At 57.6% G+C, this 57671-nt stretch carries 47 protein-coding genes (2 of these 47 cut by a window edge); 26 read left to right on the plus strand and 21 right to left on the minus strand.

What is annotated here, in order from left to right:
- The 5 genes from A0U92_RS16540 to mnmE all read right to left on the minus strand — a co-directional run.
- Positions 1–346, minus strand: the beginning of a protein-coding gene (locus A0U92_RS16540) for a ParB/RepB/Spo0J family partition protein (protein WP_077814068.1). 572 nt of this gene lie to the left of the window's left edge; only the first 346 of its 918 coding nucleotides appear in the window; its start codon is at positions 344–346; the stop codon falls past the left edge of the window.
- A 10-nt stretch (positions 347–356) separates the two neighbouring features.
- Positions 357–1127 (minus strand): ParA family protein, encoded by a 771-nt coding sequence (locus A0U92_RS16545; protein ID WP_187668972.1) that lies wholly within the window; start codon positions 1125–1127, stop codon positions 357–359.
- A 64-nt stretch (positions 1128–1191) separates the two neighbouring features.
- Positions 1192–1791, minus strand: a complete 600-nt coding sequence (rsmG, locus tag A0U92_RS16550; protein WP_077814070.1) for a 16S rRNA (guanine(527)-N(7))-methyltransferase RsmG — start codon at positions 1789–1791, stop codon at positions 1192–1194.
- On the minus strand, positions 1788–3650 hold the full coding sequence (gene mnmG, locus A0U92_RS16555; protein ID WP_077814071.1) for a tRNA uridine-5-carboxymethylaminomethyl(34) synthesis enzyme MnmG: 1863 nt from the start codon (positions 3648–3650) through the stop codon (positions 1788–1790). The genes rsmG and mnmG overlap by 4 nt, the downstream gene beginning before the upstream one ends.
- A gap of 12 nt (positions 3651–3662) precedes the next feature.
- A complete protein-coding gene (gene mnmE, locus A0U92_RS16560) occupies positions 3663–4997 on the minus strand; it encodes a tRNA uridine-5-carboxymethylaminomethyl(34) synthesis GTPase MnmE (protein ID WP_077814535.1) in 1335 nt (444 codons plus the stop codon).
- 117 nt (positions 4998–5114) lie between these two features.
- On the opposite strand from mnmE, the gene A0U92_RS16565 reads away from it, so the two are divergent.
- The 4 genes from A0U92_RS16565 (at position 5115) to A0U92_RS16580 (ending at position 10752) form a co-directional block, all read left to right on the plus strand.
- The gene (locus A0U92_RS16565) at positions 5115–5570 is read left to right on the plus strand and encodes a methylated-DNA--[protein]-cysteine S-methyltransferase (protein ID WP_077814072.1); all 456 of its coding nucleotides are present in this window, start codon (positions 5115–5117) and stop codon (positions 5568–5570) included.
- A 127-nt stretch (positions 5571–5697) separates the two neighbouring features.
- A complete protein-coding gene (locus A0U92_RS16570; RefSeq protein WP_149026506.1) occupies positions 5698–6597 on the plus strand; it encodes a glycosyltransferase family 2 protein in 900 nt (299 codons plus the stop codon).
- A gap of 39 nt (positions 6598–6636) precedes the next feature.
- On the plus strand, positions 6637–7515 hold the full coding sequence (locus A0U92_RS16575) for a glycosyltransferase family 2 protein (RefSeq protein WP_077814074.1): 879 nt from the start codon (positions 6637–6639) through the stop codon (positions 7513–7515).
- Positions 7516–7911: 396 nt separating this feature from the next.
- Entirely contained in the window at positions 7912–10752 is a 2841-nt protein-coding gene (locus A0U92_RS16580) for a Hint domain-containing protein (RefSeq protein ID WP_077814536.1), read from the plus strand.
- A 269-nt stretch (positions 10753–11021) separates the two neighbouring features.
- On the opposite strand, the gene A0U92_RS16585 is transcribed toward A0U92_RS16580, so the two are convergent.
- Positions 11022–11984 carry a glycosyltransferase family 8 protein gene (locus tag A0U92_RS16585; RefSeq protein ID WP_077814075.1) on the minus strand — a complete coding sequence of 321 codons (963 nt, stop codon included), beginning with the start codon at positions 11982–11984 and terminating at the stop codon, positions 11022–11024.
- A 265-nt stretch (positions 11985–12249) separates the two neighbouring features.
- A complete protein-coding gene (locus tag A0U92_RS16590) occupies positions 12250–14259 on the minus strand; it encodes a protein-disulfide reductase DsbD family protein (protein WP_236748197.1) in 2010 nt (669 codons plus the stop codon).
- Between the two features lie 263 nt (positions 14260–14522).
- On the opposite strand from A0U92_RS16590, the gene hrpB reads away from it, so the two are divergent.
- From hrpB to infC, 3 genes are all read left to right on the plus strand, one after another.
- Positions 14523–17063: an ATP-dependent helicase HrpB gene (hrpB, locus tag A0U92_RS16595; protein WP_077814077.1), complete on the plus strand. Its 2541-nt coding sequence runs from the start codon at positions 14523–14525 to the stop codon at positions 17061–17063.
- Positions 17064–17181: 118 nt separating this feature from the next.
- On the plus strand, positions 17182–18402 hold the full coding sequence (locus A0U92_RS16600; RefSeq protein ID WP_077814078.1) for a S1C family serine protease: 1221 nt from the start codon (positions 17182–17184) through the stop codon (positions 18400–18402).
- 261 nt (positions 18403–18663) lie between these two features.
- On the plus strand, positions 18664–19185 hold the full coding sequence (gene infC / locus A0U92_RS16605; protein ID WP_077814079.1) for a translation initiation factor IF-3: 522 nt from the start codon (positions 18664–18666) through the stop codon (positions 19183–19185).
- A gap of 189 nt (positions 19186–19374) precedes the next feature.
- On the opposite strand, the gene A0U92_RS16610 is transcribed toward infC, so the two are convergent.
- Both A0U92_RS16610 and A0U92_RS16615 read right to left on the minus strand, forming a co-directional pair.
- Positions 19375–21114 (minus strand): ATP-binding protein, encoded by a 1740-nt coding sequence (locus A0U92_RS16610; RefSeq protein WP_408736129.1) that lies wholly within the window; start codon positions 21112–21114, stop codon positions 19375–19377.
- A gap of 254 nt (positions 21115–21368) precedes the next feature.
- Positions 21369–22076, minus strand: a complete 708-nt coding sequence (locus A0U92_RS16615) for a response regulator transcription factor (RefSeq protein ID WP_077814537.1) — start codon at positions 22074–22076, stop codon at positions 21369–21371.
- 304 nt (positions 22077–22380) lie between these two features.
- On the opposite strand from A0U92_RS16615, the gene A0U92_RS16620 reads away from it, so the two are divergent.
- From A0U92_RS16620 to dnaJ, 3 genes are all read left to right on the plus strand, one after another.
- Entirely contained in the window at positions 22381–22992 is a 612-nt protein-coding gene (locus A0U92_RS16620) for a nucleotide exchange factor GrpE (protein WP_077814081.1), read from the plus strand.
- Between the two features lie 171 nt (positions 22993–23163).
- Complete coding sequence (gene dnaK / locus A0U92_RS16625) at positions 23164–25071, plus strand: molecular chaperone DnaK (protein ID WP_077814082.1); 1908 nt, start codon at positions 23164–23166, stop codon at positions 25069–25071.
- 169 nt (positions 25072–25240) lie between these two features.
- Positions 25241–26389 carry a molecular chaperone DnaJ gene (gene dnaJ, locus A0U92_RS16630; protein ID WP_077814083.1) on the plus strand — a complete coding sequence of 383 codons (1149 nt, stop codon included), beginning with the start codon at positions 25241–25243 and terminating at the stop codon, positions 26387–26389.
- A gap of 95 nt (positions 26390–26484) precedes the next feature.
- On the opposite strand, the gene treF is transcribed toward dnaJ, so the two are convergent.
- Positions 26485–28272 carry an alpha,alpha-trehalase TreF gene (gene treF / locus A0U92_RS16635; RefSeq protein ID WP_077814084.1) on the minus strand — a complete coding sequence of 596 codons (1788 nt, stop codon included), beginning with the start codon at positions 28270–28272 and terminating at the stop codon, positions 26485–26487.
- Positions 28273–28546: 274 nt separating this feature from the next.
- Here treF and tldD point away from each other — a divergent pair, with 274 nt between their 5' ends.
- Positions 28547–30061, plus strand: a complete 1515-nt coding sequence (gene tldD / locus A0U92_RS16640) for a metalloprotease TldD (protein WP_077814538.1) — start codon at positions 28547–28549, stop codon at positions 30059–30061.
- Between the two features lie 124 nt (positions 30062–30185).
- Here the strand turns inward: tldD and A0U92_RS16645 are convergent, their stop codons facing one another.
- The 4 genes from A0U92_RS16645 to A0U92_RS16665 form a co-directional block, all read right to left on the minus strand.
- Entirely contained in the window at positions 30186–31463 is a 1278-nt protein-coding gene (locus A0U92_RS16645; protein WP_187668805.1) for a vWA domain-containing protein, read from the minus strand.
- A gap of 374 nt (positions 31464–31837) precedes the next feature.
- Positions 31838–32857: a cytochrome d ubiquinol oxidase subunit II gene (gene cydB / locus A0U92_RS16650; RefSeq protein ID WP_077814086.1), complete on the minus strand. Its 1020-nt coding sequence runs from the start codon at positions 32855–32857 to the stop codon at positions 31838–31840.
- A gap of 4 nt (positions 32858–32861) precedes the next feature.
- The gene (locus A0U92_RS16655; RefSeq protein WP_077814087.1) at positions 32862–34292 is read right to left on the minus strand and encodes a cytochrome ubiquinol oxidase subunit I; all 1431 of its coding nucleotides are present in this window, start codon (positions 34290–34292) and stop codon (positions 32862–32864) included.
- Between the two features lie 379 nt (positions 34293–34671).
- A complete protein-coding gene (locus tag A0U92_RS16665) occupies positions 34672–35862 on the minus strand; it encodes an SMP-30/gluconolactonase/LRE family protein (protein WP_077814089.1) in 1191 nt (396 codons plus the stop codon).
- A gap of 204 nt (positions 35863–36066) precedes the next feature.
- On the opposite strand from A0U92_RS16665, the gene A0U92_RS16670 reads away from it, so the two are divergent.
- The gene (locus tag A0U92_RS16670) at positions 36067–36813 is read left to right on the plus strand and encodes an ABC transporter substrate-binding protein (protein WP_077814090.1); all 747 of its coding nucleotides are present in this window, start codon (positions 36067–36069) and stop codon (positions 36811–36813) included.
- A gap of 103 nt (positions 36814–36916) precedes the next feature.
- Here the strand turns inward: A0U92_RS16670 and A0U92_RS16675 are convergent, their stop codons facing one another.
- A complete protein-coding gene (locus A0U92_RS16675) occupies positions 36917–37549 on the minus strand; it encodes a glutathione S-transferase (RefSeq protein WP_077814091.1) in 633 nt (210 codons plus the stop codon).
- Positions 37550–37926: 377 nt separating this feature from the next.
- Positions 37927–38133, minus strand: coding sequence for a cold-shock protein (locus A0U92_RS16680; RefSeq protein ID WP_010667901.1), 207 nt, complete (start codon positions 38131–38133; stop codon positions 37927–37929).
- 488 nt (positions 38134–38621) lie between these two features.
- Here A0U92_RS16680 and A0U92_RS16685 point away from each other — a divergent pair, with 488 nt between their 5' ends.
- The 5 genes from A0U92_RS16685 (at position 38622) to A0U92_RS16705 (ending at position 42210) form a co-directional block, all read left to right on the plus strand.
- Positions 38622–38840: a hypothetical protein gene (locus A0U92_RS16685; RefSeq protein WP_077814092.1), complete on the plus strand. Its 219-nt coding sequence runs from the start codon at positions 38622–38624 to the stop codon at positions 38838–38840.
- Between the two features lie 33 nt (positions 38841–38873).
- The gene (locus A0U92_RS16690; protein ID WP_077814093.1) at positions 38874–39374 is read left to right on the plus strand and encodes a kinase inhibitor; all 501 of its coding nucleotides are present in this window, start codon (positions 38874–38876) and stop codon (positions 39372–39374) included.
- 117 nt (positions 39375–39491) lie between these two features.
- Complete coding sequence (locus tag A0U92_RS16695; protein ID WP_077814094.1) at positions 39492–40262, plus strand: DUF2076 domain-containing protein; 771 nt, start codon at positions 39492–39494, stop codon at positions 40260–40262.
- Between the two features lie 574 nt (positions 40263–40836).
- A complete protein-coding gene (locus A0U92_RS16700) occupies positions 40837–41538 on the plus strand; it encodes an MlaA family lipoprotein (RefSeq protein ID WP_236748388.1) in 702 nt (233 codons plus the stop codon).
- 45 nt (positions 41539–41583) lie between these two features.
- The gene (locus A0U92_RS16705; protein ID WP_077814096.1) at positions 41584–42210 is read left to right on the plus strand and encodes an MlaC/ttg2D family ABC transporter substrate-binding protein; all 627 of its coding nucleotides are present in this window, start codon (positions 41584–41586) and stop codon (positions 42208–42210) included.
- A gap of 59 nt (positions 42211–42269) precedes the next feature.
- Here the strand turns inward: A0U92_RS16705 and A0U92_RS18065 are convergent, their stop codons facing one another.
- Positions 42270–42485, minus strand: a complete 216-nt coding sequence (locus tag A0U92_RS18065; RefSeq protein WP_149026509.1) for a hypothetical protein — start codon at positions 42483–42485, stop codon at positions 42270–42272.
- Positions 42486–42555: 70 nt separating this feature from the next.
- Between A0U92_RS18065 and A0U92_RS16710 the strand changes: the two genes are divergently transcribed.
- The 5 genes from A0U92_RS16710 to spt all read left to right on the plus strand — a co-directional run bounded on the left by A0U92_RS16710 (position 42556) and on the right by spt (position 48806).
- Positions 42556–44067 carry a complex I subunit 4 family protein gene (locus tag A0U92_RS16710; protein WP_077814097.1) on the plus strand — a complete coding sequence of 504 codons (1512 nt, stop codon included), beginning with the start codon at positions 42556–42558 and terminating at the stop codon, positions 44065–44067.
- A gap of 413 nt (positions 44068–44480) precedes the next feature.
- Positions 44481–44765: a hypothetical protein gene (locus A0U92_RS16720; protein WP_149026510.1), complete on the plus strand. Its 285-nt coding sequence runs from the start codon at positions 44481–44483 to the stop codon at positions 44763–44765.
- A 619-nt stretch (positions 44766–45384) separates the two neighbouring features.
- Positions 45385–47175, plus strand: coding sequence for a fatty acyl-AMP ligase (locus A0U92_RS16725; protein ID WP_408736091.1), 1791 nt, complete (start codon positions 45385–45387; stop codon positions 47173–47175).
- 176 nt (positions 47176–47351) lie between these two features.
- Entirely contained in the window at positions 47352–47603 is a 252-nt protein-coding gene (locus A0U92_RS16730) for an acyl carrier protein (RefSeq protein WP_077814100.1), read from the plus strand.
- Positions 47604–47609: 6 nt separating this feature from the next.
- On the plus strand, positions 47610–48806 hold the full coding sequence (spt, locus tag A0U92_RS16735) for a serine palmitoyltransferase (protein ID WP_077814101.1): 1197 nt from the start codon (positions 47610–47612) through the stop codon (positions 48804–48806).
- A gap of 75 nt (positions 48807–48881) precedes the next feature.
- On the opposite strand, the gene A0U92_RS16740 is transcribed toward spt, so the two are convergent.
- The 4 genes from A0U92_RS16740 to A0U92_RS16755 all read right to left on the minus strand — a co-directional run bounded on the left by A0U92_RS16740 (position 48882) and on the right by A0U92_RS16755 (position 53356).
- Positions 48882–50144: an NAD(P)/FAD-dependent oxidoreductase gene (locus A0U92_RS16740; RefSeq protein WP_077814102.1), complete on the minus strand. Its 1263-nt coding sequence runs from the start codon at positions 50142–50144 to the stop codon at positions 48882–48884.
- Between the two features lie 293 nt (positions 50145–50437).
- Positions 50438–51448: a hypothetical protein gene (locus A0U92_RS16745; protein ID WP_077814103.1), complete on the minus strand. Its 1011-nt coding sequence runs from the start codon at positions 51446–51448 to the stop codon at positions 50438–50440.
- Entirely contained in the window at positions 51442–52416 is a 975-nt protein-coding gene (locus A0U92_RS16750; RefSeq protein WP_077814104.1) for a diacylglycerol kinase family protein, read from the minus strand. Before A0U92_RS16750 ends, A0U92_RS16745 begins: the two co-directional genes overlap by 7 nt.
- Before the next feature lie 188 nt (positions 52417–52604).
- Positions 52605–53356 (minus strand): IS5 family transposase gene (locus A0U92_RS16755; RefSeq protein ID WP_149026388.1). Its coding sequence is split into 2 segments (ribosomal slippage): positions 52605–53026 and positions 53026–53356, totalling 753 coding nucleotides; the frame shifts between segments, so codons are not numbered across the junction.
- 252 nt (positions 53357–53608) lie between these two features.
- On the opposite strand from A0U92_RS16755, the gene A0U92_RS16760 reads away from it, so the two are divergent.
- The 4 genes in view from A0U92_RS16760 to A0U92_RS16775 are tightly spaced (each overlapping or abutting the next) and all read left to right on the plus strand, a layout consistent with a single transcriptional unit that may run on beyond the window.
- Positions 53609–54523 (plus strand): metallophosphoesterase family protein, encoded by a 915-nt coding sequence (locus A0U92_RS16760; RefSeq protein WP_077814105.1) that lies wholly within the window; start codon positions 53609–53611, stop codon positions 54521–54523.
- Positions 54520–55800, plus strand: a complete 1281-nt coding sequence (locus tag A0U92_RS16765) for an LptF/LptG family permease (RefSeq protein WP_077814540.1) — start codon at positions 54520–54522, stop codon at positions 55798–55800. The genes A0U92_RS16760 and A0U92_RS16765 overlap by 4 nt, the downstream gene beginning before the upstream one ends.
- Complete coding sequence (locus A0U92_RS16770) at positions 55797–56957, plus strand: LptF/LptG family permease (RefSeq protein ID WP_077814106.1); 1161 nt, start codon at positions 55797–55799, stop codon at positions 56955–56957. The genes A0U92_RS16765 and A0U92_RS16770 overlap by 4 nt, the downstream gene beginning before the upstream one ends.
- A protein-coding gene (locus A0U92_RS16775; RefSeq protein ID WP_077814107.1) for a sterol desaturase family protein crosses the window boundary here: on the plus strand, positions 56954–57671 show its 5' portion. The gene runs 77 nt beyond the window's last position; only the first 718 of its 795 coding nucleotides appear in the window; the start codon lies at positions 56954–56956; its stop codon lies off the right edge, out of view. The genes A0U92_RS16770 and A0U92_RS16775 overlap by 4 nt, the downstream gene beginning before the upstream one ends.

Consider the following 57671-nt stretch of genomic DNA (forward strand, 5'->3'; position numbering starts at 1 on the left):
GCCCGGCCTGCTGGGCTGCACGCCACCGACGCTCGCCACCGATGATCTGGTAGGTGCCGGGCTTGTCCGGATGCGGTCGTGCGAGAAGAGGCTGCAGAATGCCTCGGGCGCGGATGGATTCCGCAAGCTCGCCCAGAGCTTCGGGTGCGAAGTTCTGACGTGGCTGAAAGGGGCTGGGTTCCAGAGATTCGACAGGCAACGAAGAAACGCCGTTACGCACAGGCTGGGACGAGGATACCTCGCCTGCTGTTGTGAGGGCTGGTTCTGACAGGATTGGCTGTTCACCGAGCAGGGCGGCGAGTCCGCGACCAAGACGTGGACGGGCGGGGGATTTCTTCGTGCTCACGCTCGGAACCTCAGTTGCTCGTGTTTTCAAGGCGCTTGCGCAGTTCAAGCGCAAGCGCCGTGTAGGACGTCGCGCCGCTCGAACGTGCGTCGTAGGTCATGACGGGCGTGCCATGGCTCTGGGCTTCCGAGATGCGGATATTGCGCGGGATGATGGTTTCCATCACCGCATCGCCGAAGAAGCTGCGGGCGTCGGCAGCAACGAGTTCGGAAAGATTGTTGCGGCGATCATACATTGTCAGGACAATGCCTGTGGTCTTGAGCGCCGGATTGAACTGTTTTTTGACCTTCTCAATGGTGCGGGTCAGATGGCTGATGCCTTCAAGCGCGAAGAACTCACACTGGAGCGGCGCAACGACACCGTCCGCCGCGACGAGCGCGTTGAGAGTCAGAAGGCCGAGGCTCGGCGGGCAGTCGATGATGATGTAATCCGCAGAACCCGCCAGAGACTTGATGGCCGATTTCAGCCGCTGTTCCCGCTCATCCTCGGTGATCAGTTCGATCTCCGCGCCGACAAGCTCCGTGCTGGCCGAAATCACGCCAAGATTTTCAATGTCCGTTTTCTGCACCAGCGCGGCGGCTTCGGCCTCGCCCATGAGCAGGGTGTAGGAGCCGCGTTTGCGGGCGTTATAATCCACGCCGATTCCGGTTGAAGCGTTGCCCTGTGGGTCGAGGTCGATCAGCACGACCCGCTGCCCGCTCTGGGCAAGGGCGGCGGCAAGGTTGATGGCGGTCGTTGTCTTGCCGACGCCCCCCTTCTGGTTGGCTATGGCGAGGGTAATGGGCTGGGCCGATCCGCGTGCCGGATGCGAGGCTGGTTTCGAAGTTTTCGTATTCTTTCTGGATTCAGACACGCCTGATATCGCTTATTTTCAGAATGGTGCCGCCTGAAGTGCGGCTGGGAATGTTTGTGACTGTCATGTGCCAGTCGCGCTCGGCATTGGTCAACTCATCGGCGGCCTGTTGCCCCTTCAGAAACAGCGCATACCCGTCATTGGCGACAAGTTTTTCTGTCCAGGTGAGAAGTTGGGACAGATTTGCCAGAGCGCGTGCCGTGACGACGGGCGCGGGCGGCACTGCAGCGGCTTCGATTCTCTGATTGACGATCGTTGTCCGGCAACCGGTTGCTCGGCTGGCCTCACGCAGAAAAGTGGCCTTGCGTCGGTCGGATTCAACCAGCGTCACGTCCGCGTCGGCTGCGATGGCGATGATCAGCCCCGGAAAGCCGCCGCCTGAACCCAGATCGGTCACATGGCTGCCCTGCTCGATCAGTGGCGCGAGTTGCAGGCTGTCGAGGATGTGCCGCTCCCATAGATGCGGCACATCGCCGGGAGAAATCAGGTTGATCTTCGCTGTCCACCGGACCAGAAGATTGGCGAAGCAGGTCAGTCGCTCCAGTGTTTCACGTGAAACGCCGGGAATGGAGGATGGCGGAACAGGGGTCATGCGGCCTGCCTGATGTGAGCGAGAAGAGCGACCAGCGCCGACGGTGTGATGCCCGGAATTCTCTGGGCGGCAGCAAAGTTGCCCGGACGCACCCGCTCGAACCGTTCTTTCATTTCCGCGCTCAGGCCACCGACCTTGCTGAAGTCGAAGCTCTCCGGAATGGTGACGGCGGCTTCAGCATGAAGCTGCCTGATTTCCCGCTCCTGCCTGATCAGATAGCCGCTGTAACGGGCCTCTGTTTCCACATGCAGACGAACACGATGCGGCAGTTCAGCGAACCATGGGGCCAGTCGTCCGGCGATGGATGTGTCTCCGCCGGACGCCATGATTTCAAAAAGAGATCGCCTGCGGCCATCCTGAGAGGCGGCGCCTCCGGCGTGGGTAATGTCTGCCGGAAGCCATGTCTCCGCCTTGGCGCGCTCGGTTGCGGCCTGAAGTTCATTGCTGATTTTCTCAAACTGACGGGCGCGCTCCGTGCCGACGCATCCGCAGGCAATGCCGAGAGGTGTAAGTCGCAGGTCGGCATTGTCGGCGCGCAGGGTCAGTCGATACTCCGCACGCGAGGTGAACATGCGATAGGGTTCTGAGACGCCCTGCGTCACGAGGTCATCGATCATGACGCCCAGATAGGCCTCGCTCCGGCTGATGCTGAGCGCGTCACTTCCGGCGGCACGGCGTGCCGCGTTGATCCCGGCGAGAAGACCCTGCGCTCCGGCTTCCTCGTAACCCGTGGTGCCGTTGATCTGTCCCGCCATATAAAGACCGGGAATCGCACGGAGTTCCAGCGCGTGCGAAAGGGCGCGCGGGTCAATGTAATCATACTCCACGGCGTAACCGGGGCGGATGATACGGGCCTGCTCCAGTCCGGGAATGGTGCGGATCATCTGCTCCTGCACAAAAGGCGGCAGGCTGGTCGAAATACCATTGGGGTAGACCAGATCTCCGCCCGGATTGTCGGGAAGCGCTTCCGGTTCCAGAAAGATCTGGTGGGACGTGCGCTCGGCAAAGCGGACGACCTTGTCTTCAATGGACGGGCAGTAGCGTGGGCCGCGTCCGGCGATGGCACCACCGTAAACAGCCGACAGGTGAATGTGCTCACGAATGATGGCATGAGTTTTTTCATTGGTCGCTGTGATGCGGCAACTTACCTGCGGGTTGCTGATGTGGGTCGTCAGATAGGAAAAAGGCTCCGGCTCCGTGTCGCCCTGATCCTCAGGAAGCGACTCCCAGTCGATGCTGGCGCGGTCAATACGGGCGGGCGTGCCGGTCTTGAGGCGCCCCATGGGCAGACCCAGCGCTTCGAGGCGGAGGCCTAATGCATTGGCAGGAAGATCGCCGACCCGCCCAGCCGGTTCGGTCTCATGGCCGAAGTGAATGACGCCCCGAAGGAAGGTTCCCGCAGCAATGACAACGGAAGGCGCCAGAAAATTTCTGCCATCTTCGCAAACGACACCAGCCACGGCCTGATCGGGCGTCAGAAGCAGATCGCCTACTGCCGCTTCGATGATGGTCAGATTGTTGGTTGCCTGCAGGAGTGTGTGGATGGCGCTCCGATAGAGGCCGCGATCGGCCTGTGCGCGGGGACCGTGAACGGCAGGCCCCTTTGAGCGGTTCAGCAGTTTGAAATGAATTCCGGCGGCGTCAGCGGCGCGTCCCATAAGCCCGTCGAGCGCATCGATTTCGCGCACAAGATGTCCTTTGCCGATCCCGCCGATGGCAGGGTTGCAGGACATGGCGCCAACAGTATCCATGCGATGCGTAAGGAGGGCCGTTTTCGCTCCGCACCGGGCCGCCGCTGCCGCCGCCTCGCAGCCCGCGTGTCCGCCTCCGACGACGATGACATCGAACCGCGTTTCCATGATGTTTCCCTCTTACTTCCCGATACAGAACTGACCGAAGATGGTATCCAGTATATCCTCAACGCCGACTTCGCCAGTCAGTCGTCCCAATGCGCGCATGGCCAGACGCAACTCCTCACCGCGCATTTCCGGCCAGTCCATGCTCAGCGCTGCTTCCAGGCTGGTTGAAGCCGCTTCCGCTGCCGCCCGGTGACGCGCACGCGTCAGGGGTGGCGGTCCGCTTCCTTGTGTCAGTTTGAGGGCTTCTCTTTCAAGTGTTTTCCGTAGCTCTGCAACGCCGTCGCCGTTCTGAAGGCTGATGCCGAGCACGGGATGCTGGTCCAGCGTGGCGGGGGCGGGAGCCAGATCGGTCTTGTTGCAGACAGGGAGCGCCTGAGGAATGACCGTGGGATAGGGTTGATCTGAAGGGAAAAGCTGGAGAACGAAATCGGAATGTTCCACGTGAAACATCGCCCGCCGGACGCCTTCTGCCTCGATCGGATCGCTGGTCTCACGCAGGCCGGCTGTATCGACGAACGTGACTTTCACCCCGGCCAGAATGGTCGCGATTTCAATCGTGTCGCGGGTGGTGCCGGCAATGGGAGAGACGATGGCGGCGTCGCGTTCCGCCAGCAGGTTCAGAAGGCTGGATTTTCCCGCGTTCGGTGGTCCGACAATCGAAAAGACGAGTCCGCGTCGGATGCGTTCCCCGCGTTCCCCGTCCGCGAGATGATGGCGGATTTCAGTGTTCAGTGTCGCGATTTCAGCGAGAAGGGCGTGTTCCACTTCCGGGGGAAGCTCCTCGTCAGGAAAGTCGATCAGGGCTTCCTGCTGAGCGAGAACACTGCGCAGTCTGGTCGCCCAGTTTTTGTAAAGACTTCCAAGAGCGCCATCGGCCTGCGCAAGGGCCTGCTTGCGTTGTGTCTCGGTCTCGGCTTCGATCAGGTCCGCAATGCCCTCGGCTTCCGTCAGATCCACACGTCCATGCATGAAGGCCCGGCGCGTAAATTCACCCGGTTCGGCAGGTCTGGCGCCTGTTTCCACCAGAGCGTCAGCCACGGCGGAAATGATCGCTGGACCAGCATGGAGATGGAGTTCGAAACTGTCCTCGCCGGTGTAACTGTTGGGGCCGGGTGACCAGATCACCACAGCATCGTCCAGATGGTCTTCATGAAGTGCGGCGTTGCGCCAGAGCTTGCGAAAAGACGCCCTGCGCGGAAAAGGAAGTCGTCCTGCAAGAGTATGAAGGATGGTGTCGCTGCCTGCGCCGCTGACACGTATGATGGCGATGGCGCCGCGTCCTGATCCCGTGGCGAGAGCAAAGACCGGTGGCAGGGCGTGGTGCTGAAGTGATGCGTTTGACGGCATGATGTGCAGTATCTCGTTCGAAAATCTTAAGTGAATATTGACGGGAGGCTGACTGGCGCGGACAAGAGGTAGCACGTCCTGTGCGCATCTGTGTGGCCATCTTGCCGGAGTGTTTCCATGCCTCAGTTATCCCTGCATTCTCCGTTGGGGCCTCTTACGATCACGGAAGAAGATGGAGCGATCGTCGCATTGGACTGGGGGTGGGGACGTGATCAGACCGAGACGCCTTTGCTGTGCGAAGTGCGGGACTGGCTGGATCAATGGTTTGATACGCCGACAGGCGTGTTTCCATATCCGATGAAGCCGCAGGGTACGGATTACCAGAAAAAGGTCTGGGCGGCTCTGTGTGAGATTCCTCTCGGTGAGACGCGAACCTACAAACAGATAGCGGAACTGGCTGGAGGTTCTGCCCGGTCCGTCGGACAGGCTGTGGGACGCAACCCTGTTCCGATCCTGATCCCATGCCATCGTGTCGTGGCTGTACACGGATTGGGTGGTTATTCCGGTGATGGCGGGATCGATGACAAGATGTGGCTGCTGGAGTTTGAAGGGGTGGCCGTCCCTGGAGCGTGATGCCGCGCAAGTAGAGTGTCCTGTTTGAAAAGAACGGGCCAAGATGGTTTTGTTGTTTGGGTCAAATGTATCCGGGACGGCGGAGGAGTGTCTGCGCCGTCAGGTAATCGTGGAAAGAATGCAGATCATGACGGATCTTCCTGTTGAGCCGAAAGTCATTGTTGGTTTGGCGTCCTCGGGACGTGCGCCTGTTCTGGTTGCACTTATAGAGGAATTGAACAGGCAGAGTGTAAGGCCGGACGCGATTGTCATCTGCTATAAAAACCCGGCCGATATCGAAGGCATCACAGATGAACTTGTGCCGGGATGTGATCTTGTTCTGCTTCAGGGTAGTCGTGGTCTGCCTGCGCAAAGAAACGTCATTCTGGATCATGCTCTGGATGCTGACATCATGCTGTTTCTTGACGATGATTTCTTTCCACAGCAGGATTATATCGCAAACATGCTGGCTGTCTTCAGGAGTGACAGCCGGATTGCCGGAATGACGGGCAAGGTTCTGGAAGACGGAGCTGTCGGTCCCGGACTGCCTGTGGATCATGCGCTTGCAGAACTGGCGAAGCCATTGACTCAGCGGGATGATATGATCGTTGACGTATTCAACACGTATGGATGCAATATGGCTTTTCGCCTGGATGTGATCCGGCATACTGGTGTTCGCTTTGATGAGCGTCTGCCTCTGTATGCGTGGTATGAAGATATCGACTTTTCGAGGCGAATTCTGCCTTACGGTCGTATTGTCCGGGGCAACGGCGCCAAGGGTATTCATCTTGGCAGTAAAAAGGGCAAGACATCAGGCGTACGTCTGGGATATTCCCAGATTGTCAATCCGTTGTACCTTGCCCGCAAGGGATCATATCTCTGGGGGCACGCGTTCAGGAGCGCCGGGCGCCATACGCTGATCAATGTCGCAAAAAGTTTTCGTCCGGAGCCATGGGTTGATCGTAAAGGACGCACGAAAGGAAACTGGCTTGCGTGGAGGGACGTGCTGCGCGGGCGTCTCAGGCCAGAGCATATTCTGAATCTGTAGAAGTGAGTCGTTTTCGTTTGAAATGAGCTGGTAAAGCTGATGCGTTTCTCTCTCGTCATTCCAACGCTGGACCGTCCCGGTGATGTCCGGGCTTTTCTGGATGCTCTGGCGCGCCAGTCCTTCCGTGACCTTGAAGTCATCCTCGTCGATCAGAGCGGCAGTAATATCTACGATACTGTCATTGCTGATTTTTCAAAACTCTGGCCGATCCGGCATATCAGGATCAATATCCAAAAATGTCGCTATGCCTGTGTGGTGGGAGCCTCGTATGCCTCCGGGGACATCATAGCTTTCCCCGATGATGACTGCCTTTATCTCCCGAAGACGCTGGAACAGGTGGATGCCAGCTTCAGGGAGAACCCTTCTCTGGGGCTGCTGACTGGGGCTGTGCTGAATCAGCATGGCCTTCCATCGCAGATGGGGCGGTGGCTGGATACAAGCGCAAGACTGAATGAAAGCAATATCTGGACGGGTCTTGTGGAGTTCAGCATGTTCATACGCCGGACTGCCTATGAAGCTGTGGGAGGTTTCGACGTCAATATGGGGCCTGGCTGCCGGTTTGTTGCTGCAGAAGGACAGGATCTGGGGTTGCGGCTGCTGGCCTACGGTGTTCAGGGCTATTTTGACACGCGAATTCGCGTGATTCATCCGGATAAATCGATAGGCATCAATCTGGCGCGCGCCAGAAGCTACGCCAGAGGCATGGGATATGCGCTGAGGAAAAACGCTGCGCCTTTAGGCATTCTCCTGGAGTTCACGATCAGGCCTGTTGGGGGAATTGTCTTCAATGTCCTGAAAGGCAATCGTAGCGCAGCCCTTTATCATGCGTATGTCATTCTTGGGCGGATGGAAGGATATTGTTCATTCGCAGCACGGCGGGCGGCTAAAGTGCATAAAGAAATGCGAACACAAATCTGAGAGCTGTATATTTGGATTTTTCCAAAATAGAAGTGAGTTGGTGTCTTATTGGCATGCCCGTGTACGGCTGACGCTGCCGATATTATTGGGAAAAGAGTATAATCTGGTGCGGGATCATCAATGAAACAAGCGTTCGGATGTCTTTTTTTTTAAATCAATAGAATCCGAATAAGTGTCTAAAATAAATAAAAACATTAAAAAACAAAGAGTTGCGAATATCATGTATATTTTTTGGAACTAATCGTTTGAAAAAGGTTAACAAACAGTATACGCATGCGATAGAAAAATACCTGTAATAATCCTTTTCTGCGCTCGCCCTGACAGTTCAGCCAAAATTTGGGGAGAGTGACGGATGCCCGGTTCTGGCCGGCGCTTTCAGCGAATGAGGTCCGTAAGATGGCTACAACATACTGGAATGGGTCAACGTCGGACGATTTTTTCGATCCCACGAACTGGTCAAACAATGATCTGCCTCAGAGTCATACATGTCAGGCAGCTGCTATTGCTGGCGTCAGTGAAGATGATCGTGGTGTCGCTGTCGCTAACGCTGTCTCTTACGGGCAGATACGGTCTCTGAGTATTGGCGACTACGGGACTCTGAAGATTACGGCTCAGGCGTCGTCAAACGATGCGGGAAATGTCTTCGCGACATACGGCATGGAAATTGCCCCGACCGGTGAGCTGATCATTGATACACCGTCGCAGGTGGAACTGGGTCTCTATACCCAGAATCGTGGTGGTACAATCACGATCATTGATAATCCGGGTAAAGTTGTTCTGGATGGCAACAGTCTCAACGGGACAGGCAACCTCAATCTGGTCAACTCGACGCTTGGAAGCCCCGAGGCCCCTGTCAGTATCTCTGATATGGACATCACGCTTCAGAATGGCAGTACACTTTATACCGGTTGGAACGCGACGGGACATTCGATCACGTTCGACCCATCCACGAACAATACACTTGTACTGCATGCAAACGACTCGACGATTTCCACACCGATTTATGGTGTTTCAGAAAATTCGCACTTTGCCATCAACGGATCTGACGGTGTCACGCCAGTCAATGCCGTTGTTACCGAGAATAGCGACGGTTCTTACAGCTACACGATCTCTTTCACTAACGGGAAGTCCCTGACACTGTCGGATGTGGCGGCGGCGAACGGCTTCACGCCCGGCAATGTGTCGTTCAGTAAAGATGGTTCTGGAAACTGGGTGTTTACAGAGTCAAATACCAACCCTGTCACGCCGGGTTACACGTCCACGACAGAATACCAGCAGCTTCAGGCCGTCGTGGCGCATGCTGACAGTGTTGGTTCCGGAACGGCGTCGAGCACGGACGGTTATACAAACCACTCAGCCGTAGCCACGGATGCGTTCATCGGCACAGGCACGGCAGACAACCCCGCAAGCTGGTCTGACAGCAGCAACTGGTCTCTGGGCGCAATTCCTCAATCCGACAGTTGCTATCATGCAGCCTTGAGTGGATCAGAGACTGATCCGTTGTATGTTGTTGCTGATCAGCAGAATGTGGGGCAGTTCGTCAGCCTTTCGGTCAATCCGAATGCGACGCTGACAGTCACTGCCAGTAACCCGGAAAATCCTAACAGCTACGTCTTCTCGACAGCCGGTTTCGAAGTCCGGGGTAATGGCGTTCTGAACATCGACACGCCAGCAAAGGTTGAGCTTGGCGGGGTCAGCGCCATGGATGGCACGCTCAATATTACCGGCAATGATGGAAACGTTGTTTTCGACAGCAGCCATCTTGCAGGTGGCGGCACGCTGAACCTTTCGAACTCCACGCTTGGCACGCAGGCCAATTCCGTGATGGTCGATCTGCCGCACATCAATCTGACGGATGACAGCACGTTTTATGCGCGTCTCTATGGCATCACGAGCACGATCAGCTTTGACGACAGCAACAACACACTTGTTCTGGCTGGCGATACAAAGCAGGTTGGCGCAACTTTTGTCGGTGTCAACGCCAACACGCATTTTGCGATTGATGCGGACCTGAATGCACAGCCGACGGCAGCCGTTTATACCAAGAACGATGACGGCAGCTATTCGCTGAACATCACGCTTGATAACGGTCAGACCTATACGCTGTCTCATATCGAAACAGCCGACGGCTTTGTTCCAGGCTCCTCCACATTCTCCAAAGATGCTGCTGGCGATTGGCTGATCAACACGGTTGCGACGGATGTCTGCTTCCTTGAAGGCACGCTCATTCGCACGACACGCGGTGATGTGGCTGTTGAAGATCTGTCGGTTGGTGACGAACTGATTGTTCTTGGTGCTGGTGAGGCAACCCGGCCGGTTGTCTGGGTCGGTTTCCAGAACGCCGTCGTGCGTCCGGCTCTGGACGATACAGAAGCCGGTTATCCTGTCCGAATCCTGAAGAACGCCATTTCCGAGAACGTGCCTTCCAATGATCTTCTGGTCACAGCGGAACATGGGCTCTACCTTGAAGGCGGATTCGTGCCGGTGCGTATGCTGGTGAACGGTTCGAGCATTTTCTATGACCGCTCCGTCTCCTCCTACCGCTATTTCCATGTCGAGACAGAGCAGCACAGCGTTATTCTCGCTGAAAATGTTGCAACAGAGAGCTATCTCGATACGGGAAACCGTCGCTCCTTCACGGGTGGCGCTGTCGTTTCACTGACGTCGCGCAGCCTGACATGGGCTGATGCTGCGGCTCCTCTGGTCACGGATCGTGAGACGGTGGAAATGCTGCATCAGCGCCTGTCCGCACGCGCCACGACGGCTCTTGGCCTGGCAGCTTCCACCAAAATTTCCCTTACCCGGAAATCAGATCTGTCATTCCGCACTCTTTCCGGTGAGGCGCTGCGTCGTCTTGATGAAAAGAATGGTGTTGTGACAGTCGAAATTCCCGCAAATGTAACGGAAATCCGGATCTGCTCACGGGCAAGCAGGCCATCTGACGTCGTCGGCCCGTTTGTCGATGATCGTCGTATGCTGGGTGTTCTTGTTGGAACAGCAACCTTGCTGGAGGGTTCCTCCCATGGTCGCGTTATCAACAGCCACCTGGACGGTCAGTCGAACATTGGCTGGCATGGTCTTGAGAATAACGGCAAGGTTCGCTGGACCAACGGCGATGCTGTCCTTAACCTTGGAGAGAGAGTGTCTAACACAAAAGCTCTGCTCAAAATCCAAGTTGAAGCAGCAGCGACATATCGTCTCGAAGTTAGTGACAAGTCATTTAGCCTCTGCGCCTGAGTGAAAATTCAGGACTGACTGAAAAGGCCGTGACAGATTTCTGTCACGGCCTTTTTTTGTGGCGTTTGCAATTGTTATAAATATTGCGGTGCAGGTGAGTGTTTTGCAGGATTTCGCCCCACAACCATAAAAAAGTGTAACATCTTTAATGCCGGTTTATTTGCACAGCATGTTGTCAACTCTATTGAAACCCGAAGGCTCGCCTGTTTTCGTGGTTAATGAAAAACCTCTGAATAAACAGGCATTCCCTAAAAAATTCTGTGCGCTGATCAGTCAGTGATTTTGAAACCGCTTTTTATATCGGCGTCCTGCTCATAAGCGAGAATGCGCTGCAAACGTTCACCTGACCATTCCCGCCTTTCCTGCCAGCGCTTGTATCTTTGCTGGAGTTCATACCGTAGACGTCGGCCCAGGCTTATCTGTGTTCTGTAGGGCGCCAGCTCCGGAAAAGTCATCATGATTTCGTCGTAAGGTAAGGATGCGGTGATATCCCAGGGTGGTACAGTCACGTCCCATGGCTTTGGCGATGACATGAAGTGATAGATACAGGGTGAGATAATGGTATCGAGACCAATATTTCGAAAAAATATTGGAAAATTCCAGGCAAAAGACATCGAAACACGATGGTCACGGCCGACAAGATTAAGGACATCCTGGTCAGGGTAACGGGTTTTCGACTGAAACAGACCAAATTTTTCCCATGCTTCCCTTCCTATGCGCCCCCATCCCGCTCTATCGGCATAGATGACACCAGAGTTGAAATACTGTTTTGCGTGCTCATCAGAAAAGCCGAACGCAGAAAAATGTTCCTGAAATGAGCGGGCGGTCTGATCGTCATCTCCCACGGCAAGACTCATGGGGTCCGTTACGGCTGCAAATGTTCCGCTAGCAAGAGGTTGTTTCAGGAGGCGGTCGAGATCACCCCGTATCTGTGTATCTCCGTCCACATAAAGGAAGCGTTCGTAAGAAGCGGGTAGAAGATCATCGAGAAACAGACGAGCCAGCATGGCAGGAGCCTGCCCGATATCCTTCGCCTGAAATGAAAGAAAGATAATATCATTCCGAGCGCAGAGGCTGGAAAAGATTTTCTGTGTCGCTGGATTTATATCGATTCCGATCAGAAGGATATCGGTATGCTCCTTGCTGGTATTGTCTCTTGCCTGTATGGCGCTGACGAAACTTGGAAACAGATATCCGGCGTCGGATGTATAACAGACACAGACTTCAGGCATGGAAACTCCCTACAGACGTCAGCATTCTCTTTGATTCTGTTGTCGTATATTTTTTGCCATCAAAATATAACCAGAAGAGAGGAAATATGAAAACATATCAGGGAATTTTTCACAATAATTTATTCATTGTAACGGAATGAATTTGAAGTGTCTTTTCCTGATTCAGTAAGATTTCTGAAGATTTATAAAATTTCCATATGATAACAAAAGAAGGAGTCAGATGTGTGTCTTTGGAAATGAGCTGAAATTACAATGATATTTTAGTTCATTTCTCTTCGATGGCTCGAATGATCAGGGCTGGTGTCAGAATTTGCGGGAGGACTCGTCCTTCTGCGTGAGATGGGTAGTAGACATAAAGAGGTACGCCGTCACGGCCATGGTCACGCAGGAATGCTGTGATATTCGCATCCTTTCTGGTCCAGTCCCCCTTCATGAAAGTAACGCCATGCTGTGAAAAGGACTTCTGCACGAAAGGACTTTCGAGGGCTACATGCTCATTGACGAGGCATGTGATGCACCATGCCGCGGTCATGTCCACGAAAACAGGCTTTCCATCCTTTCTCAGAGCCGCGAGGCGTTCCGGAGAAAACGCAGTTTCCCCATCCGGAGCGCCGTTTACTGAATCCGTTGATATTTCTGATGATAACGACAAGAGAGGTAGCAGCGCGACTGGCGACAGTGCGATGACGACCGCAGCAAGCGTCACGGGACGTGATCGACCCGATGCGCCACCTGCCCGTGAAAGGTTCATGAGCCAACCACTGAAACCCAGCGCCAGAAGACCGGCGCAGCCAACCGCTACCAGGTTGCCGCCTCCCTGCTGCGCAAGAACCCAGACCAGCCAGATGCAGGTCGCAAACATGGGAAAAGCCAGACTCTGCCGGACGATATCCATCCAGCGACCGGGACGGGGAAGAAATCGTCCTGCATTCGGAACAAGGGTTATCGCGAGATAGGGGCAGGCAAGGCCAAGGCCCATGGCCAGAAAAATACCCAGAGCTGTCATGGGAGGAGCCGTAAGCGCTCCGGCGAGGGCGGCCCCCATGAACGGTGCGGTGCAGGGGGTCGCGACAAGCACAGCGAGTAGTCCTGTCAAAAAATCTCCTGACAGGCCACGGTACCGGCTAAGAACAGACTGTCCTGTGCTGATCACGGGTAATTCAAAAATACCCAGCATACCCAGACCAACCGCAAACAGAAGCCAGCAGATTCCAGCGACAAACAGGGGGGACTGGAACTGAAACCCCCATCCTGCGGAAAGTCCGGTATTGCGAAGGGCAAGTGTCAGACTGCCAAGAAATCCGAACATCGCCAGCACGCCTGCCGTATAGGCAAGACCGCTCTGAAAATGTTTCCGGTCTTCATGCAGGCGTAAAATGGCCAGCGCCTTCATGGCCAGAACCGGAAAGACACAGGGCATCAGGTTCAGAATAAGGCCACCAAGAAAGGCAAAGACGACAAGCGCCAGCCAGCCGTTCTCCGGTATGGGGCTTGCTGCTGCGACAGGCGTGGCGTTGAAGGACAGCACGCTTTTTTCGTTGGCCGCATCCCGTAGTTCCAGAAGACCGGTGAAGGATTTCCCTTCGGCAAATCCTTCCTCGGGTTTCAGGCGGAGCGTCATCTGGTTCTGACCGACCGTCAGAGATTGCGGCGCGACCTGATCAATTCGTCCGGCGACGTCAGGGATGACCCACGCCTGCCGCACGGCCTGTGATGACAGACCCTCTCCCTGCACAGTCAGCAGACCATTCGGGGTGATCGTTATCTGAAAAGGCGAAGGACGAGGCTGCCTTTCCGCAGACTGCGTGAACAGAGGCGACTGCGGGGAAGAGGTGACTGCTCCCGTTGGCAGATCAAGGTGGAAGTCAGCCTGTTCCGGCACGCAGACGGCGGCGCAGACAAGCCAGTCCGCATGGGCGCTGACACTGGTGTCACGAGTTTGCGCGTCAGCGGCTTGAGGTGTGATCGTGACCGGCAGAAGTACGTCGCCGGTATAGCCGTAAGACATCAGCGGGCCTTCCGGCAGACGCTCCGGCGCGGGCCATTCAATGGCATCCGCCTTGCCTGAAAGGTGGCCGGAGAGTGTGACCGTGAGGTTTACCGGCTCTCCCGCGTCTCCGGGGTTCTTCCAGTAGGTGTGCCAGCCAGGTTTCAGATGCAGGAGCAGCCCGGCCTTGAAAGGATGTCCCGCTTCAATCCGGTCGCTGTCGGTCACAAGGCTGGCGGTGTCCCGTTCGCTTGTGACCGGCTGGCTTTCAGCGGCGGAGGCGGACAAGGAGAGGAACAGTCCGGCAAGCGCGAGGAAGCTGGTGGACAGGGTGCGGAGAGTGCGCAGGGTCGCGCTCCTGTGGCTGTGACGGATGGAGGGATCTCTTTACAGCAAAGAGGCGGCGGCGGGGAGCGGCGTTCTGTCACATGAAGAACGGCTCCAGATCCGAGAGAAATTTTTGATGAAGCTTTTTCCAGAAAACCTCCCATGAAACAGGCATCCCATCCCGGAAGATTGCCCCGATCCACGCCTCCCGTCATAACCGAACCATGAACGACAGAGCCGCCATCATTGCCACTCTTCTGAACACACCAGGCGAGGATCTTCCGGTCCGGGCGTGCCTGCCGACCCTGACCGCGACACTGGAGACGCAATCCAGCGCCGTGCTGGTGGCGCCTCCGGGGGCGGGCAAGACCACACTCGCGCCTCTGGCGCTGCTGGCGGCGACGTGGCGCGGTCAGGGTGAGCGGATCATCATGCTCGAACCCAGACGGCTGGCGGCACGGGCGGCGGCGCAGAGGATGGCGTCCCTGCTGGGTGAGAGGGCTGGAGAGACAGTCGGGTTTCGCACACGACTGGAAAGCGCCGTCTCGGAGGTGACCCGCATCGAGGTGGTGACGGAAGGGCTGTTCCTGCGCCGCCTGCTGTCCGATTCGACACTGGACGACGTGGCGTGTGTGATCTTTGATGAAATCCACGAGCGGTCTCTGGATGCCGATCTGGCGCTCGCCTTCTGTCTCGATCTTCAGCAGACGCTGCGTCCCGACCTGCGCCTGCTCGCCATGTCGGCGACGGCGGATACGGCGACCCTGTGCGGTCTGATGCAGGCACCGGTCGTGGAGAGCGAAGGACGACAGTTTCCGGTCGAAGTGCGTCATGCGAAGCGCGACCTGACCTCGCCGCGTGACCTGCCGGTGGAAGCGGCCCGCGCCGTGCGCGAGATGCTGGCGGAGCATGAAGGCGATATTCTCGTATTCCTGCCGGGGACCGGCGAGATCAGACGCGCCATGACGGAGTTACAGGGTGTGTCGGCCCTCGTTCTGCCCCTGCACGGGGAACTGCCTCCCGTTGAACAGGCCCGTGTTCTGACGCCTGAACCGGATGGTCGCCGTCGTGTGATTCTCTCCACCTCCATCGCTGAGACATCCCTGACCGTGCCCGGCGTGCGGATTGTGATTGACGGCGGTTTTCGCCGGGCTCAGCGTTTCGATCCCGGGGCGGGACTGGCGCGGCTGGAGACCATGCGTATCTCCCGTGCGGCGGCGACGCAGCGGTCGGGTCGTGCGGGTCGTGAGGTGCCGGGCTTCAGCCTGCGGCTCTGGACGGAGGCGACCGGGCGTGGTCTCGCTCCTCATGACCGTCCGGAAATTCTGGACGCCGATCTATCTGACTTCGTGCTGGCCACCAGTCTCTGGGGTGACGCCATGGGCGGGGAGAGCGCGCTCCGTTTTCCAGATACGCCTCCCGCGGGCGGGATCGCGGCGGCGCGTGATCTGCTCGGTCAGTTGGGTGCTCTGAACGGGGAAGGGCAGCCGACGGAGCTGGGGCGCAGAATGGCGTCGCTCGGCACGCATCCCCGTCTGGCGGCGATCATGTTGGCTGCCCGCAACCCGACCGAAGCGGCGCTGGCGGCTGATCTTGCTGCATTGCTGGAGGAGCGCGACCCTCTCCGGCCCAGAACGGGTGGCCGTGCCGGTGGGCCGCCACCCGTGCCGCCGGCAGACCTGTCGCTCCGTCTGGACCTGATTGCCGGAGGTGATCATCCGGATGCCGACCGGGGGGCTCTGGCGCGGATCAGGCAGGCGGCTGGCCAGTTCAGGCGTCGCCTCCGCCTGCCTGCGCACACGCCTGCATCGGGCGATGTCGCGGCCCTCGTCGCGGCGGGGTTCCCTGATCGCATCGCGCAGGCGCGGGGTGAGCCGGGAAGCTACCGTCTGTCAGGCGGTGGGAGTGCTCGCATCAGCAAGGCGGACAGGCTGGGTGAAGGGAAGCTGCTGGCTGTGGCGTCCCTGTTTTTGCGGAAAAGCGCCGAGATCAGGCTCGCCGCGCCGCTTGATCCGAACAATCTGCCGCAGGCGCTGCTGGACAGGGCGACCGAGCAGGTGGAAACGGCGCTCGACTCGACCTCCGGTTCGATCATCGCGCGCCGACGTCTGCGGGTCGGCGCGCTGGTCCTGCGGGATCGGACCGAAACTGTAAACTGTGAGGACGCATCGGAGTTACTGCTGGCGCAGGTGGCGTCCTCGCTCGATACGGCCCTGACATGGAGCGAGGCGGCCCGGCAGTTTCAGGCGCGTGTCATTGTTTCCCGTGAAACACTTGGTCGAACCGACCTGCCCGACCTGTCGGATGAGGCGCTCTCAGCTTCAGTCGCGGAATGGCTGTCACCCTGGTTGAATGGTGTGACGACGCTGACCGCGCTGAAGGGTCTGGATCTTCTGGCGATCCTGCGCGCCCGCCTGCCGCATGGGGATCTGGTGGCGCTGGAGCGGGATTTGCCGACGGAACTCTCTCTGAAGGGAGGGCGTGTGAAGGTGGATTATACCGAACCGGTCCCGGTTGCTGCGGCGCGGGCGCAGGTCTTTTACGGCACCACGGAGACGCCCCGTCTGGCCGGGGGCAGGGTGCCTCTGCGACTGGCGCTCCTTTCGCCTGCCGGACGCCCGCAGGCTCTGACAGCCGATCTGGCGTCTTTCTGGTCGAATGGATGGCTGGATATGCGCCGTGATATGCGGGGACGATATCCGCGTCATGACTGGCCGGAGAATCCGGCTCTCGCAACACCGCCCGAACCACGAAAAAAACACTAAGTCGCGGCATCCATGCCACAGTGTGACATAAATTGATGGCGGACCCCTATCATTGGGATTGTATTCAGGTTTCGTTTATCTCAACGCATGAGGATGTGATGAAGATGCTGAACGCATAATGACCGGATTGTCCTGTTTCCAGCCTTCCCGTTTGCGCCTTGGGCGATGCTGGGACAGGTTTTCGCTGTCAGCCAGAGGCCGTCTCGCTTTCTCCCTGTTGTCTGCTGGTCTTCTGGCCGGACAAGGGTTTGAAGCGTCTCCGGCTCATGCCGATGGCGCGGCTGCTCCGGTCACTCCCGCTGTCGGCAACGACATGGCGGGTGTGCTGGGCATTGCGCGGCCTCTGACATTCGCGCCTCTTGTCAAAAAAGTTGGCCCTGCCGTCGTCAATATCGCTGTGACGCGAGACATCAACCCGTCCAGCAGCAAACGTCTGCACGTATTGCCGGATGTCAAGGGAACACCGCTTGAACGTCGGTTCCGGGAACGTCTGCGGCATCATGGCGAGGAAATGCTCGGTGCGGGCTCGGGATTCATCATCGATCCATCCGGCATCATCGTGACCAACAATCATGTCGTCGGCGATGCGTCGAACATCACGGTGTCACTGTCCAACGGTCATGAGCTTCCGGCAAAAGTCATGGGTATTGATGACCTGACAGATATTGCGGTCATCAAGGTCGAAAGCCCTACGCCTCTGCCTTATGTGAAATGGGGCGAAAGCAGGCTGGTGCAGGTGGGTGACTGGATCATGGCGGCGGGCAATCCGTTCGGCCTGGGGTCATCGATCACGGCGGGGATCGTCTCGGCGCGTGGACGGGATATCGGCGCCAGCCCGTTCGATGACTTTCTGCAACTCGACGCGCCGATCAATCCCGGCAATTCCGGGGGGCCGACCTTCAACATGCAGGGCGAGGTCATCGCCATCAACACGGCTATCGTCTCTCCTACCGGCGGATCTGTCGGCATCGGCTTCTCAATCCCTTCCGAGCTCGTGATTCCGGTGGTCGAGGCCCTGCGCGCCAACGGGCATATCGAGCGCGGCTGGCTGGGCGTCACGCTTGAGGATGAGGAGGGGCAGGACGGGGCGAGAGTCGTCGATGCAGACAAGGGGGGAGCGGCTCAGAAAGCCGGTCTCAAAAAGAACGATTTCATCATTACTGTCGGGGCCGAACATGTGGAAAATGCCCGTACCCTGATTCGCATCATTGCGGCCACAAAGCCGGGAACGGTTCTGCCTTTGACCGTAAGGCGCAAGGCTGTCGTGTTGAAAATGCAGGTGTCCGTGGACACACGACCAGTTGATGACGGGCGCGACGGTGACGGTGATGACCAGTGACGGATCGTTGCGGGGGGCGTTTTTCTCTCACTGAAACAGAAAGTGCTGAAATTGCAGGGATATCGCTTTGCGGCATCGCGCAGGCAGCTGACTGACCTTCCATGGGATGAGTATAAATCAAATAAGACGACAATACTTGATCTTGCCGGTTTCCGTACGCACATAATGAGATTATATGCTAGCAGGGATTCGGGAGCCCGGAGGGGTTGCCGCAGCCTTGTGTCGTCACGTTGACAGGAGCTTACCATACCAAGACCACCCATCCCCACCCCGCCTAATCGTGAGGGACCCCGCGTAAACGAAGAGATCCGCATTCCCCAGGTCCGTCTGATTGATGAGGAAGGCGAAATGCAGGGCGTGATGACAACGCGCGAGGCTCTGGCCCGTGCTTATGGCGTCGGATTGGATCTTCTTGAAATCAGCCCGAACGCTGAGCCGCCGGTCTGCAAGATACTTGACTACGGCAAGTACAAGTATGAGCAGCAGAAGAAGCGTAACGAAGCGCGCAAGAAGCAGAAAGTCATCGAGATCAAGGAAGTCAAGGTTCGTCCGAACATCGACGAAAATGACTACCAGGTTAAGATGCGCTCCATGAAGTCGTTTATTGGCGATGGCGACAAGGTGAAGGTCACACTCCGTTTCCGTGGACGTGAGATGGCTCATCAGGATCTCGGGGTGAAGGTTCTGGAGCGTATCCGCAACGAGATGGAAGAAGCTGCCAAGGTCGAGCAGATGCCAAGGCTTGAGAACCGGCAGATGGTTATGGTTCTCGCACCGCGCTGAACCGGGCGGTTAGAGACACGAAAAAGGGCGCTGAACAGCATTGTTCAGCGCCCTTTTTTTATCTTTCACTTCAAACGCAAGGCTCCCGGAAGCCCAGCCGTTTCATCAGGCTCAAAAGCAATGCGGGATCAAAGAGATGTCGTCTTCTGTGGGGTATGGGCAAAGCCTCCAAAACGATGTCCGGAAACCTTACTGTTTGTTGTCGGAGGGTTCCGTCTCGGACGGGGCGGGCAGACGCCTATCGGATTTTGCGTGGCCAATTGCGCTTCCCCCCTGGTCACGGCTGATCGCACTTTCTGCCTGAGGCAGATGGATGACAAAGCGGGCGCCCAGCACTTTTCCTAAAGGGTCCATCCGGTTTTCCGCGCGGATAGTGCCTTTCAGGGCCTGGATGATCTGTCTGCTGATGGACAGGCCAAGACCGGAATGCTGCCCGAAATGCTCTGACTTTGGACGTTCGGAATAGAAGCGGTCAAAGACGGAATCGAGTTTCGAGGCTGGAATACCTGGCCCCTCATCAGAAACCGAAAGCTCGACGAACGGTCCAGCCGCGTGGGCTTCCAGCCAGATATGAGCATTTGGCGGCGAGAAGGAAACAGCGTTTCCGATCAGGTTGCGCAGAACCTGCACAAGCCGGTCTTCGACCGCCAGAGCACGGAGGGGATGCGCAGGCGTGTCATCATGGACCTTCACAGTAATCTCAGGCTGGCCCGGCTTGCGGGTGGACTGATGAATCTCAGCCAGAAGGGAAAGCAACGGTCCTATCGCCACAGGGGTTGCACGCGCCCGCGACAGTTCCGCATCCAGTCGGCTGGCGTCAGAGATGTCTGTGATCAGACGGTCCAGTCTGCGGACATCCTCCGTGATGATGGTGAGGAGCCTTCTCTGACGCTGCACGTCGTCAATGCGGAGGAGCGTTTCGATGGCGGAGCGGATGGAGGTCAGCGGGTTCTTGATCTCGTGCGACACATCGGCTGCGAACCGCTCGATCGCATCCATGCGCGTCCATAGGGCCTGGGTGCTGTCCTGAAGCGCGCGGGCCAGATCGCCGATCTCGTCGCTTCGACCTAGCAGGTTGCTTGGTACAGTGCCGGAGCGTCCGGAACTTTCCCGCATGATATGCGCAGAGGCGGCAAGACGCAGCAGGGGGCGCGCGATGGTCAGTGACAGATACCAGGAGAGTAGAACCATGATCGCCATGGCCAGCAGGAAAAGCGACAGGATCGAGGAGCGGATCTTGAACAGCGATGTATCGATCGCCTCGCCGGTCCGTGTCAGTTGCAGAATGCCGACTGTCTGGCCATCGTGAATGATGGGCTCCGCGATGGTGATGACCAGCCTGTGGTTCTGTGTCCTTCGGATATAGGGGGGCGTTTCCACCTCATCGACTGAATGGTCGTTCGGCGTCCTGACATTGTGGCGCCGTGAGTGGCCTTCGTCCCGCAGGGGGCCATCATCCACGCCACCGACGAGAAAATCGATAACCGACCGCATGATGCCCGGATGAGACGGGGGGTCGACAGCCTCTCCGTGAGGAGGGGCTTCTCCGGCAGCGGGAGAGAGTGTCGGGGTAACCGCGATGTGGTTCGCCAGTTTTTCCTGCTGACTGTCGGCAATCAGCTGTCCGTCAGGTGAATAGACGCGCGCATCCGCGCGGGGGCTGGGTTCTGTAAGGCGCAGCAGGAGCGGGCGCGTCAGGCCCGGCTCAAGTGTGTAAGCTTCGGCGGGAAGGGCCGGATTGCGACGCGAGTGAGCGGCCGGGTTCGGGATGACGCCGCTCTGACCAAGTGCGCCGGCATAGATCCGTGCCTGTTCCCGTAGCGCGTCGACTTCGGCGGCCAGCAGACTGTTACGGAACTGATTGAGGAACAGCAGCGTCATGCCGAACACGGCGAGCGGCAGGATATTGACCAGCAGAATGCGACGCATCAGCGGCGAGATCAGTCGTTTGGGAGTGTCTGCATCATGCTGTCTGGATGACAGAAAGGTCGTCGCCTTCAATGTTGTGCGGCGGCAGAACCCGATGATGGCGTCCATGAGAGGCGGGGAGACTGCCGGCAATGACCGGGCCAGCTTTCGGATATCATCGGAAAGCTGGCTCAGACTGACGGGAAGCGGGGTTTTCCGGTGATGATCGCCCTCCGGTGGAGTGGTCACCGTGTCTCCCCTTCCTGCCGCATGGTTCAGTCTTCCTTGTAGCGGTAACCGATACCGTAGAGTGTTTCGATCTGGTTGAAAGCGTCGTCGACCTGCCGGAATTTTTTCCGGACCCGCTTGATATGGCTGTCGATGGTCCTGTCATCAACATAGATATTGTCGCCATAGGCGGCGTCGATCAGCTGATCACGGGATTTGACCAGCCCGGGACGGGAGGCCAGGGCCTTCACCAGCAGGAACTCGGTCACCGTCAGGGGAACATCGCTGCCTTTCCACTGGCACCGGTGGCGCGCTTCATCGAGCGTCAGATCACCGCGGACCAGAGTGTTGCTGGTTATTTCACCGGCAGCCTCGGCGCGGTTGACGTCATTGCGTCGCAGGAGCGCGCGGATGCGCTCAATCAGAAGCCGCTGCGAAAAAGGTTTCGTGATATAATCATCCGCTCCCAGACGCAGTCCCATCAACTGGTCGACTTCCTCATCCTTGGAGGAAAGAAAGATGATGGGCAGGTTGGAGCGGGCGCGAAGCCGCTGAAGAAGCTCCATGCCGTCCATGCGAGGCATCTTGATATCCAGAACAGCCAGATCCACCGGGCGGCTGGTCAGATCCTGAAGAGCCTGTTCGCCATCAATGAAGGCGCGGACAGCGTATCCTTCGGCTTCCAGAGTCATCTGGATGGAGGTCAGGATGTTGCGATCATCATCGACCAGCGCAATCGTCTGTTTTTCTGTCACGAAATCGATTCCCTCCGGGGCGCTGGTGCACCCGCTCTGTGGCTCAAACAAGAGCAAACTGGGTGGATGATAGCCCGGTCTGACATGCCGGGCTACCGGGTGAAAGTGGTCGGAATTTTATTTTTAGAAGGGATTGGGGGTTAATGCTGATGGGAAATGCAAATAAAGAAAGTAAAATTTAACCATTTACCGAGCAGTCTGAGACCGTGGGAGATGGGAGAAATGCGTTCGGCGGTGGCTGAGCGCAAAATTCGTCCAGTCTGCCTTCTTGTCGATTGCTCCGAGGATGCCTAATTCTTACCCCATGACGAACATGACAGACACACACGAGGCCGGATCGCCAGCGGATGAGGCGGCGACAGACCTCAACGAGCACCACTCCTCCATAAATGGGGACGCGGCAGCTGATGATCAGACGTCTTCGTCTGATCAGGTGATGAGCGCGGCCAGCAGCCGGATCAAGGAACTGGAGGCGCAACTGGCTGAAGAGCACGACAAGTGGATGCGCTCGGAAGCCGAGATGCAGAATCTTCGGACCCGCACAAAGCGTGAGATCGAGGATGCGCGTCAGTACGCCGTGCAGAAATTCGCACGCGATGTCGTGGAAGCGGCAGAAAACCTGAAGCGTGGCCTCGCCAGCCTGCCGCCAAAGACGGAAGGTGAGGACGGCATCATCACCAAGATGCGTGAAGGAATAGAAGGGACGGAGCGGTCATTCCTGTCCATTCTCGAGCGTCACGGCGTCATCTGCAACGATCCTTCCGGACAGGCTTTTGACGCGAATCACCATCAGGCCATGGCAGAGCAGCCCAGCCCTGATCATGAGACCGGAACCGTCATTCAGGCCTGGACGCCGACCTGGACGCTGCATGGCCGTCTCCTGAAGCCGGCGATGGTTGTTGTTGCCAAGAATTGATTCCGAAGGTGCGGGTTTTCGGGAATAACCGCTCTTGAAAGCCCGGCATCAGGCTCCTACATCGGATTTAAAGATGGTGTAGTCTGCCCCTGCTTATGGCGGGACTATTGAAATAAGGGTCGCATCCGGTGCTTCGGGCCATGTGCGACCGCTGAGAGAGGATTGAGTTATATGAGCAAAGTTATCGGTATTGACCTTGGAACGACAAACTCCTGCGTAGCCATTCGCGAGGGTAACGAGACAAAGGTTATCGAGAACAGCGAAGGCGCGCGCACGACGCCGTCGATGGTGGCGTTCACCGAAGGTGGTGAAATGCTCGTCGGACAGGCCGCGAAGCGTCAGGCTGTCACCAACCCGACCAATACACTTTACGCTGTAAAGCGTCTGATCGGCCGCCGCTTTGACGATGCGACTGTTCAGAAGGACAAGGAGCTCGTCCCCTATTCCATCGTGAAGGGTGACAACGGCGACGCATGGGTCGAAGCGCGCGGCAAAGGCTATGCGCCTTCCCAGATCGCAGCGTTCGTGCTCGGCAAGATGAAGGAAACCGCTGAGTCTTACCTCGGCGAGAAGGTCACTCAGGCTGTCATCACGGTTCCTGCCTACTTCAATGACGCCCAGCGTCAGGCAACGAAAGACGCCGGTCGTATCGCGGGCCTTGAAGTCCTGCGTATCATCAACGAGCCGACGGCAGCCGCTCTGGCTTATGGTCTTGAGAAGAAGAACGGCGGCACTGTCGCGGTTTATGACCTTGGCGGCGGCACGTTCGACGTGTCCGTCCTCGAGATCTCTGATGGCGTGATCGAAGTGAAGTCCACCAACGGTGACACGTTCCTTGGTGGTGAAGACTTCGACAACCGCATCATCGACTTCCTCGCCAGCGAGTTCAAGCGCGATCAGGGCATCGACCTGAAGTCCGACAAGCTGGCTCTGCAGCGTCTGAAGGAAGCTGCTGAAAAGGCGAAGATCGAGCTGTCTTCCTCCAAGGAGACCGAGATCAACCTGCCGTTCATCACGGCTGACGCTTCGGGTCCGAAGCATCTCGTGGTGAAGCTGACCCGTGCGAAGCTGGAAAGCCTTGTGGACGATCTGATCGCCCGCACGATGGAGCCTTGCAAGGCCGCTCTGAAGGACGCAGGTCTGAACGGTTCCCAGATCGACGAAGTCATTCTCGTCGGCGGCATGACCCGTATGCCGAAGGTGATCGAAGCCGTTAAGGAGTTCTTCGGCAAGGAGCCTGCCCGTAACGTGAACCCCGACGAAGTCGTGGCGATCGGTGCGGCCATTCAGGGCGCGGTCCTGAAGGGTGACGTGAAGGACGTCCTGCTTCTCGACGTGACGCCGCTGTCGCTTGGTATCGAAACGCTGGGTGGCGTGTTCACCCGTCTGATCGACCGCAACACGACGATCCCGACGAAGAAGAGCCAGACCTTCTCCACGGCTGAAGACAACCAGAATGCCGTCACCATCAAGGTCTATCAGGGCGAGCGTGAGATGGCGGCTGACAACAAGCTGCTGGGCAACTTCGACCTGACCGGTATCGCTCCGGCTCCCCGCGGCGTGCCGCAGATCGAAGTCACGTTCGACATCGACGCGAACGGTATCGTTTCCGTCTCCGCCAAGGACAAGGCGACCGGAAAGGAGCAGCAGATCAAGATCCAGGCTTCTGGTGGTCTGTCCGATGCCGACATCGACAAGATGGTCAAGGACGCCGAAGCGAACGCAACGGCTGACAAAGCGAAGCGTGAAGCGGTCGAAGCCCGCAACAACGCCGAGGGTCTGGTCAATCAGGTTGAGAAGTCTCTTGCCGAAGCCGGCGACAAGGTTCCCGCTGCTGACCGTAGCGAAGCGGAAAGCGCTGTTGCCGCAGTCAAGTCTGCTCTTGAAGGCTCCGATGCTGAAGCTGTGAAATCTGCATCCGAGCGTCTGACACAGGCTGCGATGAAGATTGGTGAAGCGGTCTACAAGGCTGAGCAGGCTGGTGGTGCCGGTGCCGAAGGTGCTGCCGCTGGTGGCGCGAAGCCGGACGACAAGGTGGTTGACGCCGATTTTGAAGAAATCGACGACAAAAAAGCCTGAGCGGACAGGTTCTGACAGGGTGACCGGATAAAACCGGTTTATCCTGCAGGGTAGAAACGCCGTATCTTCAAGGCGCCCGTTCCAGTCAATGGGGCGGGCGTCATCTTTTATGTCCTCCCGGCGTCATGATGCGACGCGTGCGAGAGGGAGCCCGCTTACGAGGAAATCAATGGCCACGAAACTTGATTATTACGCTGTTCTGGAAGTCACGCGAGAAGTCTCTTCTGATGAACTGAAAAAAGCGTACCGCAAGCTGGCCATGAAATATCATCCGGATCGCAATGCCGGAGATGCGTCGGCGGAAGAGCGGTTCAAGCAGATCAACGAAGCCTATGACATTCTGAAGGATGCTGAAAAACGCGCGGCCTATGACCGTTTTGGGCATGCTGCGTTCGAAGGCGGCGGCGGTGGCCCCGGTGGTTTCGACTTTGGCGGCGGCTTTGCCGGAGGTGGTCTGGGCGACATTTTTGAGCAGATGTTTGGCGACATGATGGGCGGCCGTCGTGGCGGCGGCGGTGGACGCAGTGCTGGCGCCGATATCCAGACCCAGGTCGAGATATCGCTGGCGGAAGCGTTCGCTGGCGTCAAGAAATCCATCACCATCAAAACCCGCGTCATGTGCGAGTCCTGCGACGGCACCGGCTCAAATGAGAAAGATGCGGGCGTTCAGGTTTGCCCGAGCTGTCATGGTGCGGGCAAGGTCCGTGCGCAGCAGGGGTTCTTTGTGGTCGAGCGTCCCTGTCCGACGTGTCATGGGGCTGGTCGTGTGGTCAAGGATCCGTGTCAGGCCTGCCACGGTGTTGGGACGGTAGAGAAGCCTCGCACACTGGAGATTGCTATCCCGGCCGGCGTGGAAGATGGCACGCGGATAAGGCTGTCCGGAGAAGGTCAGTCTGGTGGTAAGGGAGCTCCGGCCGGAGATCTGTATGTCCATATCGGCGTTCAGGCCAGCGAACTGTTCCAGCGTGATGGCTCCAATATTTACTGCCGTGTTCCGCTGCGCATGGCGCAGGCTGCTCTCGGTACTGAAGTTGAGGTGCCTGTGGTTGATGGCGGTCGTGCCAGCGTGAAAATCCCGGCGGGGACGCAAAGCGGTGAGCATTTCCGTCTGAGAGGAAAAGGTTTCTCCGCACTGCGGTCATCTTCCCGCGGTGACATGTATGTGCAGGTTGTCGTCGAGACCCCGCAGAATCTTTCCAAACGCCAGAAAGAACTTCTGGAGGAGTTTGAAAAGGAAGCGGGCGAGCATGTGAAGAGCAGCCCGGAACATGCGGGATTCTTCTCGCGTGTGAAGGACTTCTTTGAAGGCCGAAGCTAACATCTGCGGGTTTTCAGACCAGCTGATCTTCTGATAAAGATCAGCCGGGATACAGTATGAAAGGTCAGGAAAGCCTATAGGTGCTCCTGACCTTTTTATTTCTCATGAGGGGTCTGGCTCCCATGCCGGGACGGGGACGAAAGCGTCTGCTTCGTGGTCAGAGGAATTGGCGGCTGCTTTGTGGCCGGTCCGTTTTCTGCGGAGGAGTCGCTTCTGGAAGCCTGCCCTGCAAATGGATACTCACCCAGAATATGCTGGGCGATCTGCGGATAACGGGTCATCAGACCGAGCAGGGTGCCGTTGGTCCATCCAAAGCCGATCTGCATCGGGTACTCACCCCCACCAGCGCCTCCCGTCGGGCTGATTTCAGGATTGACCACATCGTATTTCTCAAGAAGAACACCACTTTTTTCATAAGTGCCGATGACGCGCTCCATCCACCGTTGCGCAATATCCTGCGCCAGGCCATCCTCGCCATACAGGTTGAGACCCTTGATCGCCATCCATTGCAGGGGCGCCCATCCGTTGGGTGAATCCCACTGCTGTCCACTCGTGACATCAGTTGCGACGAGCCCACCGGGCTTCAGCAGTTTTTCCTTGATGGTCCTGGCGACGATATGCGCCTGCTGGTCCGTGGCGATGTGCATGAACAGAGGTACGGCCGTTGCCGCTGACAGCACATCTGTCAGCGTGCCGGTTTTCCAGTCGTAATCGTAGAAAGCGCCTCTTTTCGGATCCCACAGCACGCGGCGAATGGCGGCAACGCGCCGGTCAGCGTCGGCTTTGTAGAAAGCCGCTTTCTGTTTGTTTCCCGAAAGGTCATAGGCATGGGAAAGGGTTTGCGAAAGATGGGCCACCATAACGCTCATCTCGATCGTGATGAGATCCGTCGTGTGAATGGTGGAAAGCGTGTGGCGGTCCATCAGCCAGCGTGATGAAAAATCCCACCCTGTTTCAGAACCGGCCCGTAAATTACGCCATACCTCCGCAGACGGACGGGAGGTCGAGGCTGCCGTTGCGATATCCTCAGGATAGCTCTCGTCCCGTGGCGTATCGAGATCATCCCAGGGGCGCGTCAGGAGAGTGCCATCTTTCAGCCTGACAGCATGTCGCCACGCATGACCGGGCTCCAGTTTTGCTTCTCCATCGGTCCAGTAGTCATATTCACGCTGCAATTCGGGCAGATACTGGATGTAGGTCTTGTTGCCGTCATGACTGGCCAGAAGATCCGTCATCAACGCGAAGAAAGCGGGCTGCGAACGGCCAAGATAGTAAGTCCGGCTCCCGTTCGGAATATGTCCGTACCGGTCGATCAGCGACGCCAGATCCCTGTAGGTGGAGCGCATCAGATCAATGCGTCCGCCCTCATACAGGCCGATCATCGTGAAATAGGTGTCCCAGTAATAAAGTTCCGTAAAGCGACCACCAGGAACAACGTATTTTTCAGGCAGAGGCAGCAGGGAGGACCAGGGCACGGGAGTATCCGGTTGCCGGGTCAGCACATCCCACATGCCTGTGATGTAATCCTTCACGTTTTCGCCCGGCTTGCGCTGATAGGCGGCTGACGTGATGGCCGGAATCGTGAAGTACGTGGCGACAAAAGTTTTCAGGTCAAAACCCGGATCGTTCTTCTGTGCCCGCCATGTGGCCAGAATCTCTTCCGGCGGCCGGTTGGGGTAAGCGTCTGCGGCAGCTTTCGCATCATTGAAGATGTGTGCTTTTCCGATGGCCGAAAACAGTCCGTCCAGAGCGATTGAAGGAGGACGAAGATCCTGCTGGCCCGGTAACTTCGGGGCCTGGGGTGGAGGGATGATTGCAGGGTGAAGGATGACTGTGGAGGGTGTGCCTGAGGACGGGACTGTTCCGTCGTATTCTGCGGTCATTACCGGATCTCCGGGCCCTGTGGTCTGTGCAGCGGCTGGCCATGACGATAACAGCGAAGAGGCGAAAAGGCTGGAGGCCAGTGAACATGCGAGGATGGAAAAATGGTAACGCCTCAAGAGAAATCCTTTCGTGCGACCGTGTCCTTGCAGGATAATGACGCAATACCCCCCTGCGGGTTTTCCGGTCCGGAAGAAACCGGTTATGACATAAGGACGTATCATGATGGTGAACGCCAGTCAGGACGTTCCCGCCTTCTGCCCCGGAGTCTTGCCCATGTCGTCCACTGCCTCAACCCGGAATACCGCTGTATCTGCCGGGGAAAAGAGCGTGCAGTCCTCGGTTGCGGGCCTTGGGCCGCTTGCCGCGACGGATCATCTTTTCTTTGAACGCGCCGGTGGTCTGCTGAGTCGGGACGAGGCGGAGAGCATGACCGCCCATGCGCTGGAAGGCATGGAGGACGGAGAACTTTTTCTCGAATACCGGGAAAGTGAAGGGCTGTCGCTGGATGACGGAGTCATTCGTTCGGCCTCTTTCGATACGTCAAGCGGTTTTGGCCTGCGCAGTGTGCTGGGTGAGGAAACGGGATTCGCCCATTCCGACGAGATCAGCACGTCCTCTCTCAGGCGGGCAGCCGAGACGGTGTCAGCCGTAAGAGGCGGTCGGTCCGGTATCATGGCGCCGCCTCCGCGCTCGACCAACACGCGCCTTTATAGCGATAATAACCCGCTGCATGAGACGGATTTCGCCCGACGCGCCGCCCTGCTCGGTCAGATTGATGCTTATGCCCGGGGCAAGGACAGCCGCGTCGTGCAGGTGATGGCGTCCATCGCCTCCGAATGGCAGGCCGTGCAGATCATCCGTGCGGATGGGCTGAGAGTTGCGGATATCCGCCCTCTGGTGCGTCTCAACGTATCGGTTGTGGTGGAAAAGGATGGACGCCGCGAGAGCGGTTCCTACGGTTTTGGCGGTCGCTACAGCGTGACGAAACTGCTTGAAGAGAACGCCTGGCAGCATGGAGTTGATGAAGCGTTGCGGACAGCGCTGGTCAATCTGGATGCGCGTCCTGCGCCGGCGGGCGAGATGGAGATCGTGCTTGGCTCAGGGTGGCCGGGAATCCTTCTGCATGAGGCGGTGGGACACGGTCTGGAAGGTGACTTCAATCGCAAGAAGACCTCCATGTTCTCGGATCTGATAGGAAAACGGGTCGCCAGTCCCGGCGTGACAGTGGTGGATGACGGCACATTGCCTGATCGTCGTGGCAGTCTGACGGTGGATGATGAAGGCACGCCCTCCGGTAGAACGGTGATGATTGAGGACGGCATCCTGACAGGCTTCATTCAGGATCGTCTGAACGCCCGTCTGATGGGCGTTGCCCCGACAGGGAACGGACGTCGTCAGTCTTATGGCTACATGCCGCTGCCCCGTATGACCAACACCCTGATGCTGGCCGGTCAGGCAAGTACTGACAATATGATCCGGTCAGTGAAACGCGGGCTTTATGCAGTGAATTTCGGTGGTGGTCAGGTGGACATCACGTCCGGGAAATTCGTGTTTGCAGCGTCCGAAGCCTACATGATCGAGGATGGGAAAGTGACGGCGCCTGTTCGGGGGGCGACTCTGATCGGTAATGGCGCTGATGCGATGACATCCATTTCGATGATTGGCGCTGATATGGCTCTTGATCCGGGTATTGGAACCTGCGGCAAAGCCGGGCAGGGCGTGCCTGTCGGTGTGGGTCAGCCTACCCTGAAAATGACCGGCCTGACCGTGGGAGGCACCGCTTCCTGATCGGCGGATAAGGCTGTGTGGAGCAGAATATCAGGGTTTCTGCTCCCTTTCGTGGAATAAAAGAGGGTGGACGTCTTTCCTCTTGATAAATCAGCGTCCCCCAAAAACCTGCTCTGCCAACGAGTTATTTGATCAGCCGCAGGCCGCTACTGGTGATGATGCTCGACAGGGAAGACGCCAGCGCGCTTTTAATGGTGGGGCCATCGTCGGCTTCGAAGTAATAGTCAGAACTTGTAGCGCATGCCTGCATGGCGCCCTGCATGGAACCTGGTCCGGTCGTCGGCAGGGGAGCAATAACAGTGTCATACTGCTGCGACCCATAAATGGGATAGTATGGCACCCATACAGAGAGAAGAGTGACTCCCATTTGCTTCAGGTTGGTGCAGGCTGATTGATAAGCCACTGTTACGATATGCTGATAGCCGTTAGCATTGCTGTAGATATCCTGCGCTCCATCTGAAATGAAAATGACATAAGTTCTTTGGCTGTTTTCACTTTCACCCTGACCGACATTGGTGAGTTGGCTGGCGATACTGTTGAGGGCGTCGCCTGTTCTGGTATACCCTAGCACAGGCAGGGCCACAGCATTTTCGAGATCAATTGTGCTGGCAACAGAATTTACAGCATTCAGATCCGTCGTGGGAGCCTGTATCTGCTGTATTGTGGTCCCGTAAGTCGTAATACTTGCTGTGATGTGATTCTGATCTATATTCGAATAGTCAATGAGCTGGGCCATGAAATCCTGAACAGCCTGATTGACGTAGTCAATTTTGAGATTGATTCCGGCATTCTTTGCTGTGACTCGGGTATTGCATGGCGGAAGCCAGGAATTCCAGGATGAGGAAGATCCCTTAACGCAGGATCCCCGGTATCCGTTTGGGTCATGGCAGGCGAACGCACATTGTGCAGAACTGTTTTCAAGGGCGCTGATGTCCGCAGGTGTGCCGCCAATTCCCATGGAGTTGGAAATATCAACAAGAAATATGATCTGAATGTAAGAGTTGCCGAGTGTCATGGTGGCGGTGGATGTAACTGAAACAGCCGTTCCGGCACTCCGAAGAAACCCGCTCATGAAAGAGGATGTTTTTTTGGAAAGAGTGACCGAGACATTTCCCGAATACGTCGAAAGAGATGTGTAGGTCACACTGATATCAGGGGCCGTGGAGGATGCTGGTGTATTGGCTTTCACATAGTTCTCGACAGTCTGCTGGGCCATGGACGCGATATCGGCCTGGCTCATGGCGGTGCTGGAACTGGCCTGTGCTGCCCGGACAGTTTTTTCAGCTTGCAGGGCTGCGGCGTCCGCTACTCCCTGTAATGTTTTTTTGTTTTCGACTGACGCGCCAAGATTCACAGTGACGGCAATGCCGACAAGGAGCATTGAGACGCCGACGGCCGCCATAAGGCTGACGCCGCCTTTTCGACAGTTATAAAACCTCTGATGTCCGAACATTCTGAAGCGTTAAAACCATTCATGGTTGCCAGAATGCCCAATTAAACAGGGAAATCGTTTATAAATTATTTATTTTTTGAGGCTTGCCATTTAATTGCATGAAAAAATCATTTGTTTTTCAGGGGCTTGGTAAAAACTGTAGATTGGCCTGTAAATTCATTTTCAAAATAAATGAAACAAAAAATCAGTGTGGGACAAAGAGTTTCAGTAAAAAAGCCGCCCCGATGAACCCTACAGTGCTCACTGCCCAGATGGCTGCAAACCAGCCGAACCGGCGCAGGAGACTCCGGGGGGCTTTCTCCCCCCGGCCGGAAACGATCGCGTCAGTGATACGCATCGGCTTCCGTGACCTTTCCGCGGAAAACGCGATAGGAATAGACCGTATAGGCCAGAATGATGGGGATCAGGATGGCCGTTCCCACAAGCTGGAAAGCCTGACTGGATGGCGGGGAAGAAACATCCCACAGGGTCAGGGACGGAGGAACCATATACGGGAAAATGGAAATCCCGAGACCGGTGAAGCACAGAAAAAACCACCCCAGCGCGCAGAGAAACGGCGTGACCGGATGTTCCTTCTGTAAACCGCGGACAAACAGGAACGCCAGAAGCACCACAAGCACGGGTACGGGCGCGACGAACAGGATGTTTGGCCAGTCAGTCCAACGTACGAGATAGGGTGCGTGCAGCATCGGTGTCCACAGGCTGACGGCGATAATACCCACGAAAAGGCTGACTGCCAGACGTCGCGCCCAGTAACGGCAGTTGGCTTCCAGCACGCCTGTTGTGCGCCAGACCAGCCAGCAGGCGCCGAGTAGTGCATAGCCGCACATCACGGACAGCCCGCAAAGAATGCTGAAGGGTGTCAGCCAGTCCAGTGGACCTCCGTTGAAAGCGTCTTTCGTCACCGACACGCCCTGAATAACGCCGCCAAGAATCGCGCCCTGACAGAATGCGGCGGTCGCTGATCCCCCCATGAACGCGATATCCCAAAGGCCCGCTCGGCCGGTCTCGCGTGTCATGATGCGGAATTCAAAAGCCACGCCACGAAAGATCAGCGCCAGAACCATCAGAAGAATTGGCAGATACAGCGCTGGCAGAAGGGTGGAGTACGCCCCGGGGAAGACGCCGTAAAGCGTCGCGCCGCCGAGGATCATCCACGTTTCGTTACCATCCCAGACGGGGGCGATGGTGTTCACCATGATATCCCGCCGTCCCCGATCACGTTCAACGGCGAACAGCATGCCGATCCCCAGATCGAAACCGTCCAGAATGACGTAAATGAGAATTGCCACAGCAAGGATCACCGTCCAGATGACCGGTAGCCAGTAAGCTGCATCACTCATTGTCTCAGGCTCCGTGGTCTGGAGAGGAAAGGACGGTTTCAGGATGGGACCGCGTGCCCAGAACCGAGGCTGCGTCCTGCTCGCTCAGATCATGCTCGCCTTCTTCCGGTTGGCGACCCAGCATACGGAGAAGGATGGCGATGCCGGAACCAAAGACGATGACATACACCACGACGAACGCCGTCATGGAGAGAGCCATGCTGGGCAGCATGATGGGGGAAACGCTGTCAGCCGTTCTGAGCAGGCCGTAAACAGTCCATGGCTGACGCCCGACTTCGGTTGTCACCCAGCCGCAGAGCAGGGCCAGAAAGCCTGAAGGCGCCATGACCACCGCCAGCCGGTGCAGGAATGGACTTGTAAAAAGCCTGCCGCGCCAGCGCATGTAGAGAGACAGGAATCCCGTCGCGGCCATCAGCATGCCGAGCGCGATCATGATACGGAAGCTGAAGAAGATGATCGGTGACGGGGGGCGCTGATCCGCCGGGAAGTCCTTCATCCCCGGCACTTTGCCGTCAAGGCTGTGCGTCAGGATCAGGGAGCCGGCGAAAGGGAGTTTGATGGCGTAATCAGTGTGTTCGGTTTTCATGTTCGGAATGCCGAACAGGATTTCCGGAGCGTGGCTTTCCGTCTCCCAATCGCCTTCCAGCGCTGCGATTTTGACTGGCTGATATTTCAGCGTATTCAGGCCGTGTGCGTCCCCGGCAAGAATCTGAAGCGGTGCGACGATGGTCGCCATCCACATGGCCATGGAGAACATGACCTTTACGGGCTGACTGATGGGCAGGCCTTTACGTTTGTCCCGCAGCATGTGCCAGGCGGCCGTGCCACCGATGATGAATGCGACGGACAGGAAAGCCGCCATTCCCATATGCACAAGACGATAGGGGAAGGAGGGATTGAAGACAATCGCCAGCCAGTCTTCCGGCATGAAGCGCCCGGTCGCAGGATCTATGCTGTAACCGGCGGGCGTCTGCATCCATGAGTTGGAGGCCAGAATCCATGTCATGGAGATCAGCGTTCCGACCGAGACGCAGCAGGTTGCGGCGAAGTGCAGCCCGCGCCCGACCTTGTTCATGCCGAAGAGCATGACGCCGAGAAAACCGGCTTCCAGAAAGAAGGCCGTCATCACTTCGTACGACAGCAGGACACCGGTAATCGGTCCGGCTTTTCGCGAGAACACGGACCAGTTGGTGCCGAATTCATAGGACATCACCAGTCCTGAAACGACGCCCATTCCGAACACGACGGAAAAGATCTTGATCCAGTAACGGTAGAGATCGAGGTAGACCTGTTTGTCCGTCCTGAGCCAGAGCCCTTCCAGAACAGCCAGATAGGCGGCCAGTCCGATGGAAAAAGCAGGAAAAACAATATGAACGCCTACGGTGAAGGCGAACTGAAAGCGGGCCAGAAGCAGTGCTGATGCCGCGGAGACCATCGGATGCCCTTTAAAGTGTCGTCAGAAGGTAATTCGTTTCACAACGTAGGACAGCAAAGAGAAGTTGCAAAAGAAAATTTGTGTCAGTGCAGGAGGGGATTCGGGAAAGTATAATTGATATCATCCAAATAATGTCTTTGATGCGACTGTCATGGTGTGCCTGCGTGCCGTTTCAGGAACAGGTGTGTCAGAAACAGGTCATCTTGTGACAGTAAAAGCTCTTGGTGAAGCTTTTTTCAAAAAGCTTCATGGAATATCCTATTGTTTGAAAATAAAAATCTCGATTAAAACGTCTGAATTGTTTGAAAGGAATTTCATGAGAGACTTTTCAGGGCAGACATCCTGGAACGAATGCTTCGTCCTTTCATAACGGCCCGGTTCAGGATAGTCCGGCCCCCTGTGTTTCAAGAAGAAGGCGGAACATCTGTGAGCCGCAGCACATGTAAAGCTCGTTACGTTTTGGGCCACCAAAAGTGAGGTTGGAACACCCGAATGGCAGACGGATCCGTCCGATCAGTTTTCCGGTCGGACTGTAGCAGAGCACGCCGGCCAGCCCGAAGGGACCGGAGGCTCCACACCACAGATTACCGAACACATCTGTGCGGATGCCATCAGGGATCATATTGTGGTTTTCAAGCATGAAGGGACAGAAAATACGCCGGTTCTGCGGATGCCCATTGATCATGTCGAACGCATAGATCACGTGCTGTGGACCGCGTGTGTCATGCGTGGGAGGCGGCAGGGTGCCTGTTGCATAGAAAATTTTCTGATCCGGTGAGAAACACAGACCATTTGGGGTAGGGACGTCTTCTGGGGACAGAACGGCTTCGATCGTGCCGTTCTGTCCGTCGACCCGAAAAATATGAACGGCCTGCCTGGCGTGACCGGCGAACTGAACCGGCAGTTCAGTGCCGAGAGTCCAGCGTAATTTCCCGGTCGGATTGGCGCCGTTGCCGGGTGAGTCAGGATGCCCTTCGATCAGGGTGTCGCCATAGGCCGGGTCGGTAAACCATATGCTGTTGTCAGATGGATTTACGATGACATCATTGGGAGAGTTGAGCGGCTTTCCATTGAATGAGTCCGCAATAACGCTACAGCTTCCGTCATGTTCCCAGCGGATGACGCGACGCATATCATGTTCGCAACTGATGATGCGCCCCTGCGTATCGAGGGTATTGCCATTGCTGTGATAGCTTTCCTGTCGAAAAACGGACAGTGAGCCTTCTCCTGCGCCAGCGGGAGGGATCAGACGATATTGCTGGCTGCGGATGGTGTCGCTGAGCAGAAGAATGCGCGCTTCACCAAGCCAGGCCGGTCCTTCCAGCCAGCCGCCGCCTGTCAGCACGCGCTGTATGGGCGTGTTGGGAAACAGGAGATCCCGGAAAGATGGATCAAGGCTTATGATGTCGGGGTCGGGAAGATAACCGGTCGGTGCCTGAGAATCCCATGAGCGGGGTGGGGCAGACAGGGTTGATGGTGGTTCAGGCTGTGTTGCCGCCTTCGCAGGTGATGCTGCAATCATACTGAGGCCGGTGGCAAGAAATGCGCGTCGTCCAGCCAGTGGCGGCATGGTGGAGAGTCTCCCGATTGCGTCTTCGTCAGGTGGCAGATTGCGGTGTGGGGGGCCTGATAGCTGGTCCCGGCTCAGTATGGTTCAAAACATCAGAAATTTACAGACCAATACATCTTGTCTTTTCAATATTTACAGCCCCAGCCTCTTATAACGATACGACCATGCCACGCTGGGATGCGGTGGAATCAAAGAGAAGAACCTATGAAAACTGATGAAATTCTCTCTGAGCTGGCGCCGCAGGGTGTCATCAGGACAGCGATCAATCTCGGCAATCCCGTTCTCGCATCCCGTGATGCGACGACAGGAGAACTTGCTGGCGTGTCGGTCGATCTGGCCCGGGAAGTCGGGCGAAGACTGAATGTGGCGATTGATTTCAGATCCTTTGACGCGGCAGGCAAGGTGACGGACGCTGTCTCGTCCGGGGAACTGGATATGATGTTTCTGGCTGTGGATCCGGTGAGGGCTGCCGAAATTCTCTTTACAGCACCTTATGTTGTGATCGAAGGCACGTATCTTGTCCGTGAGGATGCGCCCTACCGGACCATTGAGGATATGGACCGCGCCGGTGTTCATATCGCCGTGGGGAAAGGGGCTGCCTATGACCTCTTTCTGACGCGCCATCTGAAGCAGGCATCTCTTGAACGAGCGGCAACATCCCCGGACGCCATTGCCCTTTTTGCCACTCGACAACTGGATGCCGCAGCCGGTGTCCGTCAGCCTCTGACGGTTTATGCTGCGGAAAATCCGGGGTATCGGGTGCTTCCCGGACGTTTTACGGCGATCGAGCAGGGAATGGGTGTTCCGAAAGGACGGGAAATCGCCCGAGCCTGGTTGCAGGACTTTATTGAAGATGTGAAAGCGAGTGGACTGATCAGAAAATTGCTGAATGCGCATGGCCAGAGTGCGGCCAGTGTCGCGCCTCCGTCGGCCGGGTGGCCCACTTTCTGACGCGAGTGGGTATAAATGAAGCCGGACGCTTTAATTGTATTGTTAATATATTGTTTTTATTTGTAAAGTGCGATTTTGAGCGTCGTCTTTAATCCAGCAGGCGTCACGCACAGTTTCCGAGCAAGACGGGCTTGTCATCCGGTTGCCAGGGATTGAAACGATGCATGACCAGTTCAAAGAGATGTGAAGATGTGAAATTCTTTAGCCATTTCTGTAAGCGGGGAATGTCCTGCGCCGCAAACCATGCGGAATCTGTCGCGGAAAACTGACGGATAAAAGGGGCGATGGCTGCGTCTGTAAGGCCGAAGACTTTCCCGTTCAGAAAGGGCGAAATTTCCAGCCTCGCTTCAAGGTCAAAGAGAATTTTCAATGCCTCATGTCGATGATGATGGGGGTCGCTCTGATGGCGTGTGGCGTATTTATAAAGATCGAGATGGTGCTTGAAGAGCGTGTCATTTCGCTCGATCAGATCGTAATGGGTGTTTTCGAGCCAGCGTCCGGGATCGGAGTGGGATAATGCCCACCTCATGATGTCCAGACTTTCATCAATCACACGGTCATCAGATAAAACGAGAACGGGAACCGTGCCTTTTGGTGACACGTTCAGCATTGCCTCTGGTTTGGCTGATAGTTTGATTTCCCGGCACTCACAGTCAGTCTGGCTGGAGAGCAAGGCGAGGCGCGCACGCATTGCATAAGGGCAGCGTCGGAACGTGTAGAGAACCGGCGATGTCATTTTCGTATATGCGCAGATGGCTGGAGCGGAGAAAACAGATTAAACGTTTCATGATCTGATATGGAAACGGATCATATAAAGTAGAACGGCAAATGGCCACTCAAAATTTTCCAGAAAGCTACGTATGAATTGCTAAAGGGAATTTGATCAATATTTTTAAAAATCTTTACATAATAAGATTATTTTAAATGTTAATCTGGTTTTTATGGGCTGTGTCCCAAACACTATTAAAGGGGCTCAATCCCCTTGCCCTGGCCTGTGTTCAACCGGAATGAAGGAGGATGAGAGCTTTCCCTGTTACCGTAATGTGAGTAGGCAGGCATAAAAAAAGCCGTCCTGACGGACGGCTTCCAGACGGCATTACTGCCAGTCTTTAATCACGCAGCCTTAAGGTTGACTGCGGATTTCTTGCCATTACGGCCAGCTTCGATTTCGTAGGAAATCTGCTGTCCTTCATTAAGCGAAGCCATGCCGGCGCGCTCAAGGGCTGTAATGTGGACGAATACATCCGGAGAGCCGTCCTCCGGCTGAATGAATCCAAAACCTTTTGTAGAATTAAACCACTTTACGGTGCCTGTTGTCATAACTAGGCTCCTTTTTAACATGGTGGTCGCGCACAGAACACGTGCACAATCGTAACTTCCAACGGGACAGACTGATACAACGTGCATCAGCGACCCTCATATAGAGCATCCACCGAAACGGTTATTCACATAGTGAAGAGGAGAAATCAAGAAAAATAATTATATTTTGTCAGGATCATAAAATAATCAATGTGACGGAATGTATTCCTCCTGTGAAATGACAATTTTATTTTCAGATAATATTTTTCAGTATAAAGATTTAAGCATGAGAGCGGCCGGAAACGGGGAGGGGCGACCTTTCACCGAAAAAGCGTAATGGATCCTGATCTCCTGCGACTCCCACACAGGTCGGATCGTTGATCATCATAAAGCAGCAGATTAACTCCGCCATCGACTGACAGGGTATTCCTGCTCTTGAACCGGAGCCTTGGGGAGGCCATTTTCACCCGCAGATCATTTGATCCGGAATTGTTTGCAGGAGACCCACCATGTCCTACGCGCTGCTTGATGCCGCCCGTGTCGCCAAAGCCGCCAAGACGTCACTTGATGTTCTCAAGGCCGTCAATGAGTCCTCGGAAGCGCATCAGCGCAAAACCATCATGGTGGAGCGTATCGCGGCCCTTGCTCACGCTGCTTCGGAATCGCCGAAAAACGACGGGGTGACGCTGACGTCGGAAGAGTTCTGGCTGATCAGCCTCAACTGGTAGTCGAAACAGACCCTACGGCAAGGAGCCCATCCCATGGTGTTCACATTGACAAGCCCGGCTTTCGGCAATGGCGCAGTGATGCCTCAGGCGCAGGTCTATTCCGGAATGGGGCAGACGGGGGGCAATCTGTCTCCTCCGTTGCAATGGGAAGGCGCTCCGGCCGAAACCAAGAGTTTTGTCGTCACGCTCTATGATCCTGACGCTCCCACGGGCTCAGGCTGGTGGCACTGGGTAGTCGCCAATATTCCGGCGGATGTGACCTCGCTTGTCGAAGGCGCGGGTTCAGGTCAAGGGGGGCTTCCGGAAGGCGCGCTCGAAGTGCGGACCGATTTTGGTGTCCCGGGCTATGGTGGAGCAGCGCCTCCTCCGGGACACATGCACCGCTATGTGTTTACCGTCACGGCTCTGGATGTTCCGCTTCTGGATGTGACCGTCGACTCCAGCCCCGCTCTTGTCGGATTTATGGTGCATCATCACCGTCTGGCATCGGCCCGTCTCACCGTCATTTACGGTTCGGGTGCAAAAACCTCATAATTCCGTGCTACTCATATAGTGAAATGAAGCACTGGAGCGGGGTTGTTGTTTTTGCGCCCTGTTCCCACCTTAAACAGAGGGTAAGTTCGGTCGGAACGGCCATGAGGAAGCAAGCAGATGAATAACCAGGAACGCGATCTGATATCCAAATTCATTGCTCGTGTCGGAGGAGCGCCACAGACTGCTGCGGGGAGCGTACCCTCCACCAGTCCTTCCCTGCCGCCGATCGATCCCGAAGCGGATTCATTCATCGCCGAGAATTTCCAGAAATATCCGGAAGCCCGTTACCGCATCACGCAGATGGCTGTGGTGCAGGAAGCCGCGCTTGTTGAATCCCAGAACCGAATTCGTGAACTGCAGTTCCAGCTTCAGCAGGCGCAGCAGGCTGTGCAGCAGGCCCAGCAGTCGAAAGGCAGTTCGGGTGGTTTCCTTGGAGGACTGTTCGGGGGCGGACAGCAGCGTCCGCAGCAGGCGCCTCCTCCGGGATGGGGTGGTCAGCAGGGTTACGCTCCACAGCCGCAGATGCAGCCCATGCCGCCGGGATTCCAGCCCGGCATGTTCCGGCAGGGCGGCTCAGGTTTTCTGGGTTCAGCCCTGACAACCGCCGCAGGTGTTGCAGGCGGCATGATGGCGGCCAATGCGCTTGAAGGCCTGTTCAGCGATCATCACGGTGGCGGAGAGGCAGCCGGCGGCTGGGGTGCTCCCGACCAGACGGTGGTCAACAACTACTATGGTGACTCGGCTGGTGCGGGTGGGGCTGCCGACCCGTTTGCGGGAGCGGGCACCACTGCGGATCCGGGCTTTGATGTCGGAGGAAACGACGGTGGCAATGATGGCTGGGGTGGTGGTGGAGACGACTGGGGCGGCGGAGACGATCAGTCGTTCTGATTGATCCCCTCAGTATTTTGGTTTCTCCCCTCGCGGGCTTCGCTCTCGCTGTCCGTTACCTGCGCCCGGTCTTCTTGTGTGAGGGCCGGGGCGTTTTCTGGTGGGCCCGGTAGTCCGCCGCCGCCTCACCCCCCGCTTCCTGCTCAAAGGGCCTATATTTGTGACTTTGCTGCAACAGGCTGCGGAAAGCGCCCTGCAAGGAAAGCAGGCCCTCAACTTATCTCGCTGTTTCACGTTCATAACCCCTGAAACCGGCTGCGTCACGGCAGGGAAGCAAGGGGTGCGGGCCATCCATGACAATGGCGACTGATTGCATCCGGACGACGACGTGTTAGACAGGACGGCAGATAGACATTCACAGAAGCATAATATGTTTGTCCTGCTGGCTGGCCTTGCGGCCCGGCGGAGGGCTGACGGGGCAACGGAGAGACTGACGGGCATGGGCTCAGCGAAGGAAGACCTGCATCTGGAAACCTTTTCCAGCACTTCGGGCCATGCGGTGAAAACCCGCGTCCGCGCTTTCCGTAACGGCACACTCGTGCTCGGAAGTCTGGTTCTTGCCGGCTGTTCATCCATGGTGGCCCCGAAGCCGACAGATCCTGACGCCCTCGCCGACTACCAGGAAGCGAACGACAAGTATGAACCGTTGAACAGGAAGATGTACAATCTTTCGGTAACGGTGGATAAATACTCCATGCGGCCGGTCGCCAAGGCTTATGTCTGGGCCGTGCCGGTTCCCGTCCGCAAATCGCTCGGGAACATGGTGCAGACCATGAACGAGCCCGTGGTGTTCTTCAATGACGTTGGCGCAGGCAAGTCGCGCCGCGCTGGTGACGCGTTTGTCCGCTGGTGTATCAACATGGTGGCCGGTGTCGGCGGCTTCATTGATGTGGCGAAATACGCGGGTTATCCGCACCATGATAATGACGGCGGCCTGACCCTTGCTACATGGGGCATTCCATCCGGTCCCTACCTTTTCCTGCCCATGATGGGGCCGTCCACCTTTCGTGACGGCATCGGATATGGACTGGATCAGGGGCTTTCACCGTGGAACTATGTTCCGCGCGGCTATGGTCTTCTGACCTTCAACTGGGCCTATAATATCATGGGCATCATAAACACCCGGGCCAACCATCTCGATGATCTGGACCAGGTTCAGCGGGATGCGCTTGATCCGTATGCAACCATTCGAAGCGCTTACCAGCAGCAGCGCAAGGCCATGGCGGAGGCCATAAAGAATGACAATCGGGCGACTGTTCCCGATTGGTATAATTGATCCGCCAGAAGAAAATTCCAGAAGAAGACCAGGGGCAGAGCCGCTATGCAGACCAGTTTTACCCGTCGCTTCCTGCTTGGAACGCTTGTCGCAGTCAGCCTGATATCCGGCGTGGCCAACCCGGCTTCAGCCGAGGGGACGGCCACGGCTTTCGTTCGCAACCTTGGCGACCGTCTGGTCGCAATCGTGAACAGCGACCTGTCGGGCCCGCAGAAAAAGGAAAAGGTTCTCCCTATTCTGCAGGGGGATGTCGATGTTGACGCCATCGGCCGCTTTTGCCTGGGGCGTTACTGGCGTACGGCAACGCCGGAACAGCAGGCTGACTATCTGAAGCTGTTCCGTCAGGTGCTGGCTAATACGATTACCGACAAGCTTGGTGATTACCGCGGAGTGAGCTTCACGGTCGGCAGTGCGACACCCAAGGGCGAGGATCAGTCTGTCGACACGATCCTGCATCGCCCGCAGCAGGCTGACGCCAATCTTGAATGGATCGTCAACAGCAGCAGCGGCTCGCCGAAGATTGTGGACGTTGTCGCCGAAGGGGCAAGCCTTCGTCTGACACAACGTCAGGATTATGCCTCCTTCATCCAGCAGCATGGCGGTCAGGTTTCGGCCATCCTGGCTGCACTCAAATTACAGGTCCAGCATCATCAGACTGCAAAGTCTGACTGAGCTTCTTTCACAATGCGGTGACGCAGTGCGACGGCATCCTCCCGGGGGTGCCGTTTTTTTTATGCCTGATATTCCCGCCCCGCTCTCTGGACGGGGAGTGGTTCTGATGATCCATGCAGGGCGGTGAAGGTGGCTGGAACGGCGGAATTACGCCTGTAACGTCCTGCCGGGCAGCCGGGAACGGCCCAAAGGAAAGCGCCCTGCACAGGCGCTCTTAAATGAAGGAGTCTGTTCATGGGAATTGTGATGACGGCGAGTTCTTCTTCGCGACTCATGACTGGCAGCATGCGGACTGGGGCGCTAAGGTCTCGCCATAATTATCGTACCGAGACCTGAGAGTACGCCGTGCACCCGATCCTTCTTACCCTCGTCACCTATCTGCCTGTTCTGGGCGGTCTGGCCATTCTCCTCGCCAAGGGAGCGCCGGAGACGGCAGACCGGACGGGGCGCTGGATCGCGCTCTGGACGAGTCTCGCGGTGCTGGCGCTCTCCGTTGTCATGTGGGTCGGTTTCGATCCGCAGATACCGGGTGCCCAGTATGAGACCCAACTGGCGTGGATGCCGAATTTTGGTATTTCGTACCATACGGGCGTTGACGGCGTCAGTCTCGTTTTCGTCCTGCTGACGGCCTTTCTCACGCCACTGTCGATCGGGGCCGGATGGCGGAGCGTGCAGGGGCGCGCCTGCGACTTCATGGCCGCCGTCATGTTCCTTGAAACGGCGCTGATGGGGCTGTTCTCGGCGCTCGATCTGGTCGTGTTCTACATGTTCTATGAGGCGACGCTGATCCCCGCGAGCCTGATGATCGGCGTCTGGGGCGGACCGAAGCGCGTCTGGGCGTCGCTCCAGTTCTTCCTGTTCACCTTCGGCGGCTCACTGTTCATGCTCGTCGCGCTGGTCGCGATGTGGAACATGGCGGGCACGACCGATATCCCGGCGCTGATGCAGGGGCATTTCTCTCTGTCCGTGCAGTGCTGGCTGCTGATGGCCTTCGTTCTCGCCTTCGGCGTGAAACTGCCGCTGTTCCCGCTGCATGCGTGGCTGCCGGACGCCTACACCGAGGCTCCCACGCCGACGACGGCGCTACTGTCGGGCGTGCTGTCAAAGACAGGCGCTTACGGTCTGCTGCGCTTTGGCGTCCTGATGTTTCCCGAAGCGGTGCATCGTTTCGCACCCTACATCCTGCCGCTCGGCGTCATCGCCATCATCTATGCCGCCTTCATCGCCTTCGCGCAGAAGGACATGAAGAAGGTCATCGCCTATTCCTCCTTCTCGCACATGGGCATGATCGCGGTTGGTCTGTTCACCCTCAACGCCGAGGGTGTGGACGGCGCGATCTATCAGATGCTGTCGCATGGCGTGGTCATCGCGGCGCTGTTCTTCTGCGTCTCCGCCATCGCATGGCGCGCCGAGACCCGTGACATTTCTGCGCTTGGCGGTGTGGCGTTCCGCATGCCCGCGCTGGCTTCGCTGGCCATGCTGTTCACGATGGCCAATGTCGGCCTTCCGGGAACCGGCTCCTTCGTGGGCGAACTCCTGGTCCTGATGGGGGCGATTCATGTCTCCTTCTGGCTGGCCCTGCTCGCCGGCACGACGATGATCATGGGCGCGGTCTACATGCTGGCGCTCTACCGCGATGTGATTTTCGGGTCCGTGAAGGGCACTGTCGGCCTCCTGCGTGACCTGACGCCCGCCGAGATGATGGTGCTCGTGCCGCTGGCTGTGGTCACGCTGTGGATGGGTGTCCACCCGGCGTCCTTCACCAGCCTGTTCGATCCCGTGATCGTCCATGCGCTGGGGGCTCCCAATCAGGAAGCTATGGCGCACACAGCGCATCAGATGGTTGCCGCCCGTTAAAACGGCGGCACATTGTCAGTTATGGACGGAGGCCGCTGAACGGTCTCCGAAGAACTGGTTCCCGTATCATGAATGAGCCCTTGCAGCTTCCGGATTGTTTCATCCGGGAGGCCGCAAGGTTTTTTTTATGGGTGGAGGGGACATCCTGCGAAGACATGATGGGTCTGAGCCATTGGGTTTTGGGTGGCCTGCGAAGCACAGCAGCGCATGAGGAACTTCGATCAAAGAGCAGCGGAGTCGGATCGGTTTGGAGAACAGACGGCCTCCTGAAAAAGAGCCGGGCAAGGCTGATATCGGACGCCTTCCCTGAATAGATGGTCGTCCATCAGTACGCGTCCGACCTACGCGCGATGAACGGTCATTCGGCCTTTGATCTCGTTGCTGGCCCGCTTCGGCGCCTGCGGACATATGGAATGGATGCGATTGCTGGTCGCGCCATTCGGAACGTCGGGGTGGCTCCGGGTCGTGGCGCATACGAAAAAAAGCGCAGCACACGTTGGCTCCAGTGGGGTGGCTGGCGCTCACAGCCTGTCTCAACCAGTCATTTCTGGCCCGGTTCTGCCTGCTTGTTGTGCAGGGGGAATTACCGGCGTGCGCCGTATGCTCCGCTCATGGCGCTGGTGCCTTGCTGGTGCTGCTGCAAGCAGCGGGAGCCCGGTTATGGCGCCACCGGGGATGGGCTGGCCGGAACGGTGTAGCGACGACTTTATCGCAGACCATCACCTTGGTGGGGGCCTGTGCCGGGGGTCTTGCTGCTCCAGTAAAAAGGAACACCATTCGACCTGTTTATGCCCGATGGTCTGAGCATCTCGCTTGTTCGGATCACACCGCAGACCGTGGTTTTCCGCCCGAACGAAGACACAAACAGGCAACAAAAATTATTTCCTTCCATTTCACGAACTTCCCGTCATGGAGAAGATTTTTTATGAATCTTGTTGTATATATTAAAGGTTTTCCATTTTAATTTTCAGGAAACCATTGGTTGGGTGGTCTTCCGGAATGCGATCTTCTCATATCTTCCATGCTGGCCTGCCTCCAGCCTCCAAAGCGATCTTAAAAAACTAGACGGTCAGGTATATTATTTTAAAACAACAGGTTGCGTAGAATTTCGGCGATGAGCGTCGTTGATCCCGGATGTCATAATCGTGTGGAAACAGGGGCTGGGACCGGGGTATAAGGCCCGCAATCACGACACAACCTTTCATAAAACGGCAAAAATATTATATAGGCCTCAAATCCAACAGAAACGGCGATAAGTCTCTCACCATCGTCGGCCCCGCAAAGTGGTTGTCATATTACCTGAGAATGGCCAGCTGAATGACTGTCATATCCCGTATCGAAAGCATGCCCACCATCACTGGCTTTCAGGACACAACACCCTCTCCCGTTCCAACCGCCTCTGGTCAGAAGCGCCGCCATGGTGATTTTGCAACCTTCACGGAAGCGCTGGATTACGCCGCCGAGGGGTCCGCTGGATACAACATCTATTCGGGGCGTGGAGTCCTGCTCGAAGCGCTGCCTTACAGCCTGCTGCGCGAACAGGCCCGTGAAATGGCGCGCCGACTGCTGACGCTCGGGCTTCAGGCCGGAGATCGCGTCGGTCTCATCGCCGAGAGTGACGGCGATTTCGCCCGCATCTTCTTCGGCTGCCAGTATGCCGGGCTTGTCGCCACCCCCATGCCGCTGCCTGTCGCATTCGGGGGGCGCGAGACGTATGTCGGCACGATCCGGGGCATGATCGAAACTGCGGATGTTTCCGCCATTGTCGTGCCGGATATCATCGCGGGCTGGACGGACGACATCATCGCAGGCTTCGATCTCAAATTCGGTGGGTCACCCGCGCAGTTGATGGAGCTGCCCGCTGCCGACCGGCCGCTGCCGACCATCAAACCCGACGATCTGTCCTATCTCCAGTTTTCCTCGGGCAGCACCCGCTTCCCGAAGGGCGTCTGTGTGACCCAGCGCTCTGGCATGGCCAACGCGCATTCCATTAGCCGTGATGGCCTTCAGGTCCGTGAGACAGGAGACCGTTGCGTCTCCTGGCTGCCGCTCTACCATGACATGGGACTCGTCGGGTTCTTCCTGACGCCCATGGCGTGCCAGTTGACCGTGGATCTGCTGCCGACCCGTGAGTTTGCGCGGCGTCCGCATGTCTGGCTGGATCTGATGTCGCGCAACAAGGGCACCCTGTCCTACAGCCCGTCCTTTGGCTACGACCTCTGCTCACGTCGTTCCGGTGCGGCCGACATCGATCTCTCAAGCTGGCGTGTTGCCGGAATCGGTGGCGACATGATCCGCCCTCACATTCTCGAGAGCTTCGCGGAACGCTTTGCCTCGCAGGGTTTTGATGCCCGCGCGTTTGTCGCCAGCTATGGTATGGCCGAAGCCACGCTCGCCATCAGCTTCGCGCCCCTGAATGTGGGTCTGCGGACCGATACGATCGATCTGCGTCGTCTGGAAACGGAAGGCGTGGCGCATCCATGTAACGATCCGTCCCACCTGCTGCGGACGTTCGTGCTGTGCGGCGAGGTTCTCCCGGGCCATGAAATTGAAGTTCGTGGGGCCAACGGCTCCATTCTGCCTGAACGCCATGTCGGCACCATCTATGCGCGCGGCCCGAGCCTGATGAGCGGCTATTTCCGTCTGCCGAAGGAAAGCGCCGAGGCTCTCAGTGCGGACGGCTGGCTCAATACGGGCGATCTTGGCTACATGCTGGATAATCAGGTTGTGGTGACCGGTCGGGCGAAAGATCTGATCATCATCAACGGCCGTAACATCTGGCCGCAGGATCTTGAGTGGAGCGCGGAAAACGAGATCGACGGCCTTCGCAACCATGATGTCGCGGTTTTTTCCGTCGAAGAAAATCGTGAGGAAAAAGTCGTGGCTCTGGTCCACTGCCGCGCCACCACACCGGAAGCCCGCACGACCCTGAGCGAGCGGGTGAGTTCGGTTTTCCGTCGCCATGGCGTGGACGCCACCATCATTCTGCTGCCGCCTCACTCGCTGCCGCAGACGTCTTCCGGCAAGCTCACACGCGCAAAGGCGAAGACAATGCTTCTGGCGGGCGCTTTCAACCGGCTGGACGAGAACACACCGTCTGCCGCCTGATTTCGGAGGCGCTGTAACGCCCTGTTCACCGGACCGGCACCGTCCGTCACATCAGTGGGGCGTCCGTGGCGTGACATTCCCTCTGGCGAATGACCGTCTTTTCCGCCATAACCCCGCAGTTGAGCGGAGACATGCCTTCACAGGCTCCTCCGCAATGACTGTTTTAAGGTGCCCGAATGAGTGAAACGGTTCAGGACGTCTCGGCTCTGATCATCAACAAGCTTCTTGCCAATCCCAAAGTCCCCCGTGACATCAGTGGAGCCAGCAAGATTGTTGAAGACCTGGCGTTCGACTCGCTTGCTGTCATGAATTTCGTCATGGAAATCGAAGACGAGCTGGACGTGTCCGTGCCTCTCGACCGTCTGGCCGAGATCCGTACGATCGACGACCTTGCCGAATGCATCGTCTCCCTGAAGAAGGGCAACTGATCGGTTATGAGCATCTTCGACAAATTCCGCGGCGTCGAACAGCGCCTTGCCGAGCTTCAGGCCGAGGGAGGGCGCAATCCTTTCTCCGTCGTCATCGAGCGTCCGCTGTCATCGACCGTCGGGATTATCGAAGGCCGCGAAACCCTTCTGTTCGGCACCAACAACTATCTGGGCCTGAGCCAGTCGCCACGCGCCATTGAAGCCGCCGTGGAAGCCGTGAAGGCCCGTGGCGTCGGAACGACCGGCTCACGCATCGCCAACGGCACGCAGAGCCTGCATGAGCAGCTTGAGCAGCATATCGCCGGATTCTTTCACCAGAAGCACTGCATGGTCTTCTCGACCGGCTATCAGGCCAATCTGGGCATGATTTCCACGCTGGCGGGCAAGGGCGACTATCTTCTGCTGGACGCCGACAGCCATGCCAGCATCTACGACGCGAGCCGCCTCGGTCACGCGCAGGTCATCCGCTTCCGCCACAATGATCCGGACGACCTGCACAAGCGCCTGAACCGGATCAAGGACGAGCCGGGCGCGAAGCTGGTGGTTGTCGAAGGCATCTACTCCATGACCGGCAATGTCGTTCCCATGGCGGAAATGGCGGCCGTGAAGCGTGAGACCGGCGCGACCCTGCTGGTGGACGAAGCCCACTCCTTCGGCGTGCTTGGCGCGAACGGACGCGGTGTGGCGGAAGCGGCTGGCGTGGAAGACGATGTCGATTTCGTTGTCGGCACCTTCTCGAAAAGCCTTGGCACTGTAGGCGGCTACTGCGTTTCCCGTCACCCTGAGCTGGAACTGGTGCGCCTTCACTGCCGTCCCTACATGTTCACGGCCTCACTGCCGCCGGAAGTCATCGCGGCGACCATGGCGGCGCTGGATGACATGCAGGCCCAGCCGGAACTCCGCACACGCCTGATGGAGAACGCGGCCCGTTTCCATGAGGGTCTGAACAGCCTCGGCCTGACGACCGGCAGGACGGTCAGTCCTGTTGTCGGCGTGGTGCTTGAGACAATCCCCGAAGCCATCATGCTGTGGAACACGCTCCTCAGCCTCGGCCTCTACGTCAATCTGAGCCTGCCGCCTGCGACACCGGATCATCATCCGCTGTTGCGCTGCTCGGTCATGGCGACGCACACCAGCGAGCAGATTGACCGCGCCGTGGAGATCTTCCGCGAGGCGATGGCGCGACTGCCTGCTTCTGCCTGAGGGCAGCAGGCGCAGAAAAAACCGCCTTTTTGAAAAAAGGCGGCACCCAGAAACTTTTGTTATTTATTATCGGATCTAAAAAGGAAAAGCGCGCCGCCCGAACCGGAAACGGGTCGGACGATAGGGCAGCGGATCGATATAGGGCGTCTCGCCTTTCATCATCTCGGCGCACAGGCGGCCTGTCGCCGGCCCGAGCGTAAAGCCCTGATGCGCATGGCCGAAGTGGAACCACAGCCCGGTGTGGGCCGGGGCCTCGCCAATGATCGGCAGCATGTCGGCCACACAGGGACGACTGCCTATCCACGGCGTCGTTTCCACGGCCTCGCCAATATCCAGCATCTCCCGCGCCAGCTTCTCGCTCCTGATGATCTGCTTCCATGAGGGCGGCGCGTCGCGCAGAGCAAACTCCGCTCCCGTAGTCACACGCAACCCCTGCGCCATCGGCAACAACGCCACACCGGCATCCGTGTCGATCATCGGCGCATTGAGATGGCCGTTCCATTTGAAGTGACGGTGATAGCCTCGCTTCACAAAGAGCGGGAATTTATACCCCATGGAGCGTGTCAGATCGGACGACCACGGCCCCAGCGCAATGACAGCCTGCTCGGCTGATACCGACCCGTCAGCAGTCCGGACCGTCCAGCCCGAGGCAAGATGCGCCAGTGTCCTGGCATCGCCATGCACGATCTTCCCGCCTCCGGCGACGAACAGGTCAGCGTAACGCTGCACCAGAGCGCCGGGGTCTTTCACACTGTAGGGAGAAGGCCAGTAAACACCTCCCGTCATTTTCCGATACAGGGCAGGCTCCGCACGGGCCAGCGTCGCACTGTCGAGAATCCGACCTTCGACACCAAACTCACGGGCAAGATGACGGGCTCTGGCAGCCCCATCGGCAAAACCTTTTTCCGTACGGAAGATCTGGGTCCAGCCACCATGCCTGACCAGATCTCCAGCACCTGCGGCGTCGATCATGCGATCATGCTCAGTCAGACAGTGACGGATGAGCGCTTCAAAGCCGCGCGTGATCGTCTCGTAACGCTTTGGGCCGGAATTCCACCAGTATTCCACCAGCCTGGGCGCGATGGCGGCCAGATCGGACAGCCGGTAATTGACGTCATTTCCCTGCTTGAATGCGACCTGAACCAGCTTCTGGAAATCATGTGGAAAAGCGTAGGGCTCGACAGCCTCGCGCTGGATCAGCCCGGCATTGCCATAGGACGTCTCCCGTCCGGGCTCGCCACGCTCGACCAGAACGACATCGTAACCACGTTGCTGAAGATGCCATGCGGTGCTGACACCGACCATGCCTCCACCGAGAACAAGTGCTGACCGCGCCATGCAAAGACACTCCTGTCCGGACAGGGAGTCCGCAGCCTTGTCAGCGCGTCCCCCGATGATTGTTTTGCCTGATTTTTTCTACAGTAAACCGTGTGGCTTTCCCATAGATGGGCCGGAGATTGGTTGATGGATTTTCCCGGTGGGCGGGAAAAGGGGCTTTATTCTTTTTTGAAAAAACCAGAAAACTTTGATCGATTAAAAGACATCCCTGTTCGACAGGCTGACTTCCAGACAGGCAAAAGTCTTTTTGCTTCTTTTTCTTCCAGAAAAAGAAGGCCCCCTCCTCACCGCAATCAGGACGAGCGCGAGAAAACTCCGGCCCGGGCAAGCCGCCACAATACAGCAGGGGCGCACAGGATCGGGTGACGCTCGGCAAACGGCGTGAGTGTTATGGCGACACCGCTATGGCGCTGAATTTTCCATGTGAGATACCGTGCTCCACCGGTAAAGGTGAAGGCTCCCTTGAGCAGCCGCGCCACGTTCAGCGGTCGGCCCAGTCGCGCACGGATCGCCCATTGGCGCAGGGCGATCTGATGCTCCGCGTGCGCTATGTCCGGCACAATCTCTCCGTCAGGCAGGACGGATGCTTCCAGCCCCCCGGCCACCCATGACGCCGTCAGGAGCTGGCTGAAACGCGGCTCCTCACCCTCGATCAGGCTGCGGGAGCGACCGCTTTTCTCGACTCTCAGCTCCGCGGCGTAGGTCCGGCGAAAGAGGGCTTCCCAATACTGTTCCGGCTTTCCCTGATCCGGTCCCAGTGCGGCGGCCCAGCGGGCCGCCGTGCCGACAGCGCGGACAACGCATCGCAGCAGGGAATCCGCCGCCCCGGAATCGCGCACCCATACGAGCCGGACGGGCTGGGAAAAGCGCGACCAGATTGTCGTGTCCCGGCTTTGAGGGCGGGTCAGACGCCGAAACTGGTCAAGGGTCAGGATCGCCACTTTCGCCCGGAGCGGCACGCCGTCGATTTCATGTTCATGATATTCGACGTTTGGTGGCAGAACGGCGTTCGCCGCACGCGCCAGCCAGCCACGAGGCCAGTCCGCCTGCCGGTCCACGATCACATAGAAATCCAGAACGCCTTCCGACAGGGCTTCCGGCGCAGTATTTCCCTTCGTGAGGGTTCTGACCAGAGAACCATAGAACAGGACACCGACGGGTCGCGCCGAACCAACCATGCGCTCTACAAAGTGGGTGATGATTGGGGGAACCGGCTCCGTCAGCTCTGCAACCACCGTCCGGGCGACAACCCCCGCCGCACGCGTTGAGGCCAGGGACCGCCCGGAAGCTGCGTTGCTCAGCATCGGACAAAGGCCATGCGCGGCCCTTCCGTCAGGTGGAACAGGCCATCCGTCCCGGCTTCCAGCTCTTCCCCATCCATCACCAGACGATCCTGTGTCCTGATGCTGATGGTTGCCGCCATGCCGCTGCGATAGGCGTTGGACGCACGCAGGCGGGCTGAGATGCGTCCTCTCAGAACCGAGAGGAGGCTACGAGCCAGACGTGGAGGGTGTCCCAGAATGTCGAGATAGATCAGGCCGCCTGTCGGACTGGAATCAAGCCAGAAGGGCCAGACGCCACGGGACAGCTTGTGAAGCCCTGTGCACAGGAAAAGAAAGCGGGAGTGAGTGTCCGGCGCGGCGCCATCCACGGTGAGGGTCATGGGCGAGCCACCGAGCCACTGGTTCCGGACGTCTTTCCGGAGAAAAAGCCGCAGCCCCCACAGGACGGTCGCAAAGATGGCCGTGTCATGGGCGTAGCGGTCGAGAATGGCCGGATTATGCGCCAGTTCGATGGCGCGGGTGAAGGCCGCCAGCCCGCAGAACATACCCGCTACGGGAAGCCGGTCCGGATCGGTCCATGAGACAATGACCGGCTGACGCCATGACACATCGTTCATGAGCGTGCCCTGACGTGCTTTCTCCAGGAGGGGCGAGAGTGCGGACATTTCCCTCAGACTGCACCCGACGTCGCTGGCGATCAGGTTGGTGTTGCCTGAAGGCAGAATGGAGAGGGCAGGGAGGCGCTCCCGAGGATAGGCATTCAGGATGGCGCTGATGACATGAGTGACGGTCCCGTCGCCACCATCCACCACAACAACGCGGACATCCTGTCGCGCCAGTTCCCGGACGGCTGCGGTCAGCCCGTTCCGGCCTTCAGGGCACAGGAAAAGCGGGCCCAGTCTGGCGCGGGCCTGTTCCGCGAACTGTCCCGCATTCTTCATATTGCGACGACTGCGCGGATTATGAATCAGGGCAACGCGTTCAGGCATTCGGCAATCCGCTCTTTTCAGACCACCGTCCCGGACGGCTTAAATTCCGCAAGTAAGCGGCGTCATATAAACGGGCATCGCAAATTTGTCACATGCGCTGTTCTGAATGCTTCCTGCCTCCTCTCTGCGGTCATGCACCGTACGCAAATCATCTCTGCGGGTTCATGGCGTTTAAGGTTTGTGGGGATTCATCGTGAATGAATGATAGCTGCGACGAGATAGATCATGGCGCTGAAGCTTTTGTCTGTTTTGTCGGCCCGCATCGCGATACGTTTAAATTCCTTGAGTTTACAGAAGAAGTTCTCGATCAGATGACGCCATTTGTATATTTCGCGATCCAGCGGCAGTGGCTTTGAGCGCCTCGGATGCTGGGAAATGACAACCGTGGCGCCCCTTTCATCAAGATCGGCAATGATGCTGTTGCTGTCGAATGCCTTGTCTGCGATGAAAGCGTCGAATTCGAGACCGTCAATCAACGGTGGCACGTCCACGCTGTCAAAGCGTTGGCCGGGCATCAGGCGAAAGCGCACCAGATTGCCCAGAGCATCCGTCAGCGCGAGAATCTTCGTCGTCATGCCGCCTTTCGAGCGCCCTATGGCCTGGCTCTGAGTCCCCCTTTTGCGCCCTGACCATGACGGTGAACTTTCACGATCGTTGCATCGACCATGACATACTCCATGTCCGGATCGCCAGACAGGGCATCGAAAATCCTTTTGAAGACATCAGTGTTCCGCCAGTCGCTGAAGCGACGGAAGGCCGTGCTCCAATTGCCAAATACGGCAGGAAGGTCACGCCAGGGACTACCTGTTCGTACAATCCACAGCACTGCTTCCATAAAAAGGCGGTTGTTTCGACCACTCCGTCCTGGATCTGTCAATTTGCCAAGACAGTGAGGTTCAATCTGCGCCCATTGGGCGTCCGTCAGCACAAAACGTTCCATCCAGAGCTTGAATCATATCTCAAGCTCTTTGTGAATCCCCACAGACCTTAATTGATGGGATGAACCACGGCGTTGCGGGCTTCGAAAAAACATGCGTTCTGGTGTAGAGAAGAGCGTTGCCTATAATTCGACCCTCAGCACTCTTGATTGACCAGACGGTTTGAGGGATCGATGCAGCAGATTGGGAGCAAGGCCCCTCTCAGGAACCGTGACCCTCAAGGGATCTGCACAGGCAGGTCAGGAAGCCGCACCTTGTCAGTCGTTCTGGCACATCTGTCCGATCTCCATCTGCCGCTTGCAGTCGTGCCATCCTCCCGTGAATGGGCGATCAAGCGGATTATCAGCATCATTTCATGGCGCTGTAACCGACGCCATGTTCACAGAGCCCGGGCCCTCGCCGCTGTCATGCGTGATATCGAGACCAGCAGGCCGGATGCGCTGGCCATTACAGGCGACCTCACCAATCTGGGCACCCGCGAGGAATGTATCGCCGCAGGATGGTGGCTGGATCGCGCACCCTCGCCGCGCGCTGTCATTCCCGGCAATCATGACACCTTGATCCGCGCGCCCTGGACGGACGGTCCGGGATTGTGGCGCGATGCCGGAGGGATGCCGGATGCCGAGACCCCGGTTTTTCTACAGGTTGGAGACATTGCGCTGATCGGCGTCAGTTCGGCGGTCCCTTCACCTCCCTTTTTCGCTTCCGGCCGGGTCAGCGACATACAGATCGACAGGATGGCTGAGCGGCTCCGTCAGGCTGGCGAGCAGGGGCTATGCCGGGTGGTGATGATTCATCATCCGCCACGCAAGGGGATGGTCGCCTGGACCAAGGCGCTGCGCGGGGTGGACCGCTTTGCGCAGGCCGTCCGTTCCGCCGGAGCGGAGATGGTCCTGCATGGCCATTCTCATCAGGGGACGTTCAGCGAGATTCCCGACAGCGATATTCCGGTCATTGGCGTCACTTCAGCCTCTCACAGGCCCGGCCACAGTCTGAAGCGGGCGGCGGGCTGGAACCGAATCAGTATCCGGAAAGAAAGCGGTATGTGGCAGATCGCCGTAGAGTCCCGTCGTCTTGCGGCGGATGGCCAGCTACATGCTTTCCGGACGACCCGTTTCACACGCCCCGTCCAGACAGAAGTTTGTCCGGCGAAAGAGACCGTCCTGTGACGACACCAGGGAACGACCGCTACACGCCTCCACTTGCGAGGCTACCCTCCCGGCTCCGTCCCGGAACGCTCGACACCTATCTGCTGGGCCAGACCATTCCGCCGTTTGTCATCGCCGTTTCAGTGGTGCTGATCGCGCTGCTGCTTGAGCGGCTTCTGGTGCTTCTGAACATTCTCGCCTCCGAAGCGAGTCCCTTCTTTACCCTGCTGCGGCTTCTGGCCGACCTGATGCCCCACTATCTGGGTCTGGCCATGCCCGCTGCGCTCTGCGTGTCCGTCTTCACGGTCATCCGTCGCATGAGCGAAGGCGACGAGATCGACGCCCTGATGAGCAGCGGCGTCTCGCTGGTCCGTATCTGTCGTCCCTTCGCGCTGACCGGGGCCGCCATCGGGCTGCTTTCGATCCTGCTCTACGGTTATATCCAGCCGCACGCCCGTTACCAGTTCCGGGAAGGTTTCTATTTTGCGAGCCATGCCGGATGGGCGCCTGTCCTGCAGTCCGGCATGTTCGCCGAGCCCTCTCCACGCCTGATGCTGACTGCGGATCATGTCAGTCACGGCGGTTCGCAGCTGAGCGGGGTGTTCATCCGCGATCTGAGCGAAGGCAAGGAACGTGATATCACCGCGCAGACCGGCACGCTCCGCACCGATACGGTCAAGGGAGAGGTTCAGGTCGAACTGTTCAATGGCTCGATTCTGACGATCCGGACGGGTGTGCAGCCCACAGTGACCACCTTTGATCATGCTGAACGCCTGATCAGCCGTTCCAGCAAGGTGACGTTCCGTAATCGTGGCGATGATGAACGTGAACTCACGTCCCGCGAGCTTGCCCGAAAGATCGATGCTGTTCGCCATGCTGCCAGAGAGGAGCCACCGCAGGATGCGGATATGGATGCAGTGTCCGATGCCGCCGCCAGCAACGAAATCCCTCTGGCGAGTATGCGGGCCGAGCTGCATTTCCGGCTGGCCCGCAGCCTGTCGATTCCCTTTATCCCCATTCTCGCCACTGCTCTGGCTGTGATCGGAAAACGCAAGAGAGGAGGCGCCGGACTGGCCGTGGCGGCGCTGCTGCTGGTGACATACGACCATATTCTCCAGCTCGGGGAAAGCCTGATCGCGAGCGGAAAATCATCGCCGCTTCTGGTCATCTGGCTGCCGACGCTGGTGTTCTGCGTGGCCTGTACCGTGCTGCTCCTGTTCAGGGCCAGTATTCTGCCGATACGCCGTCGTCGTCTCTCCGGTTCTGCTGCGGCTTCGTCAGGAGAGACGGCGCGATGAGCGACCCTGACATTGCAAAAGGCCCCAGGCATGTTCTGCTGGGATATCTGTCACGGGCCCTGCTTTCCCGCACCGCGATGTGCAGCGGCATTCTCATCGCCCTGATGGAGATTCTGGCGCTGCTTGAGCAGATGACGCCGATCCTCAAGCGACAGCTCGGCATCAGGGGCGTGCTGACCTACATGGGACTGCATCTGCCGGCGATGCTCCAGACCGCCCTGCCTCTCAGCACGCTGATCGCCGGGCTGCTGATGTTCACACAGATGACCATCTCCAGTGAAATCGCCATTCTCCGGGCCGCCGGTCTTTCCCCATGGGGATTCATGAGGAAGCTGCTGCCGTCAGCGCTTCTTATCGGACTGTTCGGGTGCGTGCTGGAGGACCAGATCACGCCACGGACCGAACTTGCGCTTGCTTCGTGGTGGAACCGTACCAACCCGACTCCGGACAACGGCAAGCCCTTCTGGTTCCATGTTCCCGCCGGCGTGGCCGAAGCCTGCATGGGATCAGCCACCGGACTGCCCGCAACAGACAGTGAACTCGCCCATGTCGGCTATATCTCGAGGGCCGGACGGGAAGCCTTCAATATCGATCTGTATGATCGCAGCGCGAACGGACGGATTCTGCGCACGTTGCACGCGGCGCACGCCGTCTACAGCTTCAGCGGCTGGCATCTGTCCGACATTCACTGTGTGACGGTCTCCTTCGCGGAACTGGACACCACTGCGAATGAGAGTACCGTTCTCGACGCGCTCTGGAAAAATCCTTTCGGTCCAAACGATATGCTGCGCCTTTCTCTGGACTCGGCTCCCCTGTCGTCCGGCATGATTCTCGCGGCGCTTCACGGCACAGTCGCCACCAACCAGACACCCGGATATCTGCGGGCCGCGCTGTTCGAGCGCTTTCTCAGGCCGTTCACTCTGATCGTCATGCTTTTATTGGCGATGCCGGTGATCTATATACCCCCCAGAACCGGTCTAAGGAGCTGGTTGCCGGTCTGGTGCCTTGGCGCCGGTCTGTTGTTCATCATTGTGCAGGGCATGTTCCGTGCGATGGGCAACGCAGGTCTCCTGCCGGCTCCTGTCGCGACTGTCCCCGGCCTTATCATCTTTGCATTGGCCGCCGGGACCGCGTTATTGAGGAACGAAGACAAATGAGTGGCACCCTGCGGAACCCAACCATCCGGTCGGGGCGGAGCTTCGATCTGGGCAAGATGAATCTGCGTCAGCTCTGGATCGCCTATCTGACCTACCCCACGATTCTGCTGTATTTCGCCCTCATTGTAGTCAGCGTCTTCCTTGGCGCGCATTTCTTCGCAGGCTGGGGCGCAACGGCGGCCTCGATCCTTGCCGTCATGCTGGTCTATCCGGTTGTCTGGTATTCCCTGCATCGCTGGATTCTGCATGGACAGTGGCTCTACAAGTCCCGCTGGACCGCTTCCCTCTGGAAACGCATTCACTTCGACCACCATCAGGACCCGCATCTTCTGGACGTCCTGTTCGGCGCGCCTGCCACGACTCTGCCCACCATCGGTGCCGTGACGATTCCCGTGGGCTGGCTGATTGGTGGCTGGGGGGCTGCTGCGACCGCCTTTGGCGCGGGTGTGACGATCACTTGTATTTACGAATTCTTTCACTGCATCCAGCATCTGAACTACAAACCGAAGGCCGCATGGATCCAGCGGATGAAAGCGTGGCACGTCCTGCATCACTTTCATGATGAGGATGGCAACTTCGGCATCACCAGCTATGTCGTGGACCGTGCATTCGGCTCTTTCTATGAAGAAGCCCGCGCCCGTCCCCGTAGCCCCAGCGTGTTCAACCTCGGCTACAATCTGGAGCAGGCGAAGCGGTATCCGTGGGTCATGAAGC

The organism is Acetobacter aceti, assembly GCF_002005445.1.
Classification (GTDB): domain Bacteria; phylum Pseudomonadota; class Alphaproteobacteria; order Acetobacterales; family Acetobacteraceae; genus Acetobacter; species Acetobacter aceti_B.

Bases quoted from the DNA above. Each gene is read 5' to 3' on its own strand.
- rsmG (WP_077814070.1), bottom strand. From the start codon at position 1,791: ATGACCCCTGTTCCGCCATCCTCCATTCCCGGCGTTTCACGTGAAACA.
- mnmG (WP_077814071.1), bottom strand. From the start codon at position 3,650: ATGGAAACGCGGTTCGATGTCATCGTCGTCGGAGGCGGACACGCGGGC.
- mnmE (WP_077814535.1), bottom strand. From the start codon at position 4,997: ATGCCGTCAAACGCATCACTTCAGCACCACGCCCTGCCACCGGTCTTT.
- A0U92_RS16565 (WP_077814072.1), top strand. From the start codon at position 5,115: ATGCCTCAGTTATCCCTGCATTCTCCGTTGGGGCCTCTTACGATCACG.
- A0U92_RS16570 (WP_149026506.1), top strand. From the start codon at position 5,698: ATGACGGATCTTCCTGTTGAGCCGAAAGTCATTGTTGGTTTGGCGTCC.
- A0U92_RS16575 (WP_077814074.1), top strand. From the start codon at position 6,637: ATGCGTTTCTCTCTCGTCATTCCAACGCTGGACCGTCCCGGTGATGTC.
- A0U92_RS16580 (WP_077814536.1), top strand. From the start codon at position 7,912: ATGGCTACAACATACTGGAATGGGTCAACGTCGGACGATTTTTTCGAT.
- A0U92_RS16585 (WP_077814075.1), bottom strand. From the start codon at position 11,984: ATGCCTGAAGTCTGTGTCTGTTATACATCCGACGCCGGATATCTGTTT.
- hrpB (WP_077814077.1), top strand. From the start codon at position 14,523: ATGAACGACAGAGCCGCCATCATTGCCACTCTTCTGAACACACCAGGC.
- A0U92_RS16600 (WP_077814078.1), top strand. From the start codon at position 17,182: ATGACCGGATTGTCCTGTTTCCAGCCTTCCCGTTTGCGCCTTGGGCGA.
- A0U92_RS16610 (WP_408736129.1), bottom strand. From the start codon at position 21,114: ATGCGTCGCATTCTGCTGGTCAATATCCTGCCGCTCGCCGTGTTCGGC.
- A0U92_RS16620 (WP_077814081.1), top strand. From the start codon at position 22,381: ATGACGAACATGACAGACACACACGAGGCCGGATCGCCAGCGGATGAG.
- dnaK (WP_077814082.1), top strand. From the start codon at position 23,164: ATGAGCAAAGTTATCGGTATTGACCTTGGAACGACAAACTCCTGCGTA.
- dnaJ (WP_077814083.1), top strand. From the start codon at position 25,241: ATGGCCACGAAACTTGATTATTACGCTGTTCTGGAAGTCACGCGAGAA.
- treF (WP_077814084.1), bottom strand. From the start codon at position 28,272: ATGACCGCAGAATACGACGGAACAGTCCCGTCCTCAGGCACACCCTCC.
- tldD (WP_077814538.1), top strand. From the start codon at position 28,547: ATGTCGTCCACTGCCTCAACCCGGAATACCGCTGTATCTGCCGGGGAA.
- A0U92_RS16645 (WP_187668805.1), bottom strand. From the start codon at position 31,463: ATGGCGGCCGTCGGCGTCTCAATGCTCCTTGTCGGCATTGCCGTCACT.
- cydB (WP_077814086.1), bottom strand. From the start codon at position 32,857: ATGAGTGATGCAGCTTACTGGCTACCGGTCATCTGGACGGTGATCCTT.
- A0U92_RS16655 (WP_077814087.1), bottom strand. From the start codon at position 34,292: ATGGTCTCCGCGGCATCAGCACTGCTTCTGGCCCGCTTTCAGTTCGCC.
- A0U92_RS16665 (WP_077814089.1), bottom strand. From the start codon at position 35,862: ATGCCGCCACTGGCTGGACGACGCGCATTTCTTGCCACCGGCCTCAGT.
- A0U92_RS16670 (WP_077814090.1), top strand. From the start codon at position 36,067: ATGAAAACTGATGAAATTCTCTCTGAGCTGGCGCCGCAGGGTGTCATC.
- A0U92_RS16675 (WP_077814091.1), bottom strand. From the start codon at position 37,549: ATGACATCGCCGGTTCTCTACACGTTCCGACGCTGCCCTTATGCAATG.
- A0U92_RS16680 (WP_010667901.1), bottom strand. From the start codon at position 38,133: ATGACAACAGGCACCGTAAAGTGGTTTAATTCTACAAAAGGTTTTGGA.
- A0U92_RS16685 (WP_077814092.1), top strand. From the start codon at position 38,622: ATGTCCTACGCGCTGCTTGATGCCGCCCGTGTCGCCAAAGCCGCCAAG.
- A0U92_RS16690 (WP_077814093.1), top strand. From the start codon at position 38,874: ATGGTGTTCACATTGACAAGCCCGGCTTTCGGCAATGGCGCAGTGATG.
- A0U92_RS16695 (WP_077814094.1), top strand. From the start codon at position 39,492: ATGAATAACCAGGAACGCGATCTGATATCCAAATTCATTGCTCGTGTC.
- A0U92_RS16700 (WP_236748388.1), top strand. From the start codon at position 40,837: ATGGTGGCCCCGAAGCCGACAGATCCTGACGCCCTCGCCGACTACCAG.
- A0U92_RS16705 (WP_077814096.1), top strand. From the start codon at position 41,584: ATGCAGACCAGTTTTACCCGTCGCTTCCTGCTTGGAACGCTTGTCGCA.
- A0U92_RS18065 (WP_149026509.1), bottom strand. From the start codon at position 42,485: ATGAGTCGCGAAGAAGAACTCGCCGTCATCACAATTCCCATGAACAGA.
- A0U92_RS16720 (WP_149026510.1), top strand. From the start codon at position 44,481: ATGGATGCGATTGCTGGTCGCGCCATTCGGAACGTCGGGGTGGCTCCG.
- A0U92_RS16725 (WP_408736091.1), top strand. From the start codon at position 45,385: ATGACTGTCATATCCCGTATCGAAAGCATGCCCACCATCACTGGCTTT.
- A0U92_RS16730 (WP_077814100.1), top strand. From the start codon at position 47,352: ATGAGTGAAACGGTTCAGGACGTCTCGGCTCTGATCATCAACAAGCTT.
- spt (WP_077814101.1), top strand. From the start codon at position 47,610: ATGAGCATCTTCGACAAATTCCGCGGCGTCGAACAGCGCCTTGCCGAG.
- A0U92_RS16740 (WP_077814102.1), bottom strand. From the start codon at position 50,144: ATGGCGCGGTCAGCACTTGTTCTCGGTGGAGGCATGGTCGGTGTCAGC.
- A0U92_RS16745 (WP_077814103.1), bottom strand. From the start codon at position 51,448: ATGCTGAGCAACGCAGCTTCCGGGCGGTCCCTGGCCTCAACGCGTGCG.
- A0U92_RS16750 (WP_077814104.1), bottom strand. From the start codon at position 52,416: ATGCCTGAACGCGTTGCCCTGATTCATAATCCGCGCAGTCGTCGCAAT.
- A0U92_RS16770 (WP_077814106.1), top strand. From the start codon at position 55,797: ATGAGCGACCCTGACATTGCAAAAGGCCCCAGGCATGTTCTGCTGGGA.